This window comes from Terriglobales bacterium, from assembly GCA_035561515.1.
In the GTDB taxonomy this organism is placed as follows: domain Bacteria; phylum Acidobacteriota; class Terriglobia; order Terriglobales; family Acidobacteriaceae; genus DATMXP01.
Genome location: DATMXP010000004.1, coordinates 1 through 57,671 on the forward strand (window position 1 = coordinate 1; position 57,671 = coordinate 57,671).

The window sequence follows — 57,671 nt, forward strand, 5'->3', positions numbered from 1 at the left end:
ATATGATTCCAAAGGATTTATAAGTCCTTTGTTTTCATATATGGAGAATCTGTATATGAAAGCAAAGGAGTTAGACAGCGCATATATGAAAATAAAGGAGTTAGAAGAAGCAAGTTGTTAGTCATTAGTTGTTAGTACTTAGTCGGCGGCCGTCAGTCGTTGATCGTCGGCAAAAGCTCTCCTCATGGAAAACCGGTGGTGGCGATAGGGATTCTTCCCCTTCCGCTTCACTTCGTTTCAGCGTCAGGGTCAGAATGACAAAACCCAAGTACAGAGGTTCCTCGGCTTCGCCTCAGAACTCAGAATGACAAAGCCAAAACCACCTACATTTTCAGGATAGCAATTTGGGTAGGGGCAACATGCCAAGGTTTGGAAATTTATTTTGCGAGTGTTTTCAATGGGTTGCGGGGAAAAGGGCTCGGTGACCCCCTTGACATGGCGCGAAGCGGGTTGTGCCGAAATGGAACAAAAAGATGACCACAGAGACGCAGAGAGTTGAATGGGAAAGAACCCGGTGTGAACGCCGGTGGTAGTCCGGCCCTTTCGGCACAGAACGCCGAAAGGACCGGCCACCCAAGCTACTGCTAACGCGAAGGTTCGGCCACCCGCCCCCCTTGACATACTTCGGAGAGGGTTGTGCCGCATGGAAATTCGGTGGAACGGAAACGGTATCGTTATCTCGACCAGGGCCAACGATCCTTCGTTCAGCGGTCATACCCAGAGGATTGTTCAAGATCGACCACTTGGCCGTCCTTTGAAAGAACGAAGCCATGTCGGTGAAGGAAGTACATCACAGCACGCCACGCATCCAAGGCAAATTCGCCTTTTTCCTGGGTAAGTTCGTATTCCTCAAGGACCTTCTCATTCCTAAAATAGTCTTGACTATTCGCCATGTAGATCTGCTCTAGCTCTTCGCGCGTTGTACTTGTGAAAAGAGCGAACAGTTCCTGATAATCGTCATTTGATAATTGCACTATCATGCGTCCCTCGTTGTCAAAACCCCACAGGTTAACCGGTTTTGATGTTTCCGGAAATGCTAAGTACCACTTTGACTGTGACTTCCTTATCGCGAATTAGCACCTTCCCGACCGCGGCTCCTGTGTTTGGACTTCGCTCAGCAACGAATGTGAGAATCTTCGCTACTTCATCCTCCGTAAGACTAGGATCGATCTTTTGAAAGCTTATTCTCGGCGTCGTAGCCGTAGGTTCGGATGGTGTCGTTGGTGGTGTTGCCGGCTGAGTCGTAGGTAAGGGCGGAAAGACGATTCTGATTGTTGGATGCACCAAACGTCCAGGGCTCCGGGTTGGGTTTGCCCGGAACCATGCCGCGGTTCCTGAGATTGCCCCAGGCATCAATGCTAAAAGACTCACCCCAGAGTGAACTCGTGGTGTAGGCGCTCGCGATGCGATTGAGGTTGTCGTAGGTGAAGTTCTGGGTGCGATTCCCGTCCTTGTTGTTCGTGATCTGGTGAAGATTGCCGTTGTTGCCACCGCCCTCAAGTGTTTGGCCGAATGTCAAAGGGCAGGCCCCTCCTTTCGTAGTTCTATTCCCGAAAAGGGAATATCGATGAGGCATGCGGCCGAATAGCACGACTCGATATGGGCTGGGGGGTTACTCACAATCAAGGAGGGCTCCGCATGACAAAGTCGTGGATTGTGGTGGCGGTGTGTGCAGTTGCATTTGCGGGCGGGCAGTACGTGGAAGGGCAGCGCAGTAATAGCGGTCGCCCGGGCAGCGGCAGTGGGCAAGGACCGGGCGCGGGGCAGATGTCGGGACAGCAGGGCGGCCGAGGCACGGGCCAGCAACAGACCGTCCGCGACCAGCAGCAGACGAGAGTGCAGAGCCTTGCGACCCAGCGACAACGTACGACAGCGCGCGAGTCTGTGAGCGCAACGAAACAGTTGCGGTCCCAGTTACGCACGATGATGAAACTGGGCAAAGGCCAGCAGGTCGGGACCGAACAGGCAAAGCAGTGGCGCGAGCAGGTCCGCGCCCAGTTGAGGCTCATGCAACAACAGCAGCAGGAAATGCTCACCAGCCTAACGCCTGAACAGCAGGCGTTCGTTCAAGACGACATTGATCAGATGAACGAAGACACGGCGGGCATGGTGGAATTCGTGGAGGCATTAGAGTCCGTCCTCGACGAGAAAGAGATCGACGAAGCCACACTGGAACAGAACGCCAAGAAAGCAGACAACAAGGCAAAGAAAGTCGAGAGCGAGCAGAACCAGATCATGTCTGAACTGGACCTTCTCTAACGGTCAGGCACGGGTGACGAGGATTTTGTCGATCCTGTTTCCGTCCATGTCGACAACTTCGAAGCGGATGGAGCTGAACTCGATGGTGTCGGCGGGTTTGGGGATACGGCCGAGTTGATGGATGAAGAATCCGGCGGCGGTTTGAAAACCCTGAGATTCCTCGCCGGGGAGATGGTCGAGCCGCAAAAGGTCGCGAAGATCTTCGGTCGGCAGGGTTCCGTCTATGAGCCAGGATCCATCCGCACGCTGCACGATCGGGTGCTCCTCGGGAAATGCGCCGGGCAGTTCTCCGACGAGAGCTTCGAGCACATCGGTGGCACTGATCAGACCTTCAACCCCTCCATATTCGTCCACGACCAGCGCGACACCGCCGGAGCTGTTGCGAAGCCGTTCGAGAACTTTCAAGGCTGGCATTCCCTCGGGAACGAACACGGCCGGCTTGAGAAGAGACCGGATGTCGGCAGGAGAGTCGGCGGCGAAGTACTCGCGCACGAGCAGGATTCCCTGAACCTTGTCGAGGCGCGCGTCGGCGACGGGAAGGTGGGCGTGGTGACCCTGCCGTATCTTGCGTTTGATTTCTTCGGGCGAACGGTTGATATCGATCCATTCGATATCGGAGCGCAGCGTCATCAATGCGGAAGCGCGCCGGTCGGCGAAGCGGAATACGCGCTCGACGATTCTTTTTTCATCTTCCTCGACGACGCCGGTTTGCGCTCCGATGCGGATGAGGGCGCGGATGTCGTCCTGGGTGATGGCGCGTTCGGTGGACTCCTTGACCCTGATGATCCACAGCAAGGCATTCGTAGAAGCGCCAAGCAGGGAGACGAGTGGGGCGACGACGCGAGAAACGACGGTCATGGGGCGGGCGACGGCGGAAGCGATACGCTCCGGATGACTTAACGCGATCCGCTTAGGCACCAATTCGCCGATGACGAGAGAGATATAGGTGATCGCGAGAACAACGACGGCGATGCCAATGGTCTCCGCGTGCGGAGCGAGGCGGGGGTAATTCTGCAATGCCGCGGCGATCTGTTCCGCGAGGGTGGCGCCGCCAAAAGCACCGGCCCAGACTCCGACGAGTGTGACGCCGATCTGGACGGTCGAAAGGAAGTTGTTCGGGTCGTGCAGAAGGTCGAGGGCGTGTTGCGCAGCACCACTGCCGCGATCGGCAAGTGTCTGGAGCCGCGTTCTGCGCGAGGAGAGCAAAGCGACTTCGGACATGGCAAATACGCCGTTGATGATTGCGAGAACGACGATGATTACGAGCTCGTAGGATACGTTTGCCATCAGGAAGAGTGTACGACGGCGGAGGAGGATGAGGTGGAGGCAGGTTCTCACTCAGAATGAGAGCGCGCTAATCAAAAATGTGTTTGTCGGTCAGTGTGCGGCACAGATAAGAATGTCTGTGCCACATCTCGGAACGTGGGCGAGGTCGCGTTATCTAGCGAACTACTTCGATTTGTTCTTCCTGCTTGGGTTTGCGAAGGACCTCGGGGCCGGCGGGTTCGACCCGTGACTCGTCGAAGTCGGAGAGTTGCAGGCGCAGGTTGCCAGCATTGGTAGCGTAGTGCATGGCCTCTTCGAAAGAGATAACGCCGGCGCGCAGGAACTTTTCGATTTCGCCGTCGAAGTACTGCATACCTTCCTGATCGCCGTCCCGCATCGCATCAAGGAGAGTCTTGCCTTCGCCTTCGCCCCGCTCGACATATTCACGGGTACGCATGGTGGACTTCAGGATTTCGATGATGGCGACTCGGCCTTTTCCGTCGCGTCGCGGCATGAGCCGTTGCGAGACGAAATAGCGGAAGGAGGCGGCGAGACGCGTGCGGATGGCCTGTTGGTCTCCGAGGGGAAAGACACCGACGACACGCTCGACTGTTTTCGACGCGTCGATGGTGTGCAGGGTGGAGAAGACGAGGTGTCCGGTTTCGGCGGCGGTGAGGGCGATCTCGATGGTTTCCTGATCGCGCATCTCGCCGACGAGGATGACCTTGGGCGCCTGGCGCAGGGCGGCGCGAAGAGCGCTGGCGAAACTGGAAGTGTCGCTGTGGAGTTCGCGCTGATGCACGGTGCCTAGCTTGTGTTGATGCAGGAACTCGATGGGGTCTTCGATGGTGACGATGTGATCGGGGCGGGTGGAGTTGATGAGGTCGACGATCGCCGCCAGAGTGGATGATTTTCCGGAGCCAGTGGGGCCTGTCACGAGGACGACGCCGTTCTTCAGCTCGGCGATGTTCTTGAGTTCTTCCGGAAGATTGAGCTGGTCGAACGTCGGAATTTTGTTGGGAATGACGCGCATGACAATGGCGTAACTGCCACGCTGCTTAAAGATGTTGACGCGAAAACGTGAGTGCTGCGGGAGAGAGTAGGAGAGATCGCAGGAGCCTTCTTCTTTCAGCGATTCGGCCGCTTGTTTGTTGGAGCCGATAAGGTCCTGAGAGATTTTGGCGGTGTGGTCAGGCGTGAGAATCGGGAGTCCGTCGACCTTGACGCCGCGGAGTTTGCCGTTGAGTTCGACCTGGGGCGGACGTCCGGGGGAAAAGATGAGATCGCTGACCCCTTTCATGCTGACCATGGCTCCGACTAGAGCGGCGGTGTTGATTCCGGACTTTGGGGCAGGAGCATTTCCGTTTGACGGTACGGCGGCCGCGGCGGTTCCCGCTGACTGCATCTCTGACACACTTCCTCCGATGTGACGGCGAAAGGCCAGAGTATCAGAGCTTTGGGATGAACTGACACGGGTTTTCCGCGAAGGAGGTACCTTCGTAATCAGGGAAACTACTAACGCTTACGTTCGATTATGGAGTGCGTCAGTGACACGCAGGACGTTGAGTTGGATAGCTCGCGCGGCTCCTGTGATTGCGCGAACGGAAAAGAGCGGTGGCGCACATGATGATGAGCAGAGCGGACCAGATGAGCGTCATGACGACGGGGCCGGTGGGTTCGGAAGAGCGAGTGTCGGGGACGGAAACGAATCCGCTGATGATGCCGAAAGTTCCGATGATGAGTCCGTTGACGGCGAGGATGATGCGAGTGGTGGTTTTCGGCGGACGTGGAAGGATGTGGAACTGGTAGTCGAGCCAGCGGCCGATGAAATGCCAGAGCAGTGCAACGAATGGAGCGGAGAAAAGCAGAACGAAGAGCTCGGTGCCGTGCGGATAAAGGATAGAGGTGAGCAGCGCGCCGCAAACCATGGCGGGGACGTTGAGTGCGACGGCGACTTTCCATGCAGTCGGGATGTTGGACGGACTGACGGGAGTGAAAGTCCGATGCTCCTGCGCGAGCGCCTGCGGCGGCAGCTGGAAGTAGCCGATGCCAAGCAGGGCGAAGTAGAGCGTGAGCTGCGCAACCGGCAAAAGACGGCGATAGCCGAGACGGCGGATCATTCAGCGCAACTCACATTCCATCGTAATTCGGACCTCCGCCGCCCTCGGGTGGAACCCAAGTGATGATCTGGTAGGGATCCATGATGTCGCAGGTTTTGCAGTGAACACAGTTAGAGGGGTTGAGGTGGATCCGCTTGCCGGACTTGGTGTCGGAGGAATCGATTATCTCGTAGACGTTCGCCGGGCAGAAGTGCTGGCATGGACTGCCGAACTCGTGGATGCAGCGCTCATTGCAGATATTGGTGTCGTGAATGACGAGGTGGGCAGGCTGATCTTCTTCGTGCTTGGTGCCGGAGTGATAGAGGTCGGTGAGCTTGTCGAAGGTGAGCTTACCGTCGCCCTTGGCTGAGTCGAGGAGTTGCTTGCGGCCGTCGCCGTCGGCGGGTTGTGTGGCGATGGGCTTCATGCGCTCGTGGCCGGGACGAGCATGGTACTTGCCGCCGAGTCCGAGACCGCCGGTGAATTGCTGAAGTCCAGCGTGAAGCATGCCCATCCAGAAACCTTTTTCGAACCCTTGATGGAAGTTGCGAACGGGATAAAGTTCCTGCTCGATCCATGAACTCTCGACGCGCTTCTGGAAGGCCGCGAGTTGGGCGGCAGAGAAGTTGTTGGCAAGCATGGCATCGAAAGCGGTTTCAGCGGCGAGCATGCCGCTCTTGATGGCGAGGTGAATGCCTTTGAGGCGCTGGGAGTTCAGGAATCCGGCGGAGTCGCCGATGATCATCCAGCCGTCTCCGGCGACGGGAGGAATGGCGTTCCAACCGCCGTAGGGAAGTGACTTTGCGCCGTAGCGGATCATCTTGCCGCCTTCGAGCAGCGAGGCGACGAACGGATGCTGCTTGAAGCTTTGAAGAACTTTCTGTGGGTCGAGACGCGGGTCGGGGTAGTCGAGGCCGGTGACGAAGCCGAGGGAGACGGTGTTGTCTTTGGAGCCGTAGATCCAAGCGCCGCCGTATTCCTTCGAGGTAAGAGGCCAGCCCATGGTGTAGATAACTTCGCCGGGGGCAATTTTGCCGGGGAGAACTTCCCAGAGTTCCTTCACTCCGACGCCGTAGGTTTGCGGGTAACGGCCCTTGTCGAGTTCGTAGCGCTGGATGAGTTGCTTGGTGCAGGATCCGCGGGGGCCTTCGGCGAGGATGACGACCTTGGAGCGGAGATCGTAGCCGGGCTCGAAGTTGCCTTTGGGCTGATTCATCTTGTCGACACCCTTGTCGTCGGTGCGTATGCCGACGACGCGGTCGTCTTCGATAAGGAGTTCGGAGCCGGCGAATCCGGTGAAGATGGTGATACCGGTGGGCTCAACTTTTTCGCCGAGCCATTTCACGAACTTGTTGATGGAGATGACGTAGTTGCCGTGGTCGCGCAGCGGCGGAGGCGTGATGGGAAGCTTGAATTGCGATTTCTCCGTCATGAAGTAGACGGCTTCGCGAGTGACTTCGGCGTCGAGAGGAGCCTCGGATTCGAAGCCGGGGAGGAGTTCGCGCATGGAACGCGGGTCGAGCAGGGCGCCGGAAAGGCAGTGTGCGCCGAGTTCGCGGGCCTTCTCGAGAACGTAAATGTTTTCCTTTGAGAGAGGCGCGTTGGGGTAGCGCTCGTTGTGAGCGTCGATAAGTTGAGACAAGCGGAGCGCACAGGCGAGCCCGGCGGGTCCGGCACCGACGATGACGACGTCGGCTTCCATCGAGGGACGTTCGATTCCTTCCAACGGCTTACGAAAGACAAGCATGGCGGGTTTGCCTTAAAGGACGAGAAATGAAATCCGAACAGGGCATGATAAATGGTTGGATGGCATTGGGACAAAGGCTTGGAAACAGGGGCCACTCGGCCCTAGTTGTTGTGCCGATAAGGGTTGACCGGAAATGGTTTTCGGTGCAAGGTAATAGTGTCGTGAGATTGAGAGATACCATTCGGCTGGTATTGGCGGTGACAGCACTTATTTGCGTGCTGGCTCTGCTGCTGATGCCGAGCACCATCAGTGCGATGAACGTGCCAGCGACATCGCATGGGAAGCAATTGGTGCGGGTGGTTTCGTTACTCACGATGGTCGTGCTCATTGCGCACATGTGCTGCGGTGTACTGCGCTGTTCCGGAAGCCTGTTTGGCCGTTCGTGGCAGGTGCACCCGCATGGGTATGGGCCGAATCTCCTCGAAGTGACCTGCGCCAGACTTTGTTAGCCATCCACTAAAAGATTGCTGTTCGTGAACGAACGGCATTGATATCTCCTGCTCCGCTCCTGGGCGGGAGTTGACCTCTCCCGCCTCGGAACTCTCCTCGGGAGGGGAAAGCGGGCGGCCATCCCACCCCAGTCCCCAAACCGGCCGCCCGCCTAATTATTCATGCTGAGGAACCGGTTCCCTTGAAATGGCGCGATAGCGCTTGAGAATGAGGTCGAGGGTAATTACGCCTTCGAGTTTGCCGAGATTCGCGCGGTGAACGACGGGGAGGAGTTCGAATCCGTGCAAGTTGCGAAGTGCGGTTTCGAGAGGGATGTCGGGGAAGAACACAGGCAGAGGCGTGGTGATGAGATCGCCGATGGTCGCGTCGGAAGGGGCAGTCCGGAGTTCGTCCGCGGAGACAGAAAACCACTCGCCAGACTGGCGGCGCACGAGAAAGTGGGCGCGAGAGGCTGTCACCCGGGCGGCGGCGATGTGAGCGAGTTCGTCGCAGTGAAGGACAGGGACGTCGTAGGCGCGCATGGCGTCTTCGACCCGGAGAACTTCCTCTTCGCGCTGCTCTTCCATGGAAGGAAGGTGGAGACCATCCTGCCGGGTGAGAACTTCGAAGATGGGGGTCGGCTGGAGACTGCGTGACACGAGGTACGCGATGGTGTTGGCTACGATGACGGGAATGATGATGGAGTAATTTCCGGAGACCTCGAGCACCATGAATATGGATGTGAGCGGTGCGCGAAGAAATGCTGCGAAGAGAACGCCCATACCGACGAGAGCGTAGGTCCCGGTGGAACCAGTGAGTCCCTGGAGTTGAGTTTTTTCGATGAGGCCAACGGCAGCGCCGAGCATGGCACCGATGAAGAGAGTAGGCGCGAACATTCCGCCCGGCGTTCCGCTACTGAAGGAAAGTGTGGTGGCGACGATCTTCAGGGCGGCGAGGGCGAGGAGCATCTGCCAGGTGAATTGGTTGTGAAGGGCCTGGTCGATGTATTCGTATCCGGCACCCATGACCTGAGGGAAGCCGAGATAGCCGATGAGGCCGATAAGAAGTCCGGCGACGGCGGGTTGGAAATATAGGGCCCATCGTGGCATGGCTTTGAGCTTGCGGCGAAGCCATCCGATGGACTTGGCGAAGATGAGAGCGGCGAATCCACCGACTATGCCAAGCGCGGCGTAGGCGAGCAGTTCCTCGGTGCTGATGAGCGATACCGATGGGATGCGGAACATTGCTTCCGACCCGAGCAGGAAGCGGGCGACGACGACGCTGGAGACGGCGGATAGGACGATGGAGCCGAGAATGCCGGCGGTCCAGCGGCCGATGACTTCTTCGATCACGAAAAGAATCGCGGAAATCGGTGCGTTGAAGGCGGCGGCTAATCCAGCAGCAGCGCCAACGGGAGCGATGAGACGGACCTTTTCCTTGGAAAGGCGAAGGCGGCGTCCGAGGGCAGACGCGAGAGTGGCGCCGATCTGAAGGGACGGATCTTCGGGACCGAGGGAGTGTCCGGACCCGATCGCGAGCGCGGAGCAAAGAAACTTACCAACAGCGGTCCGGAAAGGGATGTAGCCGTTCGAGATATAAAGAGCGGACTTGGTCTGGTTTACTCCGCTGCCGCGAGCGGCAGGGAAGAACTTCATGACCAGAATGGCGACGAGAAGCCCGACGAGGGTGGGCGCAAGTATGATGCGCGCTCCGGAAATCGACAATGAGGAGCCGAGTAGAAACAGGCGCAGCCACTCAATCGTGACGCGGAAGCAGACCACCGCGAGTCCGGCGTAAATGCCGATGAAGATCGAAAGCAAAAGGAAGAAACGTTCTTCGGCCTGTGCTGAACGAGGCGGCGTAACGGAGACAAGTGGTGCAGTTGGGGTGGTGGCGCTCAACGCTGCACTCCTTCCCCGTATCGCGAGAGCATGAGCAGAGCCCAATCCTTGCCCGCTGGAGTGCCACAGGTTTTTGCCGTCGCTTCTTCTATCCGCCCAACTATTTCCATGATTTCATCGCGCGCATCGATATCCCTAGTCAAGTAGCGAATGCCTGTTTCGGGACCGAGAGATGTCCAGTCGGCATAGAGTTTCTGGAACTCAGTCGCCGGAGAAGTCGACTGAAGTTGCTGATTCAGGGCTCCGGCACAGGTTTGCAGGCGGTCGCCGGCAGTCTCATAGGCGTCGGCGACCCTGCGTGCTCGTTCCCGATCTGAGAGCCTGCGTTGGAGAGGGTCGGAGGACAGGACAAGCCTGGCCATCTGGAGTTGAGAATCGACATCCGGATCGGTAGTGCCGCGGTCTTTGGCCTGCTGAAAATATCGCGATGCGGTGCGGAAGTGACCGACAGCGAAGGCGGAGTGCCCGGCACCGAGGGAAGCACGAGCAGCATCGACAGACATTAGCGAGCGGTATTCGTCGAATGCGCGTTCGTTCTCGCCGGTTTGGAGAAGGACGTCGGCGGCGAGGAACCGCGCGGCAACGTCAGACGGAGGAACGCCCGCTGCGAGATTGATGGCTTCGGCCTGAGCCTGCGTTTGCGAGCCATTCGCAAGTAAAAAATGGATGAACTCAAGCCGCGATTGGCGCCGGTTCTGGGCGGGATTGCCATCCCACGCGCCGTAAATGGCACTGTTGAAGTGCTGGGATGCGAGACGGCCATCGCCGACGCGGGAATAAACGCGTGCGAGTTCGAGGTTATACAATCCGTTGCCAGGCTGGCTTTCCCAGAGATTAAGCAGGTACGCGATAGCCTGGCGGGACTGGTCGTCGGCAGCCAAAGCCTGAGCGAGGCGTAGCCTGAAATTAGCGTTGTCGGGCGAATAACGAAGCGCATTGCGGAAATCGTTGATTGCAGTTTTGGGATTCCCGGACAGGAGCGCCTGATTTCCTCTGTGGTACCAGGAGCGGGAAAGAGAGTCTTCACGGCGCTGGTATGTGCGCGCGTAGATAAAGACGAGGACGAAGGATATGGCCGCAACGGCGATGAGTGCGGCAATGATCGATGCGTCTTTTCTCCACCAGGGGAACGGAGATGCCGAATCCATGAGCTTACTTGGATGATAAATGTTGTACTCCGGATTTGCATCGCGGTGCGATAAGTACTTATGTTCGCGAAAATCAAAAAAGTAATTGCCAGAATCCCGAAGGGCAAAGTCGCCACGTACGGCCAGATCGCAAAGATGGCTGGTTATCCCGGTGCGGCGCGGCAAGTGGTGTGGGCGCTGCATGGATCAACCGGACTGCCATGGCACAGAGTGTTAGGTGCTGGAGGGAAAATTCTGCTTCCCGGGCAAAACGGCATGGAACAGCGGATACGGCTGGAAATGGAGGGCGTGCAGTTCCATGGCGCGAAGGTAGATATGAAAAGCTTCGGCTGGGAACCGAAGGGGCAGACAAAACTGAAGCGTTCCGGGACAAAAGCGGTGGGGTCCGCAGCGCGGACCCGCAGTAAAGGCAGACCTATTAAGGATTAACGGTCAGTGTGGCAGGCTGACTGGTGACGTTCCCGACGCTGGCAACGATCGTCACAGTGCCCGGAGAGACTCCTTTCGCCAAGCCTTGTGCATCGATGGTGGCGACTGCCGCAAAGCTGCAATACCAGGAGAAGGTCACACCCGTGATGGTGTTGCCGGAGGAATCCAGCGCGGTGGCGGTGAACTGCTGGGTAGCGCCTACGGTAATAGCAGGCGACATGGGTTGGATCTTAATGCTGGCGACGACCGGAGTGACGGTAAGGGTGGCGGTATTGCTGGTGACTCCGGAATAGGATGCGGTGATTTGCGTGGTACCGCCCCCGACGCCGGTTGCCACGCCGCTGGAGTTTATGGTGGCCACACTGGCGGAACTGCTGTTCCAGGTAACGGCGACGTTGTTTACAGCGTTATTGTTCGCATCGACCGGAGAGGCGTAAAAAGTTGTCTGTTGTCCAACGGCAACGCTGACTGGGGTCGGCGTCACCGTAATCTTGGTCACGTTGGACGAACTTGACCCTCCAGAGGAACTGTCGCTGGATCCTCCGCAGGACACAAGAAGAGCGGACAGGGTGAGAAGCACAAGAAGGCGGAGAGATCCGGAGAACCCGAATGAAGTCATGATGATATGAATTGTCCTGGTTAGAGCGCTGTAACTCCACATAAAACCCGCTGCTGTGTCCGAAGTTGCTGCTGTCTCAGTTTAGTCCCAGTTTGAAACCCAGTTTTAAATTTCCACAAAGTGTATCTGAGCATTTTATGCAACTCGCTGAGAGTTGCTGGGTTTAAATTAAACTCGGCAACGCTAACATCCCATTGAAGTACCGCAATCTGTTTCTCCGAACAGGGTGTTTCGTGTGCCTGCCGATACCCAGGAGTTCTCATAAATGAAATTCGCTGGTTTCATACTTGTTCCTTTACTTCTTGTCGCCGTCGGGTGTGGCGGCGGCAGCAACAATAATTCCGGCGGCGTGAGCGTCACGATTTCACCCACTTCGACAACGATTACGGCCGGGAGCAGCGTGCAGTTCTCTGCGTCGGTGAGTAATGCGACGGATACGAGCGTGACATGGCAGGTGGGCGGCGTCACGGGCGGCAGCACGTCGGTTGGGACCATTTCCACGACCGGCCTGTACACCTCTCCGAGTGGGATCACAAGCACGGTGTACGTAAATGTGACAGCCGTGTCAGTACAAGACACGAGCAAGAATGCCTCGGCCACTGTGACGATTAACGCGACGAACGAGGCCCCGAAGGATGCGATCATCATCAGTCCAACAGGATCCGTGTTGGCGTCGGGGTCACAGCAGACGTTCACGGCAACAGTCAGAGGGACGGCTTACAGTCCGACGTGGAGTGTAAGTTGCGAAGGACAAGTAAGCGCGAAGTGCGGGCAGATTTCCAGCAGCGGTGTTTACACAGCGCCGTTATTCCCTCCGCGCTACGGCGAGGTCACAATCACCGCAACATCGCCTGACGCATCGGCCATCACCGGAAACGCACGTGTGCGAATTCAGATTTCCAACCAGAGCTTATATGGACGATATGCGTTCTCGATGTCGGGAACCAGCTCAGGTGCGTTCCAGGGATCTGCCGGAAGCCTGGTGTTTGATGGACAGGGAAATGTGACCAGCGGCGTAAAAGATGCGACGGGTGACGGCGGGACTCCAGTTTCCATCACGGGTGGGACGTATCACGTCGGGACGGACGGCCGCGGGAATATCGCGTTGCAGAGTGCCGGGGGTACCCAGAACCTTTCGATGGTGATGGTGAACCACGAGAAGGTGCTGATCTCAGGTTACGACGCCGGTGGTGAGATTTCGACTGGAGCCATGGACCTGCAGGATCCGAGCACGTTCCAGATCACGTCACTGCAAGGGGCATTCCGGATGTCGGTGCAAGGGGCGAGTTCAACTCATCCGCAAGGGACCTTTGCAGCGGAGGGAGTCATTGCACCGGATGGCGCAGGTGCGATTGCGCAAGCCAGCTTCGATATCAACGACACCGGAACGGCGCAATCAGGAGTGTCCGTCACGGGAGCATTCAGTGCGCCATCAGGCGAAGGACGCGGCACGTTGACGCTGGGAAGCGGCGTGGGACCGCAGTCGTACGCGTACTTCATTGTGGACGCGAAGCACGTGAAACTGGTGGGAACCGACTCGAGCGATCGGGGTGTTGCGGAACTGGTGAAACAAGACTCGGCTACTTACTCAAATAGTTCGTGGAACGGGGCATTCGTCGGGGTGGTGTCCGGTTCGAACAGCCAAGGGCGAGCAAGCACCGGCGGCGTGTTTACGTTCAACGGTAGCGGAGGCGTGACGGCCCTGATTGACACCAATATGAACGGGAATGTTACTGCCGGTGGAACAGTAACCGGTACGTACAACGTGACGGACACGACCACGGGACGGACCACTGTCCAATGGACGGATGCGATTGGGGACCACCAACTGGTTTTGTATCCCTCGTCGGATGGTGGTGCGTTGATCCAGGTGGATGGGGTGAGTGCGAGTGGTTCGCTGCTTCGCCAAACGACGGCGCTTTCGTTCCCGTCGGTGTTCGCGGGTCAATTCGCAACCGAAGCTTACGGGTATGGGTTCATTGGTAGCGCCGGATGGGAGTCGCTGGTCGGGTTGACGATTCCGAATGGCGGCAGCTCGGTCAGCGGATACCTGGAGATCAATGACAACGGCACTCTTGCGCCGGGGACCACGTTGGGTGGCTCTTACCTGTGGAGCGCCACGGGAGTGGCACAGGTGAGCGCCACTACGAACTCGGCGGTATTCGGCAACGCGTTCCTGAAGGTTTACGCGGCAGATGACAGTCGAGGATTGCTCATGGGGGCTGACAGCAATCGCGTAATCACAGGAGTGATGTTGCGGCAATACTAGAAGGTTAGTTTGAAGACGGGGGCCGGAGAGATCCGGCCCTTTGTTTTTCCGGATGTGATTCAATTGAGCGACATGCCCGAACTTCTATTGCCAAAGGTGTATCCGATTCTCGACACGGCCCGCTTCGCGGACCGGAATACGCTGTTCGCGTTTGCGGAGGCGTTGCAGGGATGCGGGATGCTGCAATATCGAAACAAGAATGGAACTGCGAAAGAAATGCTCTCGGACGCGAGAGAACTGAGGCGGAGGCTGGGACGAAGGGTTTTGCTGATCATGAATGACCGGGCGGATCTGGCCCTTGCGGCGGATTTTGACGGGGTCCACGTCGGACAGGACGATCTCTCGGTGGAGGCTGTAAGGAAGGTGGTTGGACCGAAGATGATTGTGGGGGCCTCTACTCACAATCCGGAGCAGCTTCGGGAGGGGGATGCGACTTCGGCGGACTATTTGGCGATAGGGCCGGTATACGCGACGTCGAGCAAGGCAAATCCCGACCCGGTGGTGGGGCTGGAGGGCGTGCGCCGGGCAAGGGAACTCACGCGTAAGCCGCTGGTGGCGATTGGCGGCATCAATGTGGGGAATGCGGCGGAGGTGACTGGGGCCGGAGCAGACTCACTGGCGCTCATTTCGTCCCTATTTCCTGACCCTGCGAAATCCGTGGAGCAATTTCGGCAGCTCTTGTTGTAAAGTCTTTCGCACCGAGCGGAGGCGACCCGGAACATCGCCTTCAGGCATCGAACTGAATAAGGACAGCAACTTACAATCGGGGAACACTTGAGTACCGACATCCAACCGGTAACCGCCACCCACGAACTACCCGCCACTCAAGACCAGGAACTGGTCAAAGGACTCGGCCTCACGAGCGCAACGACGCTGGTGATGGGGTCGATGATCGGGTCGGGCATTTTTATTGTCTCAGCTGATATTGCGCGACTGACGAACTCGCCTGCCCTGCTGATTCTGGCATGGGTGGTGACGGGGTTCATGACGATTACGGCGGCGCTCTCCTATGGTGAGTTGGCAGCAATGATGCCAAGAGCAGGAGGGCAATACGTCTATCTGCGCGAGGCATTGGGCCCGCTGTGGGGTTTCCTCTACGGATGGACACTGTTCATGGTGATCCAGACGGGGACGATCGCCGCGGTGGGAGTGGCGTTCGGGAAATTCCTCGGCGTGCTGTTCCCGTCTGTCTCATCGACGAACTGGATTCTGCACTTATGGAAGGTGCCGCCGATCCATGTGGGACCTATGGTGCTGGGAAACATGGATGTGGGGCTCAACACGCAGAACCTGGTGGGCATCATCACAATCGTGTTGCTGACGGTGGTGAATGTCTTCGGCGTGAGGACGGGCGCGATTGTCCAGAATATCTTTACGATCGCGAAGACGGCGGCGCTGCTGGGGCTGATTCTGTTCGGGGTCGCAATGGCGCGCAACCCGGAGGCAATCGCAGCGAACTTCGGGAACTTCTGGCGGAATGCGGGAACGAGCGCGCCGGAGTTTGCACAGATCGGGATTGGCGGTCTGCTGGGGACGCTGGTGATTGTGGCGGTCGCACAGGTCGGGTCACTGTTTTCGTCGGACGCGTGGAACAACGTGACGTTCACTGCGGCGGAAGTGAAGAACCCCAGCCGGAACCTGCCGTTGTCACTGGCGCTGGGTACGGGTGTGGTGATCGCCATTTATATCGCGGCGAACTTTGTGTACCTGAGCGTGCTGCCGCTGGTGGGCGATCCGAATGGGACGTCGGTGCTGGCGCGCGGCATTCAGTATGCGACGGAAGATCGCGTGGGCACCGCCGTGATGCAGGTGATGTTCCCGGCGGGCGGCGCCGTGCTGATGGCCATCGCCATTTTGATTTCCACGTTCGGGTGTAACAACGGACTGATCCTGGCGGGCGCGCGTGTTTACTACGCCATGGCGAAAGACCGGTTGTTTTTCCAGAGCGCGGGAAGGTTACATCCGAAGTACAAGACGCCGCACATCTCGCTGTTCGTTCAATGCGCGTGGACCTGCATTCTGTGTCTGTCGGGTACGTACGGGCAGTTGCTGGACTACATCATTTTTGCAGTGCTTGTGTTTTACGTGCTGACGATCGTGGGGCTGTTCGTGTTGCGGAGAACGCGACCGGATGCGCAAAGGCCGTATCGGGCGATTGGATATCCGGTGCTGCCGGCGATCTACATTGCGATGGCAGTGTTTATCGATGTCGTACTTTTGAGATATAAACCCCAGTACACCTGGCCGGGGCTGATTATCGTTTTATGCGGTATTCCGGTGTATTACCTGTGGTCGCGCCGGACCGCCGCCAGGCCGGTGGATGCATAGATACGAAGTGATCTGCGGAAAGGCAGAAGGAAATCCATGTCGAAGCTCTTAATTACAAAACCGATGGACATGCTCCTGTCGGAGGCGCATGAAGAAGGAGAGCACAGTCTCAAACGTGCGCTCGGTCCAGTAAACCTGATTACGCTTGGAATCGGCGCAATCATTGGCGCGGGCATATTCGTGCTGACCGGACAGGCCGCGGCCCAACATGCCGGCCCGGCGATTGTGCTGTCGTTTGTGCTGGCCGGCATAGCATGCGCGTTTGCGGGGTTGTGCTACGCGGAGTTCGCGTCCCTGATCCCGATCGCGGGGTCGGCTTATACATATGGATACGCGACGCTGGGCGAGTTGTTCGCGTGGATCATCGGATGGGACCTGGTGCTGGAGTACGCACTCGGCGCGGCGACAGTCGCGGCTGGCTGGAGCGGATACTTCGTTTCATTGCTGCAGGACTTCGGACTTCACATACCGCCTCAGTTCACGGCCGTACCGGGAGCGAAACTCGCTTTTTATGACGGGCGGTGGACGGCGATCAGCAGCCTGCCGGATGGCGTGAGCGCTGCCGGGTTGCCGCAAGTGACGGGCATTTTCAACTTCGTCGCGTTCTTCATCGTCCTGCTGGTTACGCTGGTGCTGGTGATCGGCATCAAGGAATCGGCGAACCTGAACTCGGCGATTGTGATTGTGAAGCTCGCGATTGTGCTGATTTTCATCGCAATCGCCGGGCTCTACGTTCTGCGCAACCCGAATGTTGCGATGACGAACTGGAGTGACTTCATCCCGGCAAACCAAGGCCGAGGATTATTCGGGTGGTCGGGTATATCAACCGGCGCGGCGGTGGTTTTCTTCGCGTACATCGGATTTGATGCGGTGTCGACGGCAGCGCAGGAAGCGAAGAATCCCAAGAAGGACATGCCTATCGGCATCCTTGGGTCACTCGCTGTTTGTACGGTGCTGTACATCCTGGTTTCGGGATTGCTGACGGGCGTGGTTCATTACACGAAGCTGAACGTGCCGGATCCGGTGGCGGTTGGCATTGACGCTACGAATATTGGATGGACGGTCAACCTGGGCCAGCATGCGATCAAGCTGAGCAGCCTGGTAGTGAAGGCCGGAGCGGTGTTCGGACTGTTTACCGTTATGCTGGTGATGTTGCTGGGTCAGTCGCGCGTGTTCTACTCGATGTCGCGGGACGGGTTGCTTCCGAAGTGGGCAGGAGCCATTCATCCGAGATTCCGGACGCCTTGGATCTCGACGATCATCGTGGGTGTGTGTGTGGCCTTCTTGCCGGCCCTGCTACCTATCAATGATCTTGGTCACCTGGTGAGCATCGGAACATTGCTGGCGTTTGTGATCGTAAGCGGCGGCGTGTGGATTCTACGGCGGAGGAGACCGGACCTGCCTCGTCCGTTCCAGACGCCGTGGGTACCGTTTGTGCCAATCATGGGGATGGTGGTTTCGTTCTACCTGATGGCCAGCCTGCCTTGGATTACCTGGGAGCGATTGATCATCTGGCTGGTGATTGGAATGTTCATCTACGTCCTTTACGGGCGTCATCACAGCCGCGTGCAGAAGATGAGGACTGCGCCGACGCCCAAGCCGACCGTGATGGCAGACTAGGTTTCCTGGTTGTTAAGAGCCGTGGCCAAGCGCCACGGCTTTCTTTTTGCTTTCTGTACTTGCGCGCGACGGCATTCATCCGTGACACTTGCGAGCGATGCCATCCGCTCCAATCAGGGGACTGCGTAACCTAAGGGTGATCATTGCGCTGTTGTTCGTTCATGCAGTGATCGCGACATTCGGGTTCCACTTCATTGAGGGGTGGACATGGTTCGATGCCTTGTACATGGTCGTGACGACGATTACGACGATCGGGTATCGCGAGGTTCACGAACTTAGCGCAGTTGGAAGAGCCTTCAACCTGTATGTGATCCTGGTGGGAGTGGGGCTGCTGTTCCTGGCGATCGGGGCGCTAGCATCAGCTTTGCTAGAATTCGAACTCCGCAAATTCTTTGGAAGGCGTCGCATGGAGCGGGAGATCAGTCGTCTCACGAATCACGTGATCATCTGTGGTGCCGGGCGCGTGGGCAGAAGTGTCGCGCGGGAGTTGTTGATGAAGCCGGCGCCCTTCCTGATCATTGAAAATAGTTCGGAGAAGGTGCTGAAGCTAAACGAAAAGTGGTTGTTGCTCAGCGGCGATGCGACGCAGGAACAGACGCTGAAGGATGCGCGGGTGGAGTATGCGTCGGGTTTGGTGGCAGCGGCGACTACGGACGCAATCAATTTATACATCGTGCTTACGGCGCGAAGTTTGAATCCGAAGCTCAAGATCATCGCTCGTGCCAGCGAAGAAGATGCGGAGAAACATTTGCGAAAGGCAGGGGCGGATATAGTCATTTCGCCATATACATTCGCGGGGCACCGGATCGCACAGTCGTTCCTGAGGCCAAATGTGATTGATTTTCTGGATCTTGCGACGGCGTCAGACCGGCAGCTCGACCTGGAGTTGGCAGAAGTGAAGGTTGAAGCAGGCGCGCCGTTCGTTGGAAAGACGCTGGCGGGCTCACAGATAAGACAGACCATGAACATCATTGTGCTGGCGATCAAGAAACGCGAAGGGATGCACTTCAATCCGGAACCGGATGACAAGATCGAAGCTGGGGATTACCTGATCGCGATGGGCGAGCCGGGCGGGCTGAGAAGGCTGCAAGAAAGCGCGAGTGCAAAGACGGCCTTACGTTAGAGCTTTCAAAACAATTTCATGAAAATTACTACTGCAGCAGAAATGCGCGACATCGATCGCGTGACAACGGAAGAGCACGGAGTTCCTTCGCTCACGCTAATGGAGAATGCGGGGACGGCAGTGGTGCGCTTCGTGATGGCGATGTTTAAGCGTGCGAGACGGGTGACGATCCTGTGTGGCAAGGGCAACAACGGCGGCGACGGTTTCGTGGCGGCGCGGAAATTCGGTGACGAAGGAATACGCACAACGGTGATCCTGCTGGCCGAACCTTCGGAGTTGAAAGGCGATGCCGCAGCGATGTTCGCGCGCATGGGCGAGACTCCGATTGTGGTGAAGTCGGCGGAGGAGTTGAAGAGCGAGGCTTTGGCAGAGGCGATGAAGGCCGATGTCATCGTGGATGCCATTCTCGGCACGGGCTTTCATCCTCCGGCGAGCGGCTTGTACGCCGACGCCATTGCACTAATCAACAGGTCACGCAAGCCGGTGGTCGCGGTGGACATTCCTTCGGGTGCGGACGCCGATGCGGCAGAGCCTTCCAGCGTGGTAAGAGCCAAGGCGGATTACGTGGTGACATTCACGGCACCGCGACCGGCGCACATTTTCGGAGCACTAACCAAGGGTGACACGATGGTGGCGCCGATCGGTTCCCCGGAGGCGGCGATTCAGTCGGAACTGAATGCGCACATGATCACGCCAAGAGACTTTGCAACATTCCTGGCGGACCGAGACCCGGAAGCTCATAAAGGAACCTATGGACATGCGCTGATCATTGGTGGATCGGTGGGGAAGTCTGGTGCGGTTGCGATGGCAGGTCTCGCGGCGTTGCGGAGTGGTGCAGGACTGTCCACGGTGGCGACGCCACGGTCGGTGCTGCCGGTAGTCGCGGGTTATACGCCGGAGATCATGACGGAGCCTTTGGCGGAGACGGAGGTAGGAAGCATCTCGCCGCTGGCATACGGATACGGCCGGATTGAGGCGATCCTGGAAGGAAAGCGCGTGGTCGCGCTCGGGCCGGGCATTGGACGAAATCCGCAGACAGTCGAGTTCATTCATACATTCATGCTGGACTGCAAAGCGCCGCTGGTGATCGACGCGGACGGACTCAATGCGTTTGAGGGGGCAGCACGAAAACTGCTCGGGAAGAATCGACCACTGGTGTTGACGCCGCATCCGGGAGAGATGGCGCGAATTCTTGATGTACACACGAGCGAGATCCAGAAGGACCGAATCCAGATTGCGAAGGAATTCGCGACGCGGCAGCAGTGCTACCTCGTTCTGAAAGGGCATCGGACGATTGTTGCTCTGCCGGATGGAGCGGTGTGGGTGAACGTGACCGGGAATCCGGGGATGGCAAGCGGCGGCTCGGGCGATGTGTTGACCGGCATGATCGCAGGGTTGATGGCGCAGACGGAGGATGTTGCGACGGCGGTACTGGCGGCAGTTTATCTACACGGCCTGGCGGGAGATATCGCGCGGGAGAAAGTGGGCGAGGCGTCGCTGATAGCGGGCGACATACTGGCGAATATTCCCGAGGCGTTCAAAAGAGCCAAGATGTCGCTGGCACAGAAGGGCTTCACATTCCACGCTTAATAAACGTGAGTCGCGAATTCATTACCAATTCGGCGGATGAGACGATTGCGTTGGGACGGCAGCTCGCAAAAGAGTTGTCGCCGCCCAGACTTGTGCTGCTACACGGGGACCTGGGTGCGGGTAAGACGACGCTGACGAAAGGAATTGCGGAGGGTTTCGAGGCGGCGTCAGAAGAGGATGTGACCAGTCCCACTTTCACACTGATTCATGAGTATCGTGGACCGGATGTGACGGTATACCACATTGATCTTTACCGGATCGAAACGGAAAGGGAACTGGAGACGCTTGGGCTGGAAGAGTTAATCTCCGATGAGCGGAATGTGGTGCTTATCGAGTGGGGCGAGAAATTTCCGAAGCTAGTGAAAGAACGAGATGTGGAGATCGTGATCGAGCGGGTGAATTCAGAGCAGAGAAAATTCACGATCAAAGTGTGAACTTAGCGTGGGCGAGACGCCCACGCCAGCTAGAAGCCCATGATGTTGTAGCCGCAGTCTACGTAGATAACCTCGCCGGTGATGCCTGTGCTGAGGTCTGAGGCCAGAAACAAGCCAGTCTTGCCCACCTCTTCCGTTTCCACGTTACGTTTCAAGGGTGCGCGTTCGGCATGGCTTGACATCATGTCGCCTAGTCCGGAGATGCCGCGGGCTGCAAGAGTCTTGATCGGTCCGGCGGAAATGGCATTTACGCGCACGCCTTGCTTGCCAAGATCATTGGCGAGATAGCGAACGGTCGCTTCGAGCGCGGCCTTGGCGACACCCATGACGTTGTACTTGGGCACGACTTTCTCGGAGCCGTAATAGGTGAGGGTCATGATGCTACCGCCATCGGTCATCAAGGGTGCAGCCGCTCGCGAGACGGCGATCAGGGAATAGACGCTGACGTCGTGGGCAATGCGAAAGCCTTCGCGAGTGGTGTTGATGAAGTCTCCTTTAAGCTCGTCGGCGGGCGCATAGGCGACAGAGTGGACCAGGCTGTGGATCTTGCCGTAGCGTTCGCGGAGCTTGGAGAAGAGGTGGTCGATTTCGGTGTCGCTGGAGACGTCGCACTGGAAACCTTCCGCGCCGGGCAAGGACTTCACGAGATCTTCGGCCTCAAGGCGCAGACGCTCATTCTGGTAGGTGATAGCGACATTGGCGCCTTCGCTGTGCAGTTGCTGCGCGATTGACCACGCAATGCTGCGCTTGTTGGCGACTCCGAATACGACTGCCGTTTTTCCTTCGAGACTAATACCCATCAGAAACGAATCCTCCGCACCCCGGAAACGAAAAGAATAACAGCCAGAGCGCCTGAAACAAAACCGGTCAGGCGTTGGTGGCGTCGGCGCGGGTGATGGTGATTGGTTCGGCGGGAATCAAGGCAGCAACAAAACCGGCGAAATAAACGGTAGCGACCATGGCGAAGGCAAGCGCCAATCCGATTCGATGGGCTACGACACCGACGGAAAGTCCGAGGAAAAGTTGAAGGGAAGTTCCGGCGAAGTAGATGGTGTTCTGGACACGTCCCATGAAGTGCTTGGGGACGGTTTCCATGAGCGTGCTGGAGAGCGCAACGCCAGCCATGCCGCGCGCCGCACCGCCGATCGAGTACAAGGCGACGCCGACGGCAAGAATGGGAATAAAGGGAGCGATATACCAGGCGAGCGCTATGGCCAGCATGGTGATGGCGATCGTGCTGCGCGCACCGATTTTGCGGACGGTCCAAGCGGTAAAGAAGACGCTGATGACAGCCCCGGTGGCCCATCCCATGTTGAGCCAGCCGTAGCCTTCTGCGCCAGCGTGGAGAATGCGATCACTGAGCGGAGCGGTGATGACGGAATTGGTGAGCATGCCGCCGAGGAACATGGCCCAACTGGTGGCGAGCAGGACGAGAAACTTGCGCTGGCGGACGTAACGGAGACCTTCGCGCATCTCGTGGAAGTAGCGTGCCACGGAATGCTCGACTTCGACGATTTCTTCACGCATCGGGTGGTGCACGACGTGGCGGCCGTGACGCACGAACAGGTAGCAGGAGAAGGAAGCGACGTAGGTGAAGAAGTCGATGAGGAGGACGCCGCCAAGTCCGATGTGGTTGTAAACGAAGCCGACGAAGGCGCCGGCGAGAACCCATCCGCCCTGTACTCCAGCCATGAGAAAGGTGTTGGAGTGGACGAAATCAGTTTCGGGCGTGAGTTCCTGAATGAGGGCCGTGACTGTGGGCCAGAACATCCAGAAGCCGATGGCGACGAGAATGGCCATCGCGTAAAGCTGCCACACTTGAACGCGGTGCATCAGGGCGAGCACGGCGATGAGCAGGATGATGAGGCCGCGACCGGCGTCGAGCATCATAACAATATGGCGGCGATCCTCGCGGTCGATCATGACGCCGGAAAGTGGCATCAGAGCCATAGCAGGGATGGTTTGCAAGACGAGGAGCCAGCCGAGGGCTATCTCGGTGCCAGTGGTTTGCAGCAGGTACCAGGTGACGGCGGCGGAGTTCATCCCGGAGCCAATCATGGAGATCATGTTGGCGGCGAAGATGAGGCGGAGTCCGCGATTGGCGAGGATCTTACGCATTTCGGGGTAGAAACAACTTTAGCAGGTAAGCGGCAGGACAGAGACTTTGGTGCGATAGGAACCAGGGAAACAAAGATATAATTCGCGCGTCCATTTATCCATGAACCGACGAGTGACAAGACAGATAGCGGTGACGGTATTGTGTGTAGCGGTATCGGTAGCGGCTTCGGCCGCTGACGGGAAGAAGAAGACGACCAAAAGTCTTCCGAAACCTACGCCGAAGCCTTTACATCTGGACCAGGCTTACTTCGCGGGCCGGAAGGTGAAATTCGATTCCGTACCGGTGAAGGCGGGGCGTGCGCTGGTAGTGGGACCATGGAATCTGGGTCCGAAGATTTCACCTAAGCCGAGCGATAAGCGTCCGAATTTGTATTTTGTTTCGCCCGGAACACAGCACCGGGTTCCTGAGCAGTCAGCGTTCGACCACAACGAAGTGCTGAGCGCGATGCCGGATGGACCGTCGGATTACGACGTGTTCTGGGTATTGGTGCTGGACCCCTCCGTGAAGGAGGAGTTCACGAGCGAGCAGGAGATTATTGTCGCTACCCAAGAAGAGTTTCAGCCGGGAGAGGATTTTACGTTTGACCAGATTCCCTCGGCGGGATTCCTGCGGACTTTCCTCAAGAAGTCGGATTTAGAGAGCTTGAAAAAGTTCCGCCGCCCAGAGGGTGGTCTGCCCAAGGTGGCGGTTGTTAGAGCGGGATTTACGGTAAGGGCGGTGGCGGAAGAGATGCCCGAACTGGAGACACCGCAAACCACTACGCAGACGGCTGATCCGCCGAAGTAGTTAGCGGACCACTTGGTTAGCAATCCAAGAGGCACATTCCTTTGTGCCGAGTGAGCCACCGACATCGACGGTGGTTTTCTTTTCCTGAACAGCTTTGATGACGGCAGCCTCGATCTTTGCAGCTTCGGCTGAGAAGCCGAGGTGCGCGAGCATCATTGCGCCGGTGAGTATCGAACCCATCGGATTGGCAATGTTCTTTCCGGCGATTGGGGGAGCGGAGCCGTGAACGGGTTCGAACATTGAGGTGCGGCCGGGATGAATGTTGCCGCTGGCGGCCATGCCGAGTCCGCCCTGGAGGGCAGCGGCGAGATCGGTGACGATGTCCCCAAACATGTTGTTGGTGACGATGACATCGAGCGATTGCGGCTCCCGAACCATCTGGAGGCAGAGGGCGTCGACGTACGTGTGCTGAGTTTGGATATCTGCGTATTCCTGCGCGACGAGTTTGAACACGCGTTGCCAGAGGCCGCCGGCGTAGGACATGACGTTGGATTTGTCGGCCATGAGGACGCGCTTCCGGCCATGCGAGCGTGCGTAATCGAAGGCGAAGCGGATGATCCGCTCGACACCTTTGCGAGTGTTGATGTCTTCCTGGGTAGCGACTTCGTCGGGGGTGTCTTTCTTGAAGTAGCCGCCCATGTCCATGTAAACGCCCTCGGTGTTTTCGCGAATGACGACGAAGTCGATGTTGCGGGCGTTCTTCAGTGGGCAGAGGCTTTCGTCAAGAAGCTTTACCGGACGGACGTTTGCGTACAGGTCCATCTTGAAGCGCATGCCGAGGAGGATTTCCTTGGCATGGATGTTGGTTGGAACGCGCGGGTCGCCGAGTGCGCCGACGAAGATGGCGTCGAAGTCGCGGGCGAGCATTTGGAAGCCATCGGTGGGGATCGTTGTTCCGTCGGCGAGGTAACGGTCGGCGCCCCAGTCGAACAGGGTGAAGTCGAGAGGGGCGCCGGTCGCTTGGAGGACTTCGAGAGCCTGGGGGATTACTTCCTTGCCGATGCCGTCGCCCGGCACCACTGCTATGCGTTTACGATTTGCGTTCACGCCGGACAAGATAACAGATCGGACACCTACTTACCCTGAGTGGGCGCAGCCTTGACACGGGAATACTCAAACTGCACGGTTGAAGATTTTCCGTCTGGACCTACCCACGTCCATTCCTGCACATGATGGTCTTTGTCGATCAGGCGGATGGTGAGATCACGCATGGAACCGGATTTGCCGTCGTCGTTGGTGAGGTCCTTGAATTTGAAGGCGATGACCTTGGTGTCGTTGGAGGGCTCTGAGATCATCCGTGGCTGGTTACCCATGGCGCAATAGTGGGTGGCGACGAGTTTGTCGCCATCGGTGTGGAACATGGTGATCATGTTGCCCGCACCTTCCTCGGGCATCCGCTGTTCGAGCATGATGGCGGAATCGCCGGAGACGACGGTATAGGTTTCGGTGCCGACCTTTCCGTCGACCTTTCCCTCCCAGTCACCAGCGAGAGTCCTCAGCGCATCGAAGCGAGGATTGTTGATCTTGACTTTGTGCTCCTGCCCGAAGGCTAATCCGGATGCAAGGAGCAGGGTCAACAGCATGATATGGGACTTCATTTCGTCCTCCTAAACCGCGGAATCATAGCGCAACGTACGCGGAAGCGGAACTAAGGTGGGCCATTTATAATCGAAGTTTGGGCTATGGACAGAACTCCTCTCTATGAACGGCTGGTTTCAGCCGGGGCACAATTCGGGGAATATTGCGGGGCGGAAACCGCGCGCGGGTTTGGCGATCCTAAGGCCGAATATCGAGCGCTAATCTCCGGTTGCGGCGTTTACGACCTGGGTTGGCGGGCGAAGATCGTGCTGACCGGGGCCGACCGAGTGCGTTGGGCGAACGGCATGGTGACGAACAACGTTCGAGACCTCGCGGAAGGACACGGGAATTACAGCTTTCTGTTGAACGCGCAGGGGCGAATCCAAGGCGACGTGTACGTCTACAACATGGGCGATCACCTGCTTTGCGATACCGAGCGTTGGCAGGCACCAAAGATCCTGGAACTGTTCGACAAGTTCATCATCATGGATGACGTAGAGGTCACGGACGTCAGCGGAAAATTGAGTGGAATTGCGGTGCAGGGGCCGGAGTCACTGAAGGTGCTGCGAGGGCTTGGGCTGACCATAGCCGATGAGGTAGAGCCACTCAAGGTTCAGCAGATGGTGTGGAACGGAATCGGGATCTCAGTGACGCGGATGGCGAGCGAGGTCGCGAAGACGTTTGAGATCTGGCTTACGGGCGAGAATGTTCCAAAGCTTTGGGATGCCCTGGTTGGAACTGGAGCTAGACCTGTCGGCACCGATGCGTTGGAGATGTTCCGAGTGGCTGCAGGTGTGCCGCGGTACGGTCTGGATATCACCGATAAATACATTCCGCAGGAAACGGAGCAGTTTCACGCACTGCACTTTTCCAAGGGTTGCTACCTGGGACAGGAGATCGTGGAGCGAGTCCGCTCGCGAGGGGCCGTACACAGGCACTACATCGGATATCGGATCCATGGTCCGGCACCGACGCCTGGAACCGAAGTGCAGGTCGATGGAAAGAAAGTGGGAGAGATCACCAGTGCGTTGAGCGTTCCCGTTGGCGATGGAGAACGAACGTACGGGTTGGGTTACATCCGCAAGGAACTGGGCGAACCCGGCAGTAAGGTTCAAGTAAATGGGCAGGAGGCGGAAGTGGCAGCTCCGCCTTTCGACGAAGCGCTAAAACAAGGGTGAGAATCGAGAGTTATGGCTGACAAAAAGAACGAGGAATTTACAGTAGCAGACCGCCGGCGGTTTTCGTTTGAGGACGGCGAAATTCATGACAACCCGGAGCGCGCGCAGCGTCCGGAAGAGAAGGCGTCCGAGTCTGCGAAGCCGCTCGAGGCCGCGCCACAGGAAACGAAGAAGGCAGAAATAAAGGAGTTTCCAAAAAAGGAAACGGTGACCGAACCGGAAGCGGCGACTGACACCGCGACCGGTCAGCAGCATCCTCCGCTCAGCGAGGCAGATAAAAAGGCGGGCGACACGGGGTTCGCACAAGCTTCCAAGGCGATCGACGATCAGATCCGTGCGCAACTTGGGCGCAAAGCCGAAGATTTTCAGATGAGCTTCGATCGTTTTGTCGCTTCGCTCTACATGACCGCGCTGATGCAAATGGGGCTGTTACACGAGCAAGGCGGCCAGCCGCGAGTCGATTTGCTCGGAGCACGCCAGACGATCGACACGCTGGTGCTAATCCGCGACAAGACAAAGGGAAATCTGACGCCCCAGGAAGAAAACCTGCTGAGCAACTCGCTGTACGAAGTGCAGATGGCGTACGTGGAGGTTACGAACGCGGTCACGCGACAGGTGCAGCCTGCTCCTCCGGGAGCAGTACCGAATCCGTTCGTCAAGAAATGAAAGCGACACTGACCGTTCTAGGAAGCGGTACGTCGATGGGAGTACCGACGATCGGTTGCACCTGCGCGGTGTGCCGGTCGGAAGATCCCATGGACAAACGCACACGTCCGTCGGTGATGGTCACTTACGGCGACAGAACGGTGGTGATCGATACGACTCCGGATTTCCGGCAGCAGGCGATCCGGGAGGGAATCCGCAAAGTGGACGCGGTGCTGTACACGCACGCGCACGCGGATCACATTCTTGGATTGGATGATCTGCGTCCACTGACGTTCTGGAGTGGAGATATTCCGCTCTATGCAGATGCGGCCACCATGTCGCGGCTGAAAGAGATCTTCGGCTACATATTTTCGGGTGAGTACAGATTCGGCGGATCATCAACGCTGGTTTTGAAGGATCTGGCGGGGGACATCGAGTTGTTCGGCGCCAGCTTTCGTCCGGTGAAGGTGAAACACGGAGACGCAGAGATCCTGGCGTTCCGGTTTGGCTCGGCCGCGTACGTGACAGACTTTTCGGATATCCCTGAAAGTGCAATTCCCATGCTTGAGGGACTCGACCTGCTGTTCCTAGACGCGCTGCGGCACAAGCCGCACCCGACGCATTCGTCGCTTTCCAATTCACTGGCGCTGGTTGAGCGCCTGAAACCGAAACGGGCCTTTTTTACGCATATCTCACATGACCTGCCTCATGCTGAAACGAACGCCGTGCTGCCGGGGAACGTGCGGCTTTCGCATGACGGGTTGAAGCTTGAATTCGAAATCTGATGCAGATATTCCGACACCTTCAGGATGTTCCCAAAGATTTTGGGCCGACGATTGTGAGCGTCGGAAACTTCGACGGTATCCACCGCGCACACCAAGCGGTACTGCACGAGATGCTCACACGGGCACGCGCCGGCGGCATGAAGGCGATGGCGGTGACGTTTGATCCGCATCCAACCAGAATTCTGCGCCCGGATGCGGAACTTAAACTGATCACGCCTTTGCCTGTGAAGCTGAAGCTGTTTGAGAAAACAGGAATCGATGCACTGCTGGTGCTGCCGTTTACTCGCGATCTGTCGATGATGACACCGCAGGAGTTCGTGCGGCAGATCCTAGTCGACGCATTGAACGTTAGAGAAGTACACGAAGGCTATAACTTCCATTTTGGGCACAAGGCTTCCGGAAACGTGGACGTGCTGCGTGAGTTCGGCAGAGAGCATGGATTCAAAGTGTTTGTGTATCCCGAGATGACGCTGCGGGGCGAGAAGGTCTCCAGCACCGAAGTCAGGCGCCTGTTGTGCGAAGGAAACGTCAGCAAAGCGAGGCATCTGCTCGGTCGAGTATTTTCGATTCACTCGAGTCCGGGGCGAGGAAGGGGTTACGGGCATAAGTACACGGTGCCGACTATAAACCTCGTGCCATACGAGGAGTTGATTCCGCGCGACGGCGTGTACATTACACGGTCAAAGATCGGCGATGTGTGCTTCGATTCGGTGACGAATGTCGGGGTGCGTCCGACGTTCGGCCCAGATTCATTTGCGATTGAAAGCCACATGCTGAACTTTCATCCGATCGAACTGATGGCACAGACCCCAGTCGAGTTGATTTATCTGAAGTGGATCAGGCCGGAGATGAAGTTTTCTTCCACTGAGGCACTGCGCGACCAGATCGCAAAAGATGTCCATAAGGCCCGGCGGTTCTTCCACCATCTAAAAACGCGAGAGCAACTGGTCTAGCGGTTCACGTCGACTGTGATTGGACCGTCCGTCTGAAGGCGGACGCGGGTGATGCGCTTCGGCCGGGGTACTTCCGCAACGGCGTCGGCGTGCACGATGTAGTGTCCGTTTGGCAGGGCTGCCGAGAAACGGACTTCCTTCCTCAATGTGGGCACGAGTTGCTGGTGTTCGTAGCCGAGTGTGAAGGCCTTGCCGACTTCATTCACCGCAACTACGACTACGGTGATATCGAATACTTCCCGCGAACCATTGGTGACTTCGACAGAACCAGACAAGGTGTTGGAATTCAGAGCGGGAGCTTTGAGCCAGCGAATGGCGAGGTCGTCAGAGATTTCGATGACGAAATCGCGAACGATGGTTTTTCCCGTTGTGTCAGTGACTGAGACTTTGAAGCGGAATGTGCCGTTCTCGGTGGGGATGCCGGAGAGGGCACCGGAATCATTCTTAAGGCCAATACCGGGCGGGAGGTTTCCCTCTGTCTGAGCCCAGCGGTAAGGCTTGGCACCGCCGGTCATAGAGATCATGGCGGAGTAGGAGCGGTCGACGTTTCCAGAAGGAAGGGCAGTGGTCTGAAACGCAAGCGCCTGAGTCGGCGTCTGCGCCAGCGAAGAGCCGATTACAACAGCAACGAACAAAACCGCGCAACAGAATCGCACCCATTGATTATAGGTGCACTGCAACAAATCGAGGCCCACGCCGTTCGGGGCCGCTTCACTCTGGGTTGATGTCCCTGGGTGTGACTTGTAGCCTTGCGGAGCGCCGCAGTTAGAGCTAGGATGCGGCGCGGTATATGGGAGCGCAGGCGTGAATCCCGCCGCCGTAGCGCTTTTCGGCCTGGAGGGCGTGATGAGATTACAGCGATTGATGCTTCTGATGATTGTGCTTCTGTCTGTGTTTGCGTTGGCGCAGACGAGGATCGTAATTCCCGCGGGCACTCCCGAAGATAAGGCGTTGACTGCGATCGGGCAGGAAGGGGATGCCCAAGCGCGGACGAAGATGCTGGAGGAGTTCGTAGCGAACTTCGCCTCGAACCCGGCAGCCGTGGCGTACGGAAACTGGCAGTTGTCGCAGCAGTTCATGGGCAGCGATGCAACGAAAGCGCTCGATTACGGCGACAAAGCCCTGGCTGCGATGCCGGACGTCATCGATATTCTGCAGTCGCAAACGGACATCGCACAGCAGGCAAAGAACTATTCGAAAGTTGTGGATTACGCGACACGCGCCGCTGTTGTGATCAACGGCATTTCGAAGCAGCCAAAGCCGGAAGGAACGGACGAGGAATCGTGGAAGGGGTCGGTGCAACAGCAACGCCAGCAGGCCCAGCCGACCTACGATTATCTTGCTGCCGCGGCGTACAACGCGATGGGGGCGGAAACCGACCCGAAGAAGCGAGTGGCTGAAATCGAGAAGTTTACGCAGTCATTTACTGGCTCGCCATTGATGGAGAATGCCAATCTGCTGGCGATTGCCAGTTTCCAGGAAATGAATGACCTGGCGAAGATGGCGAGTTTTGGAGAGAAGGCGCTTAAGGCGGATCCGAATAATGCGTCCTTGCTTACGTTGATGGCGAATGCATTTGCAGAAGATCCGAAAGGCGCAGAGTTGACGAAGGCTGATGCCTACGCGAGAAAGGCAATCGAGATCGTTAAGGCCGACACGACGTCGCCGGAAGAGAAGAAACTGGTAACGGAGGGCTTCGCGCACCAGGTGCTTGGATATACATTGCTGCGGCAAGAGAACACTCCGGCAGCGATTGCGGAATTGAAGACCGCCTCGGCGATGCTGAAGAGCGATCCGGCGAAGTACTCGATTACGTTGTATCGCCTCGGGTTCGCTTATGCGAAATCGAACCAGGTGGCGAATGCAAAGCAGGTACTGACGGAGGCCACGGAAGTGGACGGTCCGTTCAAAGAGGCGGCGAAGGAGTTGCTGGGGAAAGTGAACGCAGCCAAGCCGGCGCGGAAGAAGTGAGAATCAGGAAGTGCAATCAAGGGCATTGCCTTACGGGCGATGCCCTTATTTTTTCTTGGTGAGTTCGTCTGACAACAGGTGCGCCTTCAGCGCCAGATTGTAGGCCCGTTCGAAATCGCCATTCCCCATGGCGTTCTGGGCTTCCTTCACGTAAGAACGGATGTGTTGAACCTCTGTCTGTTCGTTGCTGGAGAGGGTGCGGTTAAGTCCGCGCAGGTTCGATTCGGTTGCTTCAATCAATTGTGTGGTGTCGAGCTTCTGGTGAAGCGCTTCGTCGTGCGAAATCGACGCGGCGGTGAGTGGACCAGACTGTTGAGCCGGTGCCGGCGTGTTTTCTACGACGGTTTTCTTTGGTGGAGCAGGAGGCTGTACGACCTTTCGCGCTGGCCGCGGTTTGGGCTTCGGAGGAGTGGCGGTAGCGATGGTGATCTCTTCCGGGGTCGGCAAGGGGCGAGCGGGCTCGGAAGTTATCGGCGGCGGAGGGCCGGGCGACTGAGTAGTGGTTGTGGCCGGCTGAATTGTTGGAGCCTGAGCCTGCGACCGAATATTGGGCTTCTTCTTCCAAAGCTTGCAGCCGGACGAGCCCAGTAATAGGGCAGCGAGCAAGAGGAAAGATGGTGTCCGGCCTAGCTTCATACGTATTTTGTATTCCTTCAACAGTAGTTACGCAACTTACGCTGGTGATACGTCGGCGGAGGCCTCGCTGAAGGCCCGATCGACGTTGGCGATTGCGGGCAAGCGAAGGTGGAATGTTGTGCCGCCGCCATCGCGTGATTCAAATTCGAGCGAGCCGTTATGAAGTTGCAGGACCCGGTAGGTCATGGCCAAGCCGATGCCGCTGCCGCCCTTCTTGGTCGTGAAATAGAGGTTGAAAATCTTGTCCCTGACCTCGGGCGGAATGCCGGGCCCCTGGTCTTTGATGTCTATGCTGACAACATTGTCGTCGCGATAGGCCGCCATGGTGAGACTTCCTCCGCTGGTGCCCATCGCCTGAATGCCATTGAGCACCACGTTGAGCACGGCCTGCTTGATCAAGTCTGCATCGATGCGAACCCAGAGGGGCTCGTTAGCGATTTCGCGGACGAGTTGGATGCCCTGCTGGTTGGCCTGCGGGATAGCAAGGAGCGCGACATCTTCAAGTGTTCGGCGAAGATCAGTTTCGATAAGCCGGAGTTCGACGGGCCGGGAGAAGTCCACAAGCGTTTGAACAACACGGTCGAGACGGCGGATCTCGCTGGCGATGACGTCCATGTGCCTGCGACTGTCTGGTTCGAGATCCGGAAGCTTTTCGCGGAGCACTTCAAGGTGAAGAACGATAGCGTTGATGGGATTCTTGACTTCGTGCGCGACACCGGAGGTGAGGCGTCCGATAGCGGCGAGACGCCGAGAGAGTTCGATTTCGTCCTCGATCTTCTGGACTGACTCGGCGTCACGGATGGTGACAAGGGCTCCGATTCGTTCGCCACGCTCTTCGATGAAATCGAGCGAAACCTGGACACGCCGGCCGTTCTCCGTCTGAAGTTCAGCTTCTTCCAGCGGGTGATGGAGTTGGAAGGCGTCGAGGATCACACGGCCGAGCACGGAAGCGTCATTGAAGATGTCTTCGACAGAACGGCCGAGCATTTCGCTGCGCGGTCTGCCGACAAACCTTTCAGCGGAGGCGCTCACGAGAACGGCCCGCCAGTCACGCGTGAAGAGCATGAGGCCATCTTCAAGATTGGCCATGATCTGATCGAGGTTCTCCTTCAAAGCGGAGAAGACTTCTTTCACATCACGCATCTGGCGACCGAGTTTGTCGATCTTGTTGCTGACCTGGCCATACTCGTCTTTGCGCGTCTCCTGCTTTTCTTCCGGGGCGACGTCAATTTCGCCGGCGGTGAGGCGATCGAGGCGCTGGCCGATTGCTTCGAGAGGCCGAAGCGCAAAATTCGACAATGCTGCGGCCAGCACGAACGATACGAAGATCGCAATACCGGCAAAGGTAAGAGCACGGTTGAACTGAGGTTCCAGTTCGTTCTTCAGAAAAAGCGTTTGCAGGCTGACACGGACTTCGCCGAAGGGAACACCGGCACGCTGAAGGCGAAGGGTGACGTCATAGACCTTGGGTTTGCCATAGACGATCTTCACCTGCTGCCAGAAGGTGGCGTTACGCAGGTTGAGGAATTGTTCACGCTTGGGCAGGGGTTTTCCCTGAAGGTCGCTCAACGAATGCAGGAGCGCATTGCCTTTGATGTCAGCAATCGCCACTTCGTAGACACTCGGCTCGTATCCCACGATGGACTGGATGAGCGAGTTGACGCCGGGGTCTTCCGCAAGGCTGCCTTCAAGGACGCGGCGGACCTCGTCGGGATCCTGTTCATTGACCCGCATATTGCTGAGGTCAACGTCGAGCGAGTCGCGAGAAACCTGGTAAATCTGATGGGCGATGAAGTCGCCTTGTTCGTAGGCTTCCGTGATGCGCTGACGCAGGATCTGAGACAAATAGACGTACGAGAGCACTGAGACCAGGGCGAGCACCATACCGCTGATCGCCAGCACGAGTTTTGTCTTCAGGCGGAGACGCATGGATAGAGAAAGAAGAAGACAGGCGCGCTTACCCCATAATACCGGAGTTTTACCTGCTTTCCGTTAGCTTTCGTTGGAGGCACCGTTCGCGTGCGCCTGGCTGTACTCCTTAAGTTTGTTGTGCAAGGTCTTCAGGCTGATGCCCAGAATCTCCGCGGCTCGAGTCTTGTTGTTGTTCGTAGATTCCAGGGTCTTCATAATCAGAAGACGCTCCGCCTCGCCAACGGTGGTTCCGACACCGAGTCGAACGGCGTTGGCTTCGAGAACCGGAGCTTTGGGTGTGACCTGCCCGAAACCGGGGGGCAGGTGGCGGGTCTCGATTACCGAACCTTCACAGACAATAACGGCGCGCTCGAGGACGTTGCGAAGTTCGCGGACATTGCCGGGCCAGGCATAGCTGGCAAAGGTGTTCATGACCGCTTCACTCACCATGGCGACATTCCGGCCGTGTTTGATATCGATGTCGGCAATGAGCGCTTTCACGAGATCAGCCAAATCTTCCTTGTGCTCTCGAAGAGGCGGCATGTGGATGCTGAAGACGTTAAGGCGGTAATAGAGATCGTTTCGGAGTTCGCCCTTCGCAACGGCCTCTTCGGGAACCTTGTTGGTGGCTGCAATTACGCGCACATCCACAGAAGTTTCCACCTTGCTGCCTAACCGACGGAGTTTGCGATCTTCAAGGACGCGAAGGAGCTTGGCCTGAGTGCCGATGGGCATTTCACCAATTTCGTCCAGAAGAAGGGTCCCGCCTTCCGCTAACTCGAAACATCCAACACGACGCTCGAGTGCGCCCGTAAACGCACCTTTCTCGTGTCCGAAGATTTCACTTTCAATCAAAGTCTCAGGTATCGCGGCGCAATTAATGGCGACGAATGGCTTGTCCTTGCGAGAGCTCTGCTGGTGGATGGTGCGGGCGACCAACTCTTTTCCGGTGCCGCTTTCGCCTGTGATCAGTACCGAGGCAGTGCTGGGGGCAACCATTTCAACGAGACGGAAAACCTCCTGCATCTTCTTTGAAGGTCCAATGAGCGAGCCGAACACCCCGGTGTCGCGCAGCTTACGGCGAGTCGCTTCGAGTTCAACTTCCATTCCGCGCTGCCTTGTCGCATTTTGCAGAATGGTGCGCAGGCGGGTGGGGTTGACGGGCTTTTCGATGAAATCGTAAGCGCCGATCTTCATGGCCTGCACGGCCGTATCCACGCTTCCTTGAGCGGTCAGCACGATCACCGCGACTGGTTGCGATTGCTGAGACAGGCGCTGAAGCAATTCCAGACCATCCATTCGGGGCATCTTGAGGTCGGTGACAACGATGCCGGGGGAGAATGGGCCGACTTTTTCGAGTGCTTCCACTCCGTCGCTGGCGGTTTCGGTGCGGTATCCCCAGGCAGAGATCAACTCAGACATGCCGGAGCGTTCGTTATCTTCGTCCTCAACAATCAGGACCTTCTCTTGTGTCATCACAGCCCTTCAAGTTCCAAAATGCAGCAGCCGTCCGGCTGCGAGACGATTTGGCGCAATCCGAGTACCTCACATTGGATGCGAAAATTCTACCTATAGTAACTTTTCAACCCGACGCGCATGTATAAAAGTGCGACTGAATGTCGGTTGATCGAAGAAACATTGGCGGGAAGGGCATGTCATTCGCCGACCCGGCCCGAATCCCGAAATGGGAATGAAGGCGGATACCAGTGGTTCCGGCCTGCGCGGAGCGGTGTTCTGCGAATCCGGAAGATTCCCGGAGTGGCCAAGCAGAATGCAAGCGCCTGTGGGTTGCATCAATCTTACGGCGTGAGCACATGACCAAAATGCCGGTTCAGCGGGTGTTTCCGAGCTGAATATTTCGGGGCGGCTTGAAGCAGGGGAATCGCTTTTCGAGGAAATTTCCTAATAATCCAATAGAAATAACGGTTCAGTATTCAGTTCAAACCGCCGAAAGGTGCAGTCGGAAGCGGGAAACGGCTTCGCCTGCTTGGATCAGCACGGCAAGAATGAATCCAAACTAATCTTCAAATCACCTTAGCCGGTGCGATACAATTCTCCGGCACGGTCTAAGTATTTCGGCTGTGCCGGATTCCTTTTCTCATTCGCAGTAAAACGTAGTCTTTGATTACCGGAGGATTTACATGTCACTTCGTAAACGCGCTTCTGGCCGAGTACTGTTGGTGCTGGCCATATTTGTAATCGGCTTGATGTCCTCCGCCGTGCTAGCGCAAGAGGCCACTGTTCCCAAAGTGGACATATTTGCAGGGTATTCCTGGTATGACGCAGGAATGCGCGTGAACGGCATGAAGCTGGACAGCAATCCAATCGGGTTCGGAGCCGCCATAACTTATAACGCGAACAAATGGCTCGGCTTGACCTTGGATGGAGCTGGCCATCTTGGCAGCGACAACAATCAGGCCGGAACCGTCATGATCGGTCCGCGGCTTACGTTCCGCGACCAGGAACACTTCCGCCCGTTTATCCATGCACTTGGTGGACTTCACCTGTTGACACTGGATTCGCAAGTGCCCGGCGGCAGCTACAACCACAAGGGAATTGGCTTGAAGTTGGGCGGCGGATTCGATATTCCGATCAACAACCGGTTCAGCTACCGCTTGTTTGAAGCCAACTATCTCTGGTCGCACCACAACCTGTATCCCCAGACGGCAGTTCACGGGAATACCGGTCGCGGCGCGGAACTGAGAACTGGTATCGTGTTCAACTTTGGCGGCGCTCCGCCGCTACCGCCGATGGCGATGAGCTGCTCTGCTGCTCAGCCGGCCTCGGTGTTGGCAGGCGAACCCGTTTCGGTGAGCGCGAACGTTACGAACATTCCGCCGAAGAAGACCCTGACGTATGAGTGGTCAAGCACGGGCGGTAAGGTGAGTGGCAGCGGCACGGGAGCCCAGATCGACACCGCTGGACTTGCGCCGGGAACGTACACGGTAACGGCGAAGGCAATTGATCCGAAGCCGAAGAAGAACCAGGGACCGCTGAGCTGCACGTCGACTTTCACGGTCAACGAGCCGCCGAAGCATCCGCCGACCGCACAGTGCTCGGCTAATCCGACCACGGTTCGTGCAGGCGACACTTCGACTGTCAACGTGACGGCTGGCAATCCTGACAATCGTCCGCTGACCTACAACTACACCGCAACCGCGGGTCGTGTGACCGGAAACAATGCGACGGCGACGTTGGATACGGCCGGCGCGAGCGCAGGTCCAATCCAGGTCACGGCAACAGTGAGCGATGATCGTGGTCTAAGTGCGAATTGCACCGCGTCGGTGAATGTGGAAGTTCCGCCTCCGCCGCCGCAAGCGACCAAGATCAACGAGTGCCAGTTCCCAGACAAGCGGCGTCCGTCCCGCGTGGACAACGCCTGCAAGGCTGTGCTGGATGAAGTCGCTTTGCGTCTGCAACGTGAAGCCGATGCCCGGCTGGTGATCGTGGGACATGGCGATCCGGCGGACAAGAAGAACATGGCACGGTTCTCGGCCGAGCGTGCGATCAATTCCAGGACTTACCTGACGACCGGTGAGGCGAAGCAGGGAATTGACCCAACGCGCATCGAACTGCGGACCGGAGCTGACACTGGCATGACGGCTGAATACTGGCTGGTTCCTGCTGGCGCCAACTTCACGATGGAAGGCACGCAACCGGTTGACGAGGCGAAGTTCGCACCTAAGAAACCGGCAAAGCGCCGCTAACCGAGGTAGTGTTTTCGAGAGCCGGTCGAGTTATCGACCGGCTTTTCGTTTTCGGCTATCCTGAATTGACCATCTCCTCAGGAGTTCGCTTCTGAGAGGCATCGGAGTACACGTGGTCTTTTGCAGGGTCAAATACCGCTTTCTAGCAAACATCGGCCTCTTCCTGCTTTTTGCATTCCTTACAGCGAGTGCCCAGTGGATTTCTCTGGGTCCCAACGGTGGCGACGCACGCAGCCTGGCAGTCGACCCGTCGAATCCGGACAGGGTTTTCCTTGGTACGAGTGCAGGCGAACTGTTCCTGTCGACTGACAGAGGAGCCAGCTGGACCCGGTACGCGCACCTGGGGGAAAACTACGACTACGTGCTGGACCACATCGCTATCGTTCCGAGTGATCCGGCGGTTATGTATGTCAGCGCGTGGAGCATTGAGAACAATGGCGGCGACCTGTTTAAGTCCACTGACCATGGCAGAACGTGGACAGCGATGCCTGCCATGAGAGGGAAATCAATTCGGGCGATGGCATTATCACCGTCAGATTCGCGCGCAATTGCCGTCGGCGCCCTGGACGGCGTCTATCGGAGTCTGGATGGTGGCCAAAACTGGGAGCGGATCTCGCCCGCGAGTAGCGCAGAAATCAAGAACATCGAGTCGATCGCGTTTGATCCGCGCAGCGTGCACACGGTGTATGCGGGTACGTGGCACCTTCCCTGGAAGACGGAAGACGGCGGGCGCACATGGGAGAACATCAAGCAAGGCATCATTGATGACTCGGATGTGTTCTCGATCATCGTGGACCAGAAGAATCCGTCCGTGGTGTACGTGAGTGCCTGCTCGGGAATTTATAAGAGCGAGACCGCGGGAGCGCAGTTCAAGAAAGTGCAAGGGATTCCGTTCTCCGCGCGCCGTACGCGAGTTCTGCACCAGGATCCCACGAACAGTGCGGTTGTGTACGCCGGAACTACCGACGGATTATGGAAGACGGTTGATTCGGGGCAAACATGGGCTCGGGTAAGCGGGGCAAATCTCATTATCAACGATGTGCTGGTGGATCCCCGTGACCCGAACGCGGTTCTGCTGGCAACAGACAGAAGTGGGGTGTTGATGAGCCGCGATGGAGGCAACAGCTTCGCGGACTCGAACCGCGGATTTTCGCATCGCCAGGTGACTGCCGTGGTCGTGGACAGGGATGACCCGGAACGAATCTACGCCGCGATGATCAACAACCGGGAGTACGGAGGCGTTTACCAGTCCAGGGACAGTGGACGGACTTGGTCGGCGTGGAATTTCGGCTTGGGGGCCAGAGACATTTTCAGCCTTGATCAGTCTGACGACGGCACGATTGTTGCCGGAACGAACCAGGGGGTCTTCAGCCTGAAGAAGGACACAGGCAAGTGGAACCCGATCAACCTGGTTCTTCGCGAGAAGACAACGACCATACCAGTGAAACCGCGGAAGAAAGGCGCGCCCAAGACGCGGATTAAGCGCGAGTGGATCAAAAGCGCCATCACAGGGCGTGCCGCGCAGGTACGCGTCGGGAACGGAACGTGGTTCGCTGCGACGGCACAAGGGCTGTTTAAATCGAAAGACTCTGGAGCAAGTTGGACCGGTGGCGCAGTTCTGGGACAGGCGCAATTCGTCGCCGTCGATACAGACGGCAAAAAGGTACTGGCCGCAAGTCCAGTGGCGGTTCTGCTATCCGATGATTTGGGGGAGAGTTGGAAGCAGTTGGAATTGCCGCCGTTTGTAAGCCGGATTTTCAATGTCGCAGTCGGGCCGAACGGTGACCTCTGGATTGTCACGCACATGGGGACTTTCCGGAGCAGGAATACGGGAGGCAGTTGGGAACATATCTCGGCGGGGTATCCGCCAACGAAGTTCTCTTACGTCAGGTACGATCGCGCGGGTGCGCGGTTAATCGGAGTAGCGGGCGCTCGTAACCGCGTTTACCAGAGCTTTGATGGTGGAGATACGTGGTCACTGCAAGCGGACGCTGTCTACCCGATTCGGAATCTGTCGGTGGCGCAAGGACGAATTCTTGCCGTCACGGACTTCAGTGGCGTGATTTCACAGACAGGGCAGCGACAGAGTTCGGCGTCGGGCGGCGGGTCGCGTTAATTCAACTTGCCGCGGCGGCAGTGGAAATGGGCAGGTTTTGTTTCTCCCAGGCATCGAAGCCGCCGATCACGTCCACTACCTCGGAGAATCCAGCCTTCTTCAGCAAACTTGCAGCAATCATGCTGCGATAACCCGATTTGCAATGAACGGCGACGGGTTTCGTGGGGTCGAGTTCCGGCAGTCCTGAGTAAAAGAGATCGAGCGGGCGGAAGTACGCCACGTCGAGGTGGCCGGAATCCCATTCTCCCTGTCTGCGGACATCAAGAACCTGAACGTCGCCAGATCGTATGGCGGAACTGAGCTCCGACGGTGAGATGCGTCCAATGGTGGAAGTGCTCAGACCCGAAGCCGTCCAGGTGGCGAGCCCTCCTTCCAGGTATCCCGTCATAGTTTCGATACCGACCCGTGCGAGGCGAATGCGAGCCTCGTTTACCTGGTCGACGCTCTGGGCAAGCAGCACGATGGGAGTATCGAGGCCAAGAATGGTGGCTGCCCAACTGGCGAACTGCCCTGAAAGTCCGATGTTAATGGAGCCCGGAACGTAAGCGGCTGCGAAATCCGCGCTTTCACGAACGTCCAAAACGACAGCCGAATCGTCTTCGATGATTTGCTGAAGTTCCGAAGCGTTCAGGGATCGAAGCGGAGGTAAGTCGTTCAGTGGCGGAGCTCCTTCGCGATTGATCTCTGCGTCGTGTGCGAAGTATTCCGGCCGTACCGGTAAGTTGGTCGTCAACTGTTGGATGAATTCTTCCTTCGTCCTGATCTGGAGCGCATAGTTTGTCAGGCGCTCGGTGCCGATGGTCGAGTAACGCTCAGCCCTCATATTCCGGCCGCAGAGTGAACCTGCGCCGTGTGCGGGGTAGACAAGGACTTCATCGGGCAATGTGAGTAATTTCTGGTGAAGGCTGTCGAAGAGCATTCCGGCGAGTTGCTGTGGTGTGTGCGTCGGCGAAAGATCAGGACGGCCCACATCACCGATGAACAGCGTGTCCCCGGTCAGAACGGCCCACGGGTTCACACTCTTTTCAGGGTCGATGACAAGCAGGCAAATACTTTCCGGTGTGTGGCCAGGCGTCGCCAGAGTGCGGATATGACAATTTCCAAACTGGAGTTCAAATCCATCATCCACAGGTACATGCGGAAAGCGCGCGCCAGCTAAACGGCTCAGGTAAACCTGTGCTCCCGTGCGAGCCGCCAGTTCGCGATGCCCTGAGACGAAATCAGCGTGAAGATGGGTTTCGAAAATGTGCTTGATCTGAAATCCACGTTCGTCGGCTGCGCGGAGGTAAATTTCGACGTCCCGCTGGGGGTCCACGATGATCGCGGTTCCTTCCGACGCCAACATGTAAGAGGCGTGAGCCAGACACCCGAGGTAGAACTGCTGGAAATACATGATTCCCACCCCACAAGAAATCGACTTATCTCTTCTTCAAAGTGCGCCAAATATCGGGCCAGAATTCCTTCACGACATTGAAGCCAGCGCGGGTACCGATGACAATGCCCGCGCGGCTGAAGACCAGACCCACACCACGTTGCTCGTCCGGATAGTATGCGTTGGACAGGCCGCCGGCAGCAATGGCGCCCATCCAGAGCGCAGCGTTCGGCACCGGTCGCCGATGATCATTGCGAGTGACGAAGACCCTCGTGATTGAATACAGGGTGCGTGATGAAGCGGAGCCGGTTTCCTTTCTGAAGTAGCGAGGATCGGTGCGCAAGACAGAAGGGAAGACGAAGGTTCCGAAAAACTCCATTGAGGTTTGATCCGCCAATGCGGCTCCGAAGCGTTTGCCGTAGCCTTCCGCCCCCTGACCGTAGGCAGGAAACTTGTCGCGAGCCTGGGAAACTCCGGCCTTTGCACCTGCGGCCACGATCTGAAATGGATTGGTTGAATTGTCGGCAAATAAGAGAAATTTCTGGCTGGTCGAGAGCGGTGCGTCGCTGCTTGAAGAAGCTACGGGAATAAACGAAAACCGTCGCTTCTGTTTCGCTTCCACCTGCGGAGTGGGTGCGTCAGGGAGGGGGTTCTCCTGGGCGTGCGAGGGCGCCATTACGCAGAGAAGCAGCAGGAAAATCATCGCTTTCAATTTGAACTCCCCGAGTTGGATAAGGGTACACGTGAGTATCCGTGCGCGCAATCGAGGCGAGTCGTCTCCCGGATTGGAAGCGGAAACGACGGATGTTCCGTTCGTAATACTGGCGACTGTGCCGGGGTTGCCGGAGATGGGGAATACGCATAGAATAGGAAAACAATCTGCGTAGTAAGAAGTAGGCGCGTAGCTCAGTTGGTTAGAGCGCTACCTTGACACGGTAGAGGTCAGGAGTTCGAGTCTCCTCGTGCCTACCATTTCTTTTGTATGACTTAGGGGACTAAACGCCACTTTGTCAGCTTGCAATCCCGTAGCTCCAGCCCCCGTCAGTTACTCGCATTCCCGACGCTTCAAGACAAAAAGCTAACGCTTCGGTGCCTCGTGCAATTCGATTGGATTGCCATCCGGGTCATCCAGCAGGATTTGTCGGCCTCCCGGGCCGGACTCGACTGCACTGCGAAACGATGTATGGGCTTTCTTGAGTGCGTTGATGGAAGCGTCCAGTTCATCCACGTACAGCACAATACGATTCCAACCGCCGGAATGTTGCTGGGTTCCGTCGGGCATAGGGCGGTTGCCGGACGCGCCGGGGCCGCTCAAGAGAAGGTGAAGGTTGCCGCGCGCGATGATGAACACGGGGCCTCCGCGCTGGATAGGATGGAATCCGAGTTGGTCTGTGTAGAACTTCAGAGATCGCTCCAGGTCGGAAACCTGATAACGGACAATGGCGGTGTTGTTGTCAGGCGTGAATCGAATGCTCATTTTCGAACCTCATCTAGGGACGCGAAGCGCGAGAGTTTGGATAGCCAACTTAAATCGTCAAATCACTGACCGGGCTGGAGGTTCCACCGCACGCGCTCTGGGGCAGTATCGTGCCGTTCCGTCCGTCGGTACAGATGAAATGCAATCGCTGTCACCCAGACCCACATCGCAATCCCGGGTACAAGAAATGCAAGATTCTTGGTGGAAGTATCGGCTCCGGCGATCGCGACGAGCGCAAATGCGGCGAGCGAAATTGGGACGGCTACCCAGGAAAACCAGACCCACTTGCGGAGTCCGTGGGCGGCGAACCACCGTGCGATCACAAGACTTGCGGCGACAAGCGCAATAGAACTAAGCGAGCGGGATGCCATCTGGAGGAGCCCGTGCCAGGTCGTTGTATGGGACAGCGTGCCGGGTGGAAAGCCGATCACCGGGTCTGCGGGGAAGACTCCGCTGCTGATGTAGGCGATTCCATATAGCACAAACAGCCGTGAGCCCCATAGCCCACCGAGGTCACGTGGTAGCATTCGGCGGACGCCGACTGCAAAGAGCACCATCAACACGCCCGCGATAATGTAATTCGCCTGGTGAATCCAGCCGAGATCGCCGGTTGTTAGCAGGTTATAACGGTGGATTCTTGGATCGAAGCCCTCGCGCGTGACTGCCTGGATGGCTGTGACCGCAATATAGAGTGGACCCGCAAGGAACCCGCAGGCGAGTAATGCCCCGGTATTTCTTGACACGGATTTGTATATGTTTTGCTGGAGCATCCCATTTCTCCTTAACGTCGTATGTAAAGCATCGAGCCCCGACCCGAAGATGTTTGTTACCTTGGGCTGGGATCATTCGTCAGGTGTATGACGGAGCAGGAGGCGCGAACGTAACATGGACCAGCACGGGTGGCTGAGCGAGCAATTTGAAGAGAACCGGTCACGGCTGCGTGGATTGGCGTACCGGATGCTCGGCTCTCTACCCGAAGCCGAGGACGCTGTCCAGGAAGCGTGGCTGCGTCTGAACCGCGTCGATGCGGGCTCTGTTGAGAATCTGGGCGGCTGGTTGACGACTGTAGTTTCGCGCGTGTGTCTGGACATGCTGCGCTCACGAAAATCGCGGCGTGAAGATCCGATCGAAGGACAGGCGATTGAGCCGAGTACCCTTCGCGGGAAAGGCGAGGATCCTGAAAGTGAAGCCGTGCTGGCGGATTCAGTTGGGGTGGCGTTGCTTGTGGTGCTAAATACACTGTCGCCTGCCGAGCGGCTTGTCTTTGTTTTGCACGATCTGTTCGCCATACCGTTCGACGAGATAGCGGCCATCATGGGACGTTCACCGGCGGCGGCGAAACAGCTCGCGAGCCGAGCGCGCCGGCGGGTGCAGGGATCGCCAGCGCCGTCGGACGCAGACCGGGTTCGGCAGCGGAAAGTGGTGGACGCATTTTTGAGGGCAGCCCGTTCAGGCGACCTCGAAGGCCTACTCGCGGTGCTCGATCCGGACGCTGCCATTCGTATCGATGGCGCAGCGCGTATGGCCGGCGGGGCACCCGATGCCGCCGACACTCCGCGTGAACTCAGAGGTGCTTCGACGTGGGCAAGGCAGTTTATCGCCCTCTCCCGAGGGCTGCCGGCAGTACACGCGGCGCTCATCGATGGATCAGTGGGACTGATTTTGGCGACGGGAGGCAAATTGTCTCGCGCTTTGACCTTCAACTTCAGGAACGACAAGGTTACGCGCATCGAAGTGATTGCAGAGCCAGGCCGGCTTCGCGAACTCGACATCGCAGTGCTCTAGTCGGTATAGATGCAGCAACTAGCTTTATTTTCAACGCCGGCGCTGCAAACAACATCGTGAAATCACAGTAAATCCAGAGCCGGGACCGGGCATACCGCGATCACCGGTCACAGGATTTTTCTTGTTACCTGATTGACATAATCGATTTAGGTAGGCTAGAGTTCGTGCGCTCAAGAGTTAGTTGTCCTCTCAAACTAACACTGAGCGCGTCCGAATTCGCAGGCCAGACCAGATAAACGTAACCAACCGATTCAACTGTGCAGGAAAAGCGGTGACGAATTCCGCGGGCCTTCAGTTGCAAGATCGAATTCATTCAGGCTTCGAATAACAAAAGACCGCAATAATCCGGTAACCGCAACAGGAAACGAATTCAGTCCGCAGTTCCGATGAACTGAGTGAAAACACGAGGAGCGGTTATGAATTTCGCTAAAACAGCCAAATGGGCGATGCGAGCCATTTTGATGGCTTTTTTACTAACGACGATTACGGGAGTTGCACAGGTGTGCACGGGCATCCCTGATTTTCCTGACAACACTGTGACTGCTACTCAAGACCGTGATCACATGATGTGCCAACTCGGCGTTGCGTTCCCGGTGCTTCCAGTCAGGCAGGGAACAGCTTGGCCTTGGAACGATCCAACAGCTCCTACGAACGCATGGCCTAGAAATCAGGCGGCGCCAGAGGGCAACTGGACTGACGCCCAGGGGCACACAGTCGTACGCACGGCGTGGGGCAACTGGCATACATACGACTCCGAACCACAATTCAACCCGCCTGCTGACGTTCATTATCCTGATGTCGCCGCGACGTATAAGGGCGGGGCGATGACCGGAGTTGGCGATTATGGACCGGGATCGAATCCGCGGTATCCAGACATCGAATTGCTGGAGATGAAGGATGGTACGCCAGTGAGCGTCCGCGAGGATTGGTGGATGAAACGGCGTCCGGAGATTTTCAATTTTGTTCAGCAGCAGCTGTACGGAACGACTCTGCTTGATTTCAAACCGAATATCACCTGGTCTGTTGTGCCTGCGAATCCAGCGAGCGGCACACAAAACGGTAGCGATGGACAGCCTTATGCGTACACCGCGAAGGTGATCACAGGCACGATCGATACCTCGAGTTATCCAGCCCTTCGCCACATTCCAAGAATTACCGCAACCTGTCGGCTGCCATCGGCGACAATCGGAACCAAAGTGCCAGTTGTGGTTGTTTTCGGTGGCGCTACCGCCTTCCAGTACACCGCTCCTTATGGGTACGGTGTCTGCGGTTTGTCTCAAACGCAGATTCAGCCTGACAACGGAAATCAAGGCGCATTGTCGAGCTATCTGATTGGATTGAAGAACCAGGGCAATTGGAGAAAGCCTGACGATCCCGGCGCACTGGTTGCATGGGCGTGGGGCGTCAGCAGGCTCATCGACTACTTCGAAACCGATCCTGATATCGACGGTGACAAAGTTGGAGTTGAAGGCCATTCTCGCAACGGCAAAGCTACTCTTGTGGCTGCAGCATACGATCAGCGTGTCGTTGCTGCTTACCCAAGCTGCGGGGGTTCGCTGGGCACTTCCTGGGCGCGCCGTGCATACGGTGAGACACTCGACTTCGTTTCCAGTTCATCGAGTGAATATCACTGGGTCACGGGTAACATCATGAAATATGCAGGGCCGATTAATCCTTATGGCCCTCGAGAGAACCAGTTTCCGCGTAAGGTCCAGAACCTCGATGTGGACACGCACTCCATGATGTCGCTGATTGCTCCTCGTGCGGTGTTCACGAACGGCGGCACGGACAATAGCAACGGAAACGGTGATGCGTGGCAGGATCCGCGTGGCATGTATCTGGCCGGCGCTGTTTCCGGCCCGGTTTGGGAATTCCTTGGATGGCCTGGACAGATCATTCCTGAGGGAACTCTGTTCACGACATCAACCGGGTATGTTTACCCGGCGACGTGCGCGAACAACACCACTTCGGGACGAAGCGTGTGCGATCCCTCGGCTGAATCAGTGGGCGGAACTCCACCGTTCGATGTTCCGTTCATTGAAGGCACAGTGGGATATCGCCGGCACAAGGAAGGTCACACGGATGCTCCTGACTGGCCGAGCTTTGCGCTATTTGCAAACCGGTACTTCAAGGATGCCCGTCCGGTAGTCACAGCTGACCAGAGCTTCGTCCTCGGAAACGGTCCGATGAATGTGGTCGGTACGGTTGCTGCAACCGATGCTGATGCCGGGGACACTCTTAAAAACTGGCAGGTGAAGGGCGGAAGCGGTGCTTACACATTCGTCATCGACTCGGACTCGGGGCAGATCACGATCGCGAATGCTTCCGCGATCGACTTTTTCAGCACCCCGAGCTATTCGCTTACAGTGATGGTGGGAGACGGGAAGCTACCGAGCCACGATCAGACGGTAACGATTGCGATCCCGACGAAGGTTACGATCTGTCACAAGCCGGGCAAGATCAGCAATACTCTGTCGATTTTGAAGACGTCGGTACCTGATCATCTTGCGCATGGAGATGCGATCGGATCTTGCACTAACTAATGTGCAATTACTCACTGCGAGAGGGCTGGCCAAGTGTCAGCCCTCTTTTCTTTTGGTACGGTTTTTCACGACGTACTTGCGAATGATGTCCTCCTGAAGATGTTGCTCCCGAGACTTCGAGAGTGTGATATAGTTCACCGCTCAAACTAAGTACAGCACAAAACTTGCTGCAAATTTCTCGAGAGTTCATAGTTCTTTGCCGAAGGACGCCATTGTGAGAACTACTGCGAAGCCATTATCTAAACCTGCAAAGCCGAAGAAGACATCCGATCCCGCATATAAAAATCCGAAACTGTCCGCATCACAGCGCGTGAAAGACCTGCTCTCCCGCATGACGGTGGAAGAGAAGGCTGCCCAGATGATCTGCTACTGGCTGAAGAAAGCAGAGACTCTGGTGGACGCCGAGGGGAACTTCGATCCCAAAAAGGCAAAAGCCGCCTTTAAAGCTGGGCACGGGCTGGGCCAGGTAGGCCGTCCGAGCGACGCGGGTAAAGGCAAGAATGCTCGCAGCATGGCGGAACTTACGAACGCGATCCAGAAGTTCTTTCTCGAGAACAGCCGGCTTGGAATTCCCGTGATTTTTCATGAGGAGTGCCTGCACGGGCATGCGGCAGTGGACGGAACGAGCTTTCCGCAGCCGATCGGATTGGGCGCGACCTTCAATCCGCAACTGGTGGAAGATCTGTTCGCCATGACGGCGGAAGAGGCCCGGCTGCGCGGCACACACCAGGCGCTGACACCGGTGGTGGACGTTGCGCGAGATCCGAGGTGGGGCCGGGTGGAAGAGACGTATGGCGAAGATCCCTACCTGGTTTCGCGGTTGGGAATCGCCGCGGTGAAGGGCTTCCAGGGCGATGCCAAGTTCAACAACAAGAATCGAGTAATCGCGACATTGAAGCATTTCGCGGGGCACGGGCAGCCTGAGTCAGGCATGAATTGTGCGCCGGCGAACGTGTCGATGAGAGTACTGCGTGAAACCTTCTTGTACACATTCAAGGAGGCGCTCGATAAAGCAGGCGCCATCAGCGTGATGGCTTCTTACAACGAGATTGACGGCATCCCATCGCACGCAAACAAGTGGCTTCTGCAAGATGTACTTCGGAAGGAGTGGGGCTTCAAAGGTTTTGTTGTATCCGATTACTACGCCATCTGGGAGATGACCTATCGGCCCGACACGCACGGACACTTCGTGGCGAAGGACAAGAAAGAAGCGTGCAAGCTCGCAGTTGAAGCGGGAGTAAATATCGAGTTGCCGGATCCCGACTGCTATCTGCACCTGATCGAGTTGGTGAAGAAGGGCGTGCTGAAGGAATCGCAACTCGATGATCTGGTTGCACCGATGCTGCTCTGGAAGTTCCAAATGGGATTGTTTGAAGATCCGTACGTGGATCCGGATGAGGCGGACCGGGTGGTGGGATCGGAGCCGAATCGAAAACTGGCACTCCAGGCTGCACGAGAAACGATCACCCTGTTGAAGAACGATGGCAACGTCGCTCCATTGAATCTGGACAAGCTCAAAACAATTGCTGTGATAGGGCCCAATGCGAACCGCACCTTGCTAGGCGGGTATAGCGGGGTTCCAAAGCAGGAAGTGACAGTTCTGGAAGGGATCAAAGCGTGCGTAGGGAACAAGGCACAGGTTCTCTACAGCGAAGGGTGCAAGATCACGCGTGGCGGCTCATGGAACCAGGATGACGTGGTTCCGAGCGATCCGGAAGAGGACCGTAAGCAAATTGCCGAAGCCGTCGACGTGGCGAAGAAGTCCGACGTGATCGTGCTGGCGATTGGTGGAAACGAGCAGACTTCGCGGGAAGCGTGGTCACTGAAGCATATGGGCGACCGCACGAACCTGGACCTGATTGGAAGGCAGGACGAGTTGGTGAAGGCGATGGTCGAGACAGGGAAGCCCGTCATCGTGTTTTTGTTTCATGGGCGTCCGAACTCGATCAATTACATCAGTCAGAATGTGCCCGCGATATTCGAGTGCTGGTACCTAGGACAAGAATGCGGCACCGCAGTGGCGGAGGTGCTGTTTGGAGATTTCAACCCGGGAGGAAAGTTGCCGATCAGCGTCCCGCGTTCTGCTGGGCATCTGCCGGTCTTCTACAACTACAAGCCGTCTGCGCGGCGAGGCTACCTGTTCGATGACGTCACGCCTTTATATCCGTTCGGGTACGGGCTGAGCTATACAACATTCGAATTGAAGAACGTGAGACTGGCGAAGAAGAGGATTGCCAAAGACGGCTCAACCCGAGTGGCGGTGGACGTAACAAACACCGGTAAGCACGAGGGAACAGAAGTGGTACAGATGTACATCCGAGACATCGTCAGCTCCGTCACCAGGCCTGTTAAGGAACTGAAAGGTTTTGCAAAGATCTCATTGAAGCCGGGCGAAACGAAAACTGTGGACTTGGACATCACGCCGGAACTGCTTAAGTTCTGGGACGTGAATATGAAGTACGTGGTCGAACCCGGAGAATTTGAAGTCATGGTCGGAACGTCGTCACGCGATCAGGACCTCCAAAAGGTAGTCCTGCAGGTGATCTAAGAAATAGTGAGGCCAATGAAATGGCTGAGAGCGTTCAGAAGTTAGCAGTGAGAGAAAAGGCTGGATACGCGTGCGCGGACATCGCGACGAACTTCTTCTTCCAGTCAATGATTCTTTATCAAACCCGTTTTTATACCGACACAGTTGGGCTTTCCGCAGTGGCAGTTGGCTCAATGTTCCTGGTGCTTCGACTTGCGGATGCTGTGTTCGACCCCATCATTGGAGCGCTTTCGGATCGTACCAATACGCGGTGGGGCAAATTCCGGCCCTGGGTTCTGTTTACCGCAGTGCCATTCGGCTTGGTGTTCTGGCTAGTTTATGTAACCCCGAATGTCGGCACACAAGGGAAACTGATTTATGCGTACATCACTTACACGCTGGTGATGATGCTCTACTCCGCGAATAACACGCCCTATTCAGCCCTTATGGGTGTGATGACTCCGGATGCCAGTGAGCGAAGCGCAATTGCGAGCTACCGATTCGTGGGCGCGCTGGTCGGCCAGTTCTTGATTCAGGCACTACCTCTTCCGCTGGTTGCCAAATTGGGCCAGGGAGATTCAGCAAAGGGTTGGGCCATGACGATGGCCATCTTCGCGGGCTGCATCGTTGTGCTGAACCTGATCACGTTCGCGAGCACGCGAGAACGGGTTATCCCGGATCCGAGGCAGAAATCATCGATCAAAGCCGACCTCAAGAACGTATTTACGTGCGAGCCGTGGATTGTGATGTTCGTGCTCACGCTTCTGGTATTTACGATGCTTGTCGTGCGCGGTAGTTCATCGAACTACATGTTTACCTACTATCTCGATCAAGCACATCTGAAAGGTGTCTTGGAGTCGATCGGCTTGGCAGGTGGTGATCCGGCTTCTATCGGCGGCTTTAAGTCTGTGCTGAACTCACTTGGGTTGCTGATTGCTCCTGACGGCTCCAATGCGGCGGCAGTCGGACTCAGCCTCTATTTCGTAATCGGCAGCATTATCCAGATCCCGGGAATCATTCTTTCGAAGCCGCTTGCGGACCGTTTCGGCAAGAAGGCGGTATTCCTGATCGGAGCGTTCATCACCACTCTCGCCACTGCCGGCGTTTTCCTGGCTTCACCGACATCGATTGGGCAGATGTACTTCTGGAGCGTGCTTTGGGCAGTCGGCTGGGGGCCAACTGTTCCTCTGCTCTGGGTGATGATTGCCGATGTTGCCGACTACTCGGAGTGGAAGACGTATCGCCGGGCTACCGGATTCATGTACGCAGGTATCCTGTTTGCGTTAAAAGCGGGACTCAGTCTCGGCGGCGCATTGAGCGCGTGGATCATCAATGCTTACGGATATGTTCCGAACCTTCAACAGACCGAGCGCGCATTGCTGGGAATTCGTCTCGGGGCGAGCCTCTATCCTGCGCTGGCGCTTTGCGTTGTGCTAGTTTGCCTGGTGCTTTACCCGATCGGCAAAGAGCTGAATATCCGCATACAGAACGAGTTGATGGAGCGGCGCAAGGCCTACATGGGTGACACGCTTCCTACGACGAGTTCATAGGAGCAATCATTGGCCATGATGAGACAACTTACTTTTGCAATGCTGTTGCTTGGAGTGATTGTCAGCGCCGATGCGCAGACAACATTAAAGTCAGCATTTAAGGACACATTCCTCGTGGGCGCCGCGATGAATCGCGCGCAGATCTTCGAGGAGCCAGGAAGCGGATCTGCAATCATCAAGGAACAATTCAACTCGATCACCCCGGAAAACATTCTGAAATGGGAACGAGTACATCCGAAGCCGGAAGAGTACGATTTTGCGGCGGCGGATCGGTTTGTGGAGTTCGGCACGAAGAACAAGATGTTCATGGTCGGTCACACGCTTGTGTGGCACAACCAGACGCCGAAATGGGTGTTCGAGGACGAGAAGGGAAATCCGTTAACTCGAGACGCTTTACTCAAGCGAATGCGGGATCACATCCATACGGTGGTTGGCCGCTACAAAGGGAAGATCAACGGATGGGATGTAGTTAACGAAGCTCTGAATGAAGACGGCACGCTTCGGCAATCGAAGTGGATGACTATTATCGGTGAGGATTACATTGCGCAGGCGTTCAAGTTTGCGCATGAAGCGGACCCAAAGGCCGAGTTGTACTACAACGACTTCTCTCTCGAGAATGAAGCAAAGAGAAATGGTGCCATTGCCCTGCTGAAGAAACTCAAGGCGCAAGGGGTGCCAGTGACAGCCGTCGGACTCCAGGGCCATAACGATCTCGAGTGGCCGACCGTTGAGCAGCAGGATGCCACCATCGCCGCCTTCAGGGCGATCGGGTTGAAGGTTGCGATCACGGAACTGGATATCGATGTATTGCCACGTCCTCCGCAGCAGGCTTCCGGTGACGCCGAAGTCACGAGGAGCATGCAGGCGACTCCGCAACTCAATCCCTATACGAATGGTTTGCCGGATTCTGTGCAGCAGGCGCTGGCAAAACGGTATGCCGATCTGTTCGGTATTTACTACAAATATCGTGGCACTGTGGACAGGGTCACGTTCTGGGGCGTCACCGATAAGGAGTCCTGGAAGAACAATTGGCCCATCCGCGGCAGGACGAACTACCCGTTGCTTTTCGATCGTGAAGGCAAACCAAAAGCAGCCTTTGATTCAGTAATCAAGACCGCGAATCGCAAATCGGCACATCACTAAAAGCGAGTTCCGTGAGCACTTCGACGAGAGGTGCTCACGGACGAGACTCGGCTCAGCTTCCGAGCCGATCGGCCCTCCGGTTCATCATTTCGACTTTCGGTGAGGAAAATGAAGCGATACTCCTTTGCGTTCCTTTGTCTCCTACTCGTTGTCGCCCGCGTGTGTGTAGTCGCACAACAGACCGGCCAAACTCCTGCGTACAAAAATCCGAGCCTTTCGGTTGATGAGCGCGTGAACGACCTGATTTCGCGCATGACACTCAAGGAGAAGATTTCGCAATTGGCCCACACGGCCGATGCTGTACCGCGACTTGGGATTCCGGAATACGACTGGTGGAATGAGGGCTTACACGGCGTGGCGCGCGCGGGTAACGCAACAGTGTTTCCGCAGGCAATCGGCATGGCTGCGATGTTTGATGAGCCACTGATGTTCAAGATCGCCGACGTGATCAGCACGGAATTTCGTGCCAAGTACAAGGCGAACGTGCATGCCGATGGATCCACAGATTGGTACAAGGGGCTAACGATTTGGTCCCCGAACATCAACATTTTTCGAGACCCGCGGTGGGGACGTGGCCAGGAAACGTACGGCGAAGATCCCTATCTGACATCGCGCCTGGGATTGGCCTTTGTGAAAGGGCTGCAAGGAAGTGACCCGAAGTATCTCAAGACAGTTGCCACGCCGAAACACTATGCCGTCCACAGCGGTCCCGAACTGACGAGGCACTACGTCGATGTGCCCGTTTCGAAGCACGATATGGCAGACACCTATCTGCCGGCGTTCCGCGCGACGGTAATGGACGGCAAGGCCGAATCTGTTATGTGTGCCTACAACGCCGTGAACGGCGAACCCGCGTGTGCCAACAAGGTGCTGTTACAGGATTATCTTCGCGGAGCATGGGGCTTCAAGGGCTACGTCGTATCCGATTGTGCGGCGATTGAAGACGTCTTCACCGGACACAAGTTCACCAAAACCATGGAAGAAGGAGCCGCGGTTTCGTTCCAAGTTGGTACGGATTTGATCTGCGGCATGCCACCACAGTCACGCGTGAAACTGGAAAAAGAGGCCCTCGAGAAAGCCGTTCAGGATGGGATCATCACGGAAGCTGTGATCGATCAGTCATTACGGAGGCTGTTCTCGGCGAGGTTCCGTCTCGGCATGTTCGATCCGCCGTCGATGAATCCCTATGACAAGATCGGGCCGAAGGACTTCGATACCGAAGCGAATCGACAACTGGCGCTTACGGCTGCGCAAAAGTCCCTGGTGCTGCTAAAGAACACAAATAGTTTCTTGCCCCTGAAGAAGAAGTACAACACCATTGCCGTCGTCGGCCCGAATGCCGACAGTGAGGACGCACTGATAGGAAACTATGCCGGGACTCCAAGCCATCCTGTGACCATTCTTGCAGGAATTCGAGCGAGATTTCCGGAGTCGAAGATTATCTACGCAAAGGGCATTGGACTGACCGGGCCGGCGACGGATCCGATTCCCACCGAGTATCTGTTCACCGACATTTCCCGAAAAGAGAATGGTCTTAAAGCTGAGTACTTCACCAACATCAAACTCGAAGGCGAACCGGTACTTCGCCGGACAGACAAACTGCTGAACTTCGAATGGATGTACGAAGGCGTGCCGGGATACCCGAACCTGGTGAAGAACTTTTCTACCAGATGGACGGGCGTGCTCGTTCCACCGAAAACTGGCGAGTACCTGATCGGCTTCACGGGCGAAGATGGCTACCGCGTTTGGCTGGATGACAAAGTGGTCGTGGAAGACTGGACTCCGCACCGTCCCGCGAGCACGGTTACGACTCACATCAGTCTTGAGGCCGGGCGCGTTTACAACGTAAAGATCGAGTACTTTCAATTGATCCGTGCTGCCGAGGCCAAACTCATCTGGAGCATCTTGGGCGAACCCGAGAAGCAGGCCGCCGAAGCGGTTAAGTCAGCAGATCTCGTCCTTGCGGCCATGGGCCTTTCGCCCAGAATCGAAGGTGAAGAAATGAAGGTTAACGCCGAGGGGTTCAGCGGCGGTGACCGGACGAAAATCGATCTTCCTGCACCCCAGCAGAAGTTTCTCGAAAGCATACATGCTCTTGGGAAGCCGATCGTGCTGGTGCTTGGTGGCGGCAGCGCGTTAGCGGTCAACTGGGCCGATCGGAATCTGCCGGCGATCATCCAGGCATGGTATCCCGGCGGTCAGGGTGGCACGGCTGTTGCGCAATTGCTGGCCGGTGATTTCAGCCCGAGCGGACGTTTGCCGGTCACGTTCTACAAATCGCTTCAAGAGCTATTGCCGTTTGACGACTACAGCATGGCAAACCGAACCTACCGTTACTTCAAAGGCGACCCGTTGTACCCGTTCGGGTTTGGTTTGAGCTACACCAGTTTCGGTTATCGAAACCTTCGGGTAAACACCGGAAGTACGCCGACCAATGGAAACGTAAGCGTTTCGGTGGAAGTGGCGAACACGGGACAACGTGCAGGAGAAGAGGTTGTTCAGTTGTATCTCTCAAGCAGTGCTGCTGGGGCGCCTTTGAGAGCACTCGCCGGCTTTCAACGTGTGCAACTGAATCCGGGACAAAAGAAGATGGTGAGTTTCAATATTGATAACCGTCAGTTGAGCGTGGTTGATGAGAACGGGAAGCACCGCGTGCTTCCAGGGGAAGTGAAGGTATGGGTCGGGGGTGGACAGCCAGTCACCAGGCCAGGACTGGCAAGGCCAAACGGACTGGAGTCCCACTTCGTGATTACTGGCGAAGCTGTGACCCTACCTGACTAGACCCGAACCGGGGAGCCTAGAAAAGCGGAGTTTAACCCTCCGCTTTCTTTGCTTCTAATTGATAGCTACCGGCTTGCCACGGAAACTTTCCGGCGGCCCTAAGTAACTGGGGTTAACGCCCCCGGTATCAACTACAATCTTCTGGAGAACGACCGCAGGATCAACCATCCAGAACTTCAAGGTGTGGTATCCGACGCCGTCGACTTTGAACTTTGTCTTCACTTTCCGCACGGCGTCTTCCACAGACTTCTCCCAGTCTTTGAGTTCGTTGTGCTCGAGTGCATCGATGATTTGCGGGGGCTGGTCGTCCCACGAGATTGCATATCGAACACCACGGCCCGGAGCAATGTTAAGCGTGGGCGAGAGGATTGCTTCGACTTCGATTTCACCGGGGTTGAAGAGGTAAACCTTGTACTCCAGACGAGGGCTGTTCGGAGGAGTGACGCTTTCCGCCGTGACGGGGAATACGCTCATCGACGACAACGTTCGTCCGAGGTCGTCGATCTTTTCCCAGCGAGCACGAGCGGTATCGACCTTGTTCGTGTAGTGGGTAGCCTCCATTGAAACATAGCCGTTACCCTCCACGAAGCCTTCCACCGTTTCCGCCTTCGGTTCCGAAGGGTTGAAAGCAGTTACTTTAATTGGGAAGCGGAACTCAAGCGGCCCATCAAAGGTGATGTTCCCTTCGGCCTTGCCAGGCGGGACCTTGCCCCAATCGATACTGACCCAGATGCGCTGGTCGTCGGTGAGTGTTCCACCGGAAGTGCTCAAAAGTATCCACGGTTGGCTGGCGTTAACCTTGAACTGCACAGGGTCGAGGCCGCGCCGGAAGACATCGATGTAGTGGCTCTCTTTCGTGAATACGTCGAACTCGGGCAGAGCCGGTGGACGGAAGCGGCCGGGTGCGAATGAGCCTTCCATGGCGATGCCCATTGCCTCGCCTTGTATTGGCTGCACTTCGTTTATGGCGGGCATTTTGTTCAACGGCGGCTGATTCCAATAGGTGTATCCGAGATGGGTCTGGTCCATCATGTGATTCCACTTGCCGCCGTTCAACTTGTGATACTCGTCTGAGAGTTGAGAGTCCCGCTTGAAGAGTTCGCGGGTTTTAGCAGCCCAGTCGTTCGCGCTTACTCGTCCCTGTGTCGCATAGAGATTGTTCTTCCCGGCTGCAATGTACAGTTGCGTGACTTGCGCGGACGCTTTCGTCGGGTGCAGGACTAGCTGGAAAAATGCATCGCGATACTGAGGCGGAAGCTGACCGTAAATTCTTTCCGCTTGATCCGTAATGTCCTGCCATTCTTTCCAGACGCGGTCCGCCTCCTGATAATCGGTAATGCTGAAGGTGGTGGAATCGATCAGTTCAGGTTTACGGCGACCGTTGTACTTCGTGTACTTCGCCACGATGTCTGCGATTTCAGCAGCGTGAGTCGGCCCGAACTCGCGCTCTGCCCAAAAACGAGTGAACTCAGCGATATTGTCCTTGCCCCAGCGTTCCGGATTCCACGCCATGCTGAGGAAGAACTCAATGGGGAACTCCATGGGTTTGAGATCGCCGACATTCACGATCCAGATGCGGTTGGCATCGTACCGATACGCCAGGTTCATCTGTTCCCAGACCTTCGCGATGGGGTTGGTATTAAGCCACTTGTAGGAGCGCGGACCACCGACATAATCGAAGTGGTAATACACGCCCGCACCGCCAGAGCGTTTGCGCTCTTCGGCGGTCGGCAGGCGCCGGATGTTGCCCCAGTTGTCATCGGCCCACAGCAGCGTTACATCATCGGGGACGCGCATCCCCTTTTCGTAGTACTCCTGCACCTCCTTGTACAGGGCCCAATCCTGAGGAATCTTTGTAACATCGGGATTTACTGCACGCTTCAAGATGTCGCGCTGGTCGGCAACGATCTTTTCCAGTAACTGAACGTTGGCATCTTCGGACATCGGCATATCGCCGTCGCCGCGCATGCCGACCGTGATGATGCTTTCGTAGTTCTTGTTCCGGGTGACGCCTTCTTCCCAGAAGTTTCTAAGGACCCCGGCATTCCTGGTGTAGTCCCACGGACCGGTACCGTGCCGTTTCCATTCCTTTTGCGCGCGAAGCATGGGCTCATGATGCGAGGTACCCATCACGATGCCATACTCATCCGCCAGTTTCGGATTCTCCGGGTCATCTTCATTGAACGCGTTGTTCCACATGGCCGGCCACAAGTAGTTGCCTTTCATGCGGAGGATGAGTTCGAACACCTTGGTATAAAACTGCGAGTTGTAGTTCCCGAACTTTTCCTTCACCCAATTTGTGAGCGCTGGCGCTTCATCGTTAAGAAAGATTCCGCGATACTTCACTGGTGAAGGCCCCTGCGCAAAGCGACCCGCCTTGATGAACAGGGAATCGCGGTGTTGAACGGGAACATCGGCCCACCAGTACCATGGCGATACTCCGATCTGCTCCGAAAGGTCGTAGATGCCAAAGATCGTTCCGCGCTTGTCGCTGCCATAAATGACGAGTGCTCGATCAATCCCCGGCAGAGGGCGATCCACAACCTGAAGGGCGAAGGCTTCCCATTTGCCCGAAAGGGAAGAGACATCGATCTTGCGGGATGCCGCGAGTCTGCGAACCAGCGCACTCTTCCCAATCGTGCCGATGATGATGGCGCTCTTTCCGGCTTGCGAAGCGACATTCACTATTTTTGCTGTCTGCCCGGTGACGCGGTTGATATCAGCCTGAAGGTCCTTTGCCGCCCGGATTACTCCGGGCCAATCGCTCGGATCCACCAGTATTGTGGCTGTGCTTTCGCCATCGGCAATGGTGAAACAACCCGGTGTGCAAGACGGTTCCACATATCG

At 56.8% G+C, this 57,671-nt stretch carries 46 protein-coding genes and 1 tRNA gene (1 of these 47 running past the window's edge); 25 read left to right on the top strand and 22 right to left on the bottom strand.

What is annotated here, in order from left to right; translation table 11 throughout:
- Positions 1–704: 704 nt before the first annotated feature.
- Positions 705–980, bottom strand: a complete 276-nt coding sequence (locus VN577_00785; protein ID HWR13333.1) for a hypothetical protein — start codon at positions 978–980, stop codon at positions 705–707.
- A gap of 179 nt (positions 981–1,159) precedes the next feature.
- Positions 1,160–1,519, bottom strand: a complete 360-nt coding sequence (locus VN577_00790; protein HWR13334.1) for a hypothetical protein — start codon at positions 1,517–1,519, stop codon at positions 1,160–1,162.
- A 119-nt stretch (positions 1,520–1,638) separates the two neighbouring features.
- Here VN577_00790 and VN577_00795 point away from each other — a divergent pair, with 119 nt between their 5' ends.
- Positions 1,639–2,259: a hypothetical protein gene (locus VN577_00795; GenBank protein ID HWR13335.1), complete on the top strand. Its 621-nt coding sequence runs from the start codon at positions 1,639–1,641 to the stop codon at positions 2,257–2,259.
- Between the two features lie 3 nt (positions 2,260–2,262).
- On the opposite strand, the gene VN577_00800 is transcribed toward VN577_00795, so the two are convergent.
- The 4 genes from VN577_00800 to VN577_00815 all read right to left on the bottom strand — a co-directional run bounded on the left by VN577_00800 (position 2,263) and on the right by VN577_00815 (position 7,371).
- Positions 2,263–3,546 (bottom strand): hemolysin family protein, encoded by a 1,284-nt coding sequence (locus tag VN577_00800; GenBank protein HWR13336.1) that lies wholly within the window; start codon positions 3,544–3,546, stop codon positions 2,263–2,265.
- A gap of 154 nt (positions 3,547–3,700) precedes the next feature.
- Complete coding sequence (locus tag VN577_00805; GenBank protein ID HWR13337.1) at positions 3,701–4,930, bottom strand: PilT/PilU family type 4a pilus ATPase; 1,230 nt, start codon at positions 4,928–4,930, stop codon at positions 3,701–3,703.
- Between the two features lie 139 nt (positions 4,931–5,069).
- The gene (locus tag VN577_00810; protein HWR13338.1) at positions 5,070–5,645 is read right to left on the bottom strand and encodes a hypothetical protein; all 576 of its coding nucleotides are present in this window, start codon (positions 5,643–5,645) and stop codon (positions 5,070–5,072) included.
- 10 nt (positions 5,646–5,655) lie between these two features.
- Positions 5,656–7,371, bottom strand: coding sequence for an electron transfer flavoprotein-ubiquinone oxidoreductase (locus VN577_00815; protein HWR13339.1), 1,716 nt, complete (start codon positions 7,369–7,371; stop codon positions 5,656–5,658).
- A gap of 161 nt (positions 7,372–7,532) precedes the next feature.
- Between VN577_00815 and VN577_00820 the strand changes: the two genes are divergently transcribed.
- Positions 7,533–7,820 carry a hypothetical protein gene (locus VN577_00820; protein HWR13340.1) on the top strand — a complete coding sequence of 96 codons (288 nt, stop codon included), beginning with the start codon at positions 7,533–7,535 and terminating at the stop codon, positions 7,818–7,820.
- Positions 7,821–7,976: 156 nt separating this feature from the next.
- On the opposite strand, the gene VN577_00825 is transcribed toward VN577_00820, so the two are convergent.
- Positions 7,977–9,701 carry a chloride channel protein gene (locus tag VN577_00825; protein ID HWR13341.1) on the bottom strand — a complete coding sequence of 575 codons (1,725 nt, stop codon included), beginning with the start codon at positions 9,699–9,701 and terminating at the stop codon, positions 7,977–7,979.
- Complete coding sequence (locus tag VN577_00830) at positions 9,698–10,849, bottom strand: tetratricopeptide repeat protein (GenBank protein ID HWR13342.1); 1,152 nt, start codon at positions 10,847–10,849, stop codon at positions 9,698–9,700. The genes VN577_00825 and VN577_00830 overlap by 4 nt, the downstream gene beginning before the upstream one ends.
- 60 nt (positions 10,850–10,909) lie before the next feature.
- Between VN577_00830 and VN577_00835 the strand changes: the two genes are divergently transcribed.
- Positions 10,910–11,278, top strand: coding sequence for an MGMT family protein (locus tag VN577_00835; protein ID HWR13343.1), 369 nt, complete (start codon positions 10,910–10,912; stop codon positions 11,276–11,278).
- Here VN577_00835 and VN577_00840 read toward each other — a convergent pair.
- Positions 11,268–11,777 carry an Ig-like domain-containing protein gene (locus VN577_00840; protein ID HWR13344.1) on the bottom strand — a complete coding sequence of 170 codons (510 nt, stop codon included), beginning with the start codon at positions 11,775–11,777 and terminating at the stop codon, positions 11,268–11,270. The two genes, VN577_00835 and VN577_00840, sit on opposite strands and share 11 nt — an antisense overlap.
- 385 nt (positions 11,778–12,162) lie before the next feature.
- Between VN577_00840 and VN577_00845 the strand changes: the two genes are divergently transcribed.
- The 7 genes from VN577_00845 to tsaE all read left to right on the top strand — a co-directional run bounded on the left by VN577_00845 (position 12,163) and on the right by tsaE (position 21,261).
- Positions 12,163–14,166 (top strand): hypothetical protein, encoded by a 2,004-nt coding sequence (locus VN577_00845; GenBank protein HWR13345.1) that lies wholly within the window; start codon positions 12,163–12,165, stop codon positions 14,164–14,166.
- A gap of 9 nt (positions 14,167–14,175) precedes the next feature.
- The gene (thiE, locus tag VN577_00850) at positions 14,176–14,853 is read left to right on the top strand and encodes a thiamine phosphate synthase (GenBank protein HWR13346.1); all 678 of its coding nucleotides are present in this window, start codon (positions 14,176–14,178) and stop codon (positions 14,851–14,853) included.
- 87 nt (positions 14,854–14,940) lie between these two features.
- Positions 14,941–16,494, top strand: coding sequence for an amino acid permease (locus VN577_00855; GenBank protein HWR13347.1), 1,554 nt, complete (start codon positions 14,941–14,943; stop codon positions 16,492–16,494).
- Between the two features lie 36 nt (positions 16,495–16,530).
- Positions 16,531–18,114, top strand: coding sequence for an amino acid permease (locus VN577_00860; GenBank protein HWR13348.1), 1,584 nt, complete (start codon positions 16,531–16,533; stop codon positions 18,112–18,114).
- Between the two features lie 97 nt (positions 18,115–18,211).
- Positions 18,212–19,237: a potassium channel protein gene (locus VN577_00865; protein HWR13349.1), complete on the top strand. Its 1,026-nt coding sequence runs from the start codon at positions 18,212–18,214 to the stop codon at positions 19,235–19,237.
- Positions 19,238–19,255: 18 nt separating this feature from the next.
- Entirely contained in the window at positions 19,256–20,827 is a 1,572-nt protein-coding gene (locus tag VN577_00870) for an NAD(P)H-hydrate dehydratase (protein HWR13350.1), read from the top strand.
- Positions 20,828–20,832: 5 nt separating this feature from the next.
- A complete protein-coding gene (gene tsaE / locus VN577_00875; protein ID HWR13351.1) occupies positions 20,833–21,261 on the top strand; it encodes a tRNA (adenosine(37)-N6)-threonylcarbamoyltransferase complex ATPase subunit type 1 TsaE in 429 nt (142 codons plus the stop codon).
- 29 nt (positions 21,262–21,290) lie between these two features.
- Here tsaE and VN577_00880 read toward each other — a convergent pair whose 3' ends face one another.
- Both VN577_00880 and VN577_00885 read right to left on the bottom strand, forming a co-directional pair.
- Complete coding sequence (locus VN577_00880; GenBank protein HWR13352.1) at positions 21,291–22,061, bottom strand: enoyl-ACP reductase; 771 nt, start codon at positions 22,059–22,061, stop codon at positions 21,291–21,293.
- Positions 22,062–22,128: 67 nt separating this feature from the next.
- On the bottom strand, positions 22,129–23,379 hold the full coding sequence (locus tag VN577_00885; GenBank protein HWR13353.1) for an MFS transporter: 1,251 nt from the start codon (positions 23,377–23,379) through the stop codon (positions 22,129–22,131).
- A 112-nt stretch (positions 23,380–23,491) separates the two neighbouring features.
- Here VN577_00885 and VN577_00890 point away from each other — a divergent pair, with 112 nt between their 5' ends.
- Positions 23,492–24,166, top strand: a complete 675-nt coding sequence (locus VN577_00890; GenBank protein ID HWR13354.1) for a hypothetical protein — start codon at positions 23,492–23,494, stop codon at positions 24,164–24,166.
- Here VN577_00890 and VN577_00895 read toward each other — a convergent pair whose 3' ends face one another.
- Both VN577_00895 and VN577_00900 read right to left on the bottom strand, forming a co-directional pair.
- Positions 24,167–25,213: a 3-isopropylmalate dehydrogenase gene (locus tag VN577_00895; protein ID HWR13355.1), complete on the bottom strand. Its 1,047-nt coding sequence runs from the start codon at positions 25,211–25,213 to the stop codon at positions 24,167–24,169.
- A 26-nt stretch (positions 25,214–25,239) separates the two neighbouring features.
- On the bottom strand, positions 25,240–25,764 hold the full coding sequence (locus VN577_00900) for a hypothetical protein (GenBank protein ID HWR13356.1): 525 nt from the start codon (positions 25,762–25,764) through the stop codon (positions 25,240–25,242).
- An 84-nt stretch (positions 25,765–25,848) separates the two neighbouring features.
- On the opposite strand from VN577_00900, the gene VN577_00905 reads away from it, so the two are divergent.
- The 4 genes from VN577_00905 (at position 25,849) to VN577_00920 (ending at position 29,305) form a co-directional block, all read left to right on the top strand.
- The gene (locus tag VN577_00905; GenBank protein ID HWR13357.1) at positions 25,849–26,922 is read left to right on the top strand and encodes a hypothetical protein; all 1,074 of its coding nucleotides are present in this window, start codon (positions 25,849–25,851) and stop codon (positions 26,920–26,922) included.
- A 12-nt stretch (positions 26,923–26,934) separates the two neighbouring features.
- A complete protein-coding gene (locus VN577_00910) occupies positions 26,935–27,588 on the top strand; it encodes a DUF1844 domain-containing protein (GenBank protein ID HWR13358.1) in 654 nt (217 codons plus the stop codon).
- 89 nt (positions 27,589–27,677) lie between these two features.
- Complete coding sequence (locus tag VN577_00915) at positions 27,678–28,352, top strand: MBL fold metallo-hydrolase (protein ID HWR13359.1); 675 nt, start codon at positions 27,678–27,680, stop codon at positions 28,350–28,352.
- Positions 28,352–29,305 (top strand): bifunctional riboflavin kinase/FAD synthetase, encoded by a 954-nt coding sequence (locus VN577_00920; protein ID HWR13360.1) that lies wholly within the window; start codon positions 28,352–28,354, stop codon positions 29,303–29,305. The genes VN577_00915 and VN577_00920 overlap by 1 nt, the downstream gene beginning before the upstream one ends.
- Here the strand turns inward: VN577_00920 and VN577_00925 are convergent.
- Positions 29,302–29,940, bottom strand: a complete 639-nt coding sequence (locus VN577_00925) for an Ig domain-containing protein (GenBank protein HWR13361.1) — start codon at positions 29,938–29,940, stop codon at positions 29,302–29,304. The genes VN577_00920 and VN577_00925 overlap by 4 nt on opposite strands.
- A gap of 211 nt (positions 29,941–30,151) precedes the next feature.
- On the opposite strand from VN577_00925, the gene VN577_00930 reads away from it, so the two are divergent.
- Positions 30,152–31,276, top strand: a complete 1,125-nt coding sequence (locus VN577_00930) for a hypothetical protein (GenBank protein HWR13362.1) — start codon at positions 30,152–30,154, stop codon at positions 31,274–31,276.
- Between the two features lie 45 nt (positions 31,277–31,321).
- Here VN577_00930 and VN577_00935 read toward each other — a convergent pair whose 3' ends face one another.
- From VN577_00935 to VN577_00945, 3 genes are all read right to left on the bottom strand, one after another.
- Positions 31,322–31,912: a hypothetical protein gene (locus tag VN577_00935; protein ID HWR13363.1), complete on the bottom strand. Its 591-nt coding sequence runs from the start codon at positions 31,910–31,912 to the stop codon at positions 31,322–31,324.
- A 36-nt stretch (positions 31,913–31,948) separates the two neighbouring features.
- Positions 31,949–33,841 carry an ATP-binding protein gene (locus VN577_00940; GenBank protein HWR13364.1) on the bottom strand — a complete coding sequence of 631 codons (1,893 nt, stop codon included), beginning with the start codon at positions 33,839–33,841 and terminating at the stop codon, positions 31,949–31,951.
- Positions 33,842–33,904: 63 nt separating this feature from the next.
- Positions 33,905–35,299, bottom strand: coding sequence for a sigma-54 dependent transcriptional regulator (locus tag VN577_00945; GenBank protein HWR13365.1), 1,395 nt, complete (start codon positions 35,297–35,299; stop codon positions 33,905–33,907).
- Between the two features lie 665 nt (positions 35,300–35,964).
- Between VN577_00945 and VN577_00950 the strand changes: the two genes are divergently transcribed.
- Both VN577_00950 and VN577_00955 read left to right on the top strand, forming a co-directional pair.
- Positions 35,965–37,530, top strand: coding sequence for an outer membrane beta-barrel protein (locus tag VN577_00950; GenBank protein HWR13366.1), 1,566 nt, complete (start codon positions 35,965–35,967; stop codon positions 37,528–37,530).
- A 112-nt stretch (positions 37,531–37,642) separates the two neighbouring features.
- Positions 37,643–39,646 (top strand): hypothetical protein, encoded by a 2,004-nt coding sequence (locus VN577_00955; GenBank protein HWR13367.1) that lies wholly within the window; start codon positions 37,643–37,645, stop codon positions 39,644–39,646.
- 1 nt (position 39,647) lies between these two features.
- On the opposite strand, the gene VN577_00960 is transcribed toward VN577_00955, so the two are convergent.
- Both VN577_00960 and VN577_00965 read right to left on the bottom strand, forming a co-directional pair.
- Complete coding sequence (locus VN577_00960; protein HWR13368.1) at positions 39,648–41,039, bottom strand: MBL fold metallo-hydrolase; 1,392 nt, start codon at positions 41,037–41,039, stop codon at positions 39,648–39,650.
- 25 nt (positions 41,040–41,064) lie between these two features.
- Positions 41,065–41,730 (bottom strand): hypothetical protein, encoded by a 666-nt coding sequence (locus tag VN577_00965; GenBank protein ID HWR13369.1) that lies wholly within the window; start codon positions 41,728–41,730, stop codon positions 41,065–41,067.
- Between the two features lie 183 nt (positions 41,731–41,913).
- On the opposite strand from VN577_00965, the gene VN577_00970 reads away from it, so the two are divergent.
- Positions 41,914–41,990, top strand: a tRNA-Val gene (locus VN577_00970).
- A gap of 106 nt (positions 41,991–42,096) precedes the next feature.
- Here the strand turns inward: VN577_00970 and VN577_00975 are convergent.
- Positions 42,097–42,495, bottom strand: coding sequence for a VOC family protein (locus VN577_00975; protein ID HWR13370.1), 399 nt, complete (start codon positions 42,493–42,495; stop codon positions 42,097–42,099).
- Between the two features lie 62 nt (positions 42,496–42,557).
- Positions 42,558–43,265, bottom strand: coding sequence for a DUF998 domain-containing protein (locus VN577_00980; GenBank protein HWR13371.1), 708 nt, complete (start codon positions 43,263–43,265; stop codon positions 42,558–42,560).
- A 115-nt stretch (positions 43,266–43,380) separates the two neighbouring features.
- Between VN577_00980 and VN577_00985 the strand changes: the two genes are divergently transcribed.
- The 6 genes from VN577_00985 (at position 43,381) to VN577_01010 (ending at position 54,824) form a co-directional block, all read left to right on the top strand.
- Positions 43,381–44,280 (top strand): sigma-70 family RNA polymerase sigma factor, encoded by a 900-nt coding sequence (locus tag VN577_00985; protein HWR13372.1) that lies wholly within the window; start codon positions 43,381–43,383, stop codon positions 44,278–44,280.
- A gap of 416 nt (positions 44,281–44,696) precedes the next feature.
- Positions 44,697–46,823: a hypothetical protein gene (locus VN577_00990; GenBank protein ID HWR13373.1), complete on the top strand. Its 2,127-nt coding sequence runs from the start codon at positions 44,697–44,699 to the stop codon at positions 46,821–46,823.
- 214 nt (positions 46,824–47,037) lie between these two features.
- Positions 47,038–49,371 (top strand): glycoside hydrolase family 3 N-terminal domain-containing protein, encoded by a 2,334-nt coding sequence (locus VN577_00995; protein ID HWR13374.1) that lies wholly within the window; start codon positions 47,038–47,040, stop codon positions 49,369–49,371.
- 20 nt (positions 49,372–49,391) lie between these two features.
- Positions 49,392–50,900, top strand: coding sequence for an MFS transporter (locus VN577_01000; GenBank protein HWR13375.1), 1,509 nt, complete (start codon positions 49,392–49,394; stop codon positions 50,898–50,900).
- Between the two features lie 15 nt (positions 50,901–50,915).
- The gene (locus VN577_01005; protein ID HWR13376.1) at positions 50,916–52,043 is read left to right on the top strand and encodes an endo-1,4-beta-xylanase; all 1,128 of its coding nucleotides are present in this window, start codon (positions 50,916–50,918) and stop codon (positions 52,041–52,043) included.
- A gap of 108 nt (positions 52,044–52,151) precedes the next feature.
- Positions 52,152–54,824: a glycoside hydrolase family 3 C-terminal domain-containing protein gene (locus tag VN577_01010; GenBank protein HWR13377.1), complete on the top strand. Its 2,673-nt coding sequence runs from the start codon at positions 52,152–52,154 to the stop codon at positions 54,822–54,824.
- A gap of 54 nt (positions 54,825–54,878) precedes the next feature.
- On the opposite strand, the gene VN577_01015 is transcribed toward VN577_01010, so the two are convergent.
- Positions 54,879–57,671: the 3' portion of a glycosyl hydrolase 115 family protein gene (locus tag VN577_01015; GenBank protein ID HWR13378.1), read on the bottom strand. It continues 87 nt past the right edge of the window; only the last 2,793 of its 2,880 coding nucleotides appear in the window; its start codon lies beyond the right edge, outside the window — the gene reads right to left on this strand; its stop codon occupies positions 54,879–54,881.

Bases quoted from the DNA above. Each gene is read 5' to 3' on its own strand.
- VN577_00785 (HWR13333.1), bottom strand. From the start codon at position 980: ATGATAGTGCAATTATCAAATGACGATTATCAGGAACTGTTCGCTCTT.
- VN577_00795 (HWR13335.1), top strand. From the start codon at position 1,639: ATGACAAAGTCGTGGATTGTGGTGGCGGTGTGTGCAGTTGCATTTGCG.
- VN577_00800 (HWR13336.1), bottom strand. From the start codon at position 3,546: ATGGCAAACGTATCCTACGAGCTCGTAATCATCGTCGTTCTCGCAATC.
- VN577_00805 (HWR13337.1), bottom strand. From the start codon at position 4,930: ATGCAGTCAGCGGGAACCGCCGCGGCCGCCGTACCGTCAAACGGAAAT.
- VN577_00810 (HWR13338.1), bottom strand. From the start codon at position 5,645: ATGATCCGCCGTCTCGGCTATCGCCGTCTTTTGCCGGTTGCGCAGCTC.
- VN577_00815 (HWR13339.1), bottom strand. From the start codon at position 7,371: ATGCTTGTCTTTCGTAAGCCGTTGGAAGGAATCGAACGTCCCTCGATG.
- VN577_00830 (HWR13342.1), bottom strand. From the start codon at position 10,849: ATGGATTCGGCATCTCCGTTCCCCTGGTGGAGAAAAGACGCATCGATC.
- VN577_00835 (HWR13343.1), top strand. From the start codon at position 10,910: ATGTTCGCGAAAATCAAAAAAGTAATTGCCAGAATCCCGAAGGGCAAA.
- VN577_00845 (HWR13345.1), top strand. From the start codon at position 12,163: ATGAAATTCGCTGGTTTCATACTTGTTCCTTTACTTCTTGTCGCCGTC.
- VN577_00860 (HWR13348.1), top strand. From the start codon at position 16,531: ATGTCGAAGCTCTTAATTACAAAACCGATGGACATGCTCCTGTCGGAG.
- VN577_00865 (HWR13349.1), top strand. From the start codon at position 18,212: ATGCCATCCGCTCCAATCAGGGGACTGCGTAACCTAAGGGTGATCATT.
- VN577_00870 (HWR13350.1), top strand. From the start codon at position 19,256: ATGAAAATTACTACTGCAGCAGAAATGCGCGACATCGATCGCGTGACA.
- VN577_00880 (HWR13352.1), bottom strand. From the start codon at position 22,061: ATGGGTATTAGTCTCGAAGGAAAAACGGCAGTCGTATTCGGAGTCGCC.
- VN577_00885 (HWR13353.1), bottom strand. From the start codon at position 23,379: ATGCGTAAGATCCTCGCCAATCGCGGACTCCGCCTCATCTTCGCCGCC.
- VN577_00900 (HWR13356.1), bottom strand. From the start codon at position 25,764: ATGAAGTCCCATATCATGCTGTTGACCCTGCTCCTTGCATCCGGATTA.
- VN577_00905 (HWR13357.1), top strand. From the start codon at position 25,849: ATGGACAGAACTCCTCTCTATGAACGGCTGGTTTCAGCCGGGGCACAA.
- VN577_00910 (HWR13358.1), top strand. From the start codon at position 26,935: ATGGCTGACAAAAAGAACGAGGAATTTACAGTAGCAGACCGCCGGCGG.
- VN577_00915 (HWR13359.1), top strand. From the start codon at position 27,678: ATGGACAAACGCACACGTCCGTCGGTGATGGTCACTTACGGCGACAGA.
- VN577_00920 (HWR13360.1), top strand. From the start codon at position 28,352: ATGCAGATATTCCGACACCTTCAGGATGTTCCCAAAGATTTTGGGCCG.
- VN577_00930 (HWR13362.1), top strand. From the start codon at position 30,152: ATGAGATTACAGCGATTGATGCTTCTGATGATTGTGCTTCTGTCTGTG.
- VN577_00935 (HWR13363.1), bottom strand. From the start codon at position 31,912: ATGAAGCTAGGCCGGACACCATCTTTCCTCTTGCTCGCTGCCCTATTA.
- VN577_00940 (HWR13364.1), bottom strand. From the start codon at position 33,841: ATGCGTCTCCGCCTGAAGACAAAACTCGTGCTGGCGATCAGCGGTATG.
- VN577_00945 (HWR13365.1), bottom strand. From the start codon at position 35,299: ATGACACAAGAGAAGGTCCTGATTGTTGAGGACGAAGATAACGAACGC.
- VN577_00950 (HWR13366.1), top strand. From the start codon at position 35,965: ATGTCACTTCGTAAACGCGCTTCTGGCCGAGTACTGTTGGTGCTGGCC.
- VN577_00960 (HWR13368.1), bottom strand. From the start codon at position 41,039: ATGTATTTCCAGCAGTTCTACCTCGGGTGTCTGGCTCACGCCTCTTAC.
- VN577_00975 (HWR13370.1), bottom strand. From the start codon at position 42,495: ATGAGCATTCGATTCACGCCTGACAACAACACCGCCATTGTCCGTTAT.
- VN577_00980 (HWR13371.1), bottom strand. From the start codon at position 43,265: ATGCTCCAGCAAAACATATACAAATCCGTGTCAAGAAATACCGGGGCA.
- VN577_00985 (HWR13372.1), top strand. From the start codon at position 43,381: ATGGACCAGCACGGGTGGCTGAGCGAGCAATTTGAAGAGAACCGGTCA.
- VN577_00990 (HWR13373.1), top strand. From the start codon at position 44,697: ATGAATTTCGCTAAAACAGCCAAATGGGCGATGCGAGCCATTTTGATG.
- VN577_01000 (HWR13375.1), top strand. From the start codon at position 49,392: ATGGCTGAGAGCGTTCAGAAGTTAGCAGTGAGAGAAAAGGCTGGATAC.
- VN577_01005 (HWR13376.1), top strand. From the start codon at position 50,916: ATGATGAGACAACTTACTTTTGCAATGCTGTTGCTTGGAGTGATTGTC.
- VN577_01010 (HWR13377.1), top strand. From the start codon at position 52,152: ATGAAGCGATACTCCTTTGCGTTCCTTTGTCTCCTACTCGTTGTCGCC.